This window comes from Gloeotrichia echinulata CP02, assembly GCA_038087035.1.
Lineage (GTDB): Bacteria > Cyanobacteriota > Cyanobacteriia > Cyanobacteriales > Nostocaceae > Gloeotrichia > Gloeotrichia echinulata.
In genome coordinates this window covers 2,751,455-2,809,125 of sequence record CP051187.1, presented here as the reverse complement: position 1 = coordinate 2,809,125, position 57,671 = coordinate 2,751,455, and the positions used below count along the sequence as shown (strand labels likewise).

57 protein-coding genes and 1 pseudogene (2 of these 58 running past the window's edge) are annotated in these 57,671 nt (G+C 41.3%); 29 read left to right on the top strand and 29 right to left on the bottom strand.

Translation table 11 applies throughout. The annotated features are described in order from the left end of the window. The 6 genes from murF to radC form a co-directional block, all read right to left on the bottom strand. Window positions 1–72 carry the beginning of a UDP-N-acetylmuramoyl-tripeptide--D-alanyl-D-alanine ligase gene (murF, locus tag HEQ19_12430; protein ID WYM00206.1) on the bottom strand. It extends 1,284 nt beyond the left edge of the window, so only the first 72 of its 1,356 coding nucleotides appear in the window; it begins with the start codon at window positions 70–72; its stop codon lies beyond the left edge, outside the window. A 731-nt stretch (window positions 73–803) separates the two neighbouring features. After that, complete coding sequence (locus tag HEQ19_12425) at window positions 804–1,970, bottom strand: transposase (GenBank protein ID WYM00205.1); 1,167 nt, start codon at window positions 1,968–1,970, stop codon at window positions 804–806. A 220-nt stretch (window positions 1,971–2,190) separates the two neighbouring features. Continuing rightward, the gene (locus HEQ19_12420; protein ID WYM00204.1) at window positions 2,191–3,456 is read right to left on the bottom strand and encodes an HhoA/HhoB/HtrA family serine endopeptidase; all 1,266 of its coding nucleotides are present in this window, start codon (window positions 3,454–3,456) and stop codon (window positions 2,191–2,193) included. Window positions 3,457–3,687: 231 nt separating this feature from the next. Continuing rightward, window positions 3,688–5,007 carry a 50S ribosome-binding GTPase gene (locus tag HEQ19_12415; GenBank protein ID WYM00203.1) on the bottom strand — a complete coding sequence of 440 codons (1,320 nt, stop codon included), beginning with the start codon at window positions 5,005–5,007 and terminating at the stop codon, window positions 3,688–3,690. 553 nt (window positions 5,008–5,560) lie between these two features. Further along, window positions 5,561–5,833: a hypothetical protein gene (locus tag HEQ19_12410; GenBank protein ID WYM00202.2), complete on the bottom strand. Its 273-nt coding sequence runs from the start codon at window positions 5,831–5,833 to the stop codon at window positions 5,561–5,563. A gap of 82 nt (window positions 5,834–5,915) precedes the next feature. After that, complete coding sequence (gene radC, locus HEQ19_12405) at window positions 5,916–6,644, bottom strand: DNA repair protein RadC (GenBank protein ID WYM00201.1); 729 nt, start codon at window positions 6,642–6,644, stop codon at window positions 5,916–5,918. A 771-nt stretch (window positions 6,645–7,415) separates the two neighbouring features. Here radC and rplI point away from each other — a divergent pair. Together rplI and HEQ19_12395 are read left to right on the top strand one after the other, a co-directional pair. Further along, window positions 7,416–7,874: a 50S ribosomal protein L9 gene (rplI, locus tag HEQ19_12400; GenBank protein ID WYM00200.1), complete on the top strand. Its 459-nt coding sequence runs from the start codon at window positions 7,416–7,418 to the stop codon at window positions 7,872–7,874. A 399-nt stretch (window positions 7,875–8,273) separates the two neighbouring features. After that, window positions 8,274–9,533 (top strand): FAD-dependent hydroxylase, encoded by a 1,260-nt coding sequence (locus tag HEQ19_12395; protein WYM00199.1) that lies wholly within the window; start codon window positions 8,274–8,276, stop codon window positions 9,531–9,533. A 23-nt stretch (window positions 9,534–9,556) separates the two neighbouring features. Here HEQ19_12395 and lepB read toward each other — a convergent pair whose 3' ends face one another. Both lepB and HEQ19_12385 read right to left on the bottom strand, forming a co-directional pair. Then, a complete protein-coding gene (gene lepB / locus HEQ19_30935) occupies window positions 9,557–10,141 on the bottom strand; it encodes a signal peptidase I (protein ID WZI67233.1) in 585 nt (194 codons plus the stop codon). Window positions 10,142–11,107: 966 nt separating this feature from the next. After that, on the bottom strand, window positions 11,108–11,320 hold the full coding sequence (locus HEQ19_12385; GenBank protein WYM00197.1) for a helix-turn-helix transcriptional regulator: 213 nt from the start codon (window positions 11,318–11,320) through the stop codon (window positions 11,108–11,110). Between the two features lie 165 nt (window positions 11,321–11,485). Here HEQ19_12385 and HEQ19_12380 point away from each other — a divergent pair, with 165 nt between their 5' ends. From HEQ19_12380 to HEQ19_12355, 6 genes are all read left to right on the top strand, one after another. Continuing rightward, a complete protein-coding gene (locus tag HEQ19_12380; GenBank protein ID WYM00196.1) occupies window positions 11,486–11,947 on the top strand; it encodes a hypothetical protein in 462 nt (153 codons plus the stop codon). 661 nt (window positions 11,948–12,608) lie between these two features. Then, complete coding sequence (gene typA / locus HEQ19_12375) at window positions 12,609–14,399, top strand: translational GTPase TypA (protein WYM00195.1); 1,791 nt, start codon at window positions 12,609–12,611, stop codon at window positions 14,397–14,399. A 670-nt stretch (window positions 14,400–15,069) separates the two neighbouring features. Next, window positions 15,070–15,453, top strand: coding sequence for a hypothetical protein (locus tag HEQ19_12370; protein ID WYM00194.1), 384 nt, complete (start codon window positions 15,070–15,072; stop codon window positions 15,451–15,453). Between the two features lie 47 nt (window positions 15,454–15,500). Next, on the top strand, window positions 15,501–16,670 hold the full coding sequence (locus tag HEQ19_12365; GenBank protein WYM03377.2) for a GUN4 domain-containing protein: 1,170 nt from the start codon (window positions 15,501–15,503) through the stop codon (window positions 16,668–16,670). A 112-nt stretch (window positions 16,671–16,782) separates the two neighbouring features. Further along, complete coding sequence (locus tag HEQ19_12360) at window positions 16,783–17,067, top strand: hypothetical protein (protein WYM00193.1); 285 nt, start codon at window positions 16,783–16,785, stop codon at window positions 17,065–17,067. A 97-nt stretch (window positions 17,068–17,164) separates the two neighbouring features. Further along, window positions 17,165–18,631 carry a Fic family protein gene (locus HEQ19_12355; protein ID WYM00192.1) on the top strand — a complete coding sequence of 489 codons (1,467 nt, stop codon included), beginning with the start codon at window positions 17,165–17,167 and terminating at the stop codon, window positions 18,629–18,631. 21 nt (window positions 18,632–18,652) lie between these two features. Here the strand turns inward: HEQ19_12355 and HEQ19_12350 are convergent, their stop codons facing one another. Together HEQ19_12350 and HEQ19_12345 are read right to left on the bottom strand one after the other, a co-directional pair. Then, the gene (locus HEQ19_12350; GenBank protein ID WYM00191.1) at window positions 18,653–18,976 is read right to left on the bottom strand and encodes a hypothetical protein; all 324 of its coding nucleotides are present in this window, start codon (window positions 18,974–18,976) and stop codon (window positions 18,653–18,655) included. A 301-nt stretch (window positions 18,977–19,277) separates the two neighbouring features. Next, window positions 19,278–19,721: a DUF29 domain-containing protein gene (locus HEQ19_12345; GenBank protein ID WYM00190.1), complete on the bottom strand. Its 444-nt coding sequence runs from the start codon at window positions 19,719–19,721 to the stop codon at window positions 19,278–19,280. Window positions 19,722–19,791: 70 nt separating this feature from the next. Here HEQ19_12345 and HEQ19_12340 point away from each other — a divergent pair, with 70 nt between their 5' ends. The 8 genes from HEQ19_12340 (at window position 19,792) to HEQ19_12300 (ending at window position 28,148) form a co-directional block, all read left to right on the top strand. Beyond that, complete coding sequence (locus tag HEQ19_12340; GenBank protein ID WYM00189.1) at window positions 19,792–20,949, top strand: DUF58 domain-containing protein; 1,158 nt, start codon at window positions 19,792–19,794, stop codon at window positions 20,947–20,949. 218 nt (window positions 20,950–21,167) lie between these two features. Beyond that, window positions 21,168–21,533 (top strand): ferredoxin thioredoxin reductase catalytic beta subunit, encoded by a 366-nt coding sequence (locus tag HEQ19_12335; protein WYM00188.1) that lies wholly within the window; start codon window positions 21,168–21,170, stop codon window positions 21,531–21,533. After that, entirely contained in the window at window positions 21,530–21,922 is a 393-nt protein-coding gene (locus HEQ19_12330) for a DUF309 domain-containing protein (GenBank protein WYM00187.1), read from the top strand. Before HEQ19_12335 ends, HEQ19_12330 begins: the two co-directional genes overlap by 4 nt. 716 nt (window positions 21,923–22,638) lie before the next feature. Then, complete coding sequence (locus tag HEQ19_12320; protein ID WYM00186.1) at window positions 22,639–23,136, top strand: LptA/OstA family protein; 498 nt, start codon at window positions 22,639–22,641, stop codon at window positions 23,134–23,136. 28 nt (window positions 23,137–23,164) lie between these two features. After that, a complete protein-coding gene (gene lptB, locus HEQ19_12315; GenBank protein ID WYM00185.1) occupies window positions 23,165–23,893 on the top strand; it encodes an LPS export ABC transporter ATP-binding protein in 729 nt (242 codons plus the stop codon). A gap of 100 nt (window positions 23,894–23,993) precedes the next feature. Beyond that, window positions 23,994–25,169, top strand: coding sequence for an LptF/LptG family permease (locus tag HEQ19_12310; GenBank protein WYM03376.2), 1,176 nt, complete (start codon window positions 23,994–23,996; stop codon window positions 25,167–25,169). 243 nt (window positions 25,170–25,412) lie between these two features. Continuing rightward, window positions 25,413–26,468, top strand: coding sequence for a hypothetical protein (locus tag HEQ19_12305; protein ID WYM00184.1), 1,056 nt, complete (start codon window positions 25,413–25,415; stop codon window positions 26,466–26,468). 609 nt (window positions 26,469–27,077) lie between these two features. Further along, on the top strand, window positions 27,078–28,148 hold the full coding sequence (locus HEQ19_12300; protein ID WYM00183.1) for a calcium-binding protein: 1,071 nt from the start codon (window positions 27,078–27,080) through the stop codon (window positions 28,146–28,148). A 229-nt stretch (window positions 28,149–28,377) separates the two neighbouring features. On the opposite strand, the pseudogene HEQ19_12295 reads toward HEQ19_12300, so the two are convergent. Next, window positions 28,378–29,194 (bottom strand): annotated as a pseudogene (locus HEQ19_12295) (beta-ketoacyl-ACP synthase). A gap of 7 nt (window positions 29,195–29,201) precedes the next feature. Between HEQ19_12295 and HEQ19_30930 the strand changes: the two are divergent. Next, on the top strand, window positions 29,202–29,402 hold the full coding sequence (locus HEQ19_30930; GenBank protein ID WZI67232.1) for a hypothetical protein: 201 nt from the start codon (window positions 29,202–29,204) through the stop codon (window positions 29,400–29,402). Window positions 29,403–29,792: 390 nt separating this feature from the next. After that, the gene (locus tag HEQ19_12290) at window positions 29,793–30,479 is read left to right on the top strand and encodes a conjugal transfer protein TrbI (protein WYM00182.1); all 687 of its coding nucleotides are present in this window, start codon (window positions 29,793–29,795) and stop codon (window positions 30,477–30,479) included. Between the two features lie 293 nt (window positions 30,480–30,772). Here the strand turns inward: HEQ19_12290 and HEQ19_12285 are convergent, their stop codons facing one another. Continuing rightward, window positions 30,773–32,104, bottom strand: a complete 1,332-nt coding sequence (locus tag HEQ19_12285) for an ATP-binding protein (GenBank protein WYM00181.1) — start codon at window positions 32,102–32,104, stop codon at window positions 30,773–30,775. Window positions 32,105–32,385: 281 nt separating this feature from the next. Between HEQ19_12285 and HEQ19_12280 the strand changes: the two genes are divergently transcribed. Then, entirely contained in the window at window positions 32,386–32,703 is a 318-nt protein-coding gene (locus HEQ19_12280; protein WYM00180.1) for a DUF3155 domain-containing protein, read from the top strand. Between the two features lie 456 nt (window positions 32,704–33,159). Here the strand turns inward: HEQ19_12280 and HEQ19_30925 are convergent, their stop codons facing one another. Genes HEQ19_30925 through HEQ19_12270 form a run of 3 tightly spaced genes read right to left on the bottom strand, consistent with a single transcriptional unit; the run spans window position 33,160 to window position 34,273 of the window. Continuing rightward, complete coding sequence (locus tag HEQ19_30925) at window positions 33,160–33,285, bottom strand: hypothetical protein (GenBank protein ID WZI67193.1); 126 nt, start codon at window positions 33,283–33,285, stop codon at window positions 33,160–33,162. A gap of 57 nt (window positions 33,286–33,342) precedes the next feature. Then, window positions 33,343–33,873 (bottom strand): cofactor assembly of complex C subunit B, encoded by a 531-nt coding sequence (locus HEQ19_12275; protein WYM00179.1) that lies wholly within the window; start codon window positions 33,871–33,873, stop codon window positions 33,343–33,345. Between the two features lie 52 nt (window positions 33,874–33,925). Next, the gene (locus HEQ19_12270) at window positions 33,926–34,273 is read right to left on the bottom strand and encodes a PadR family transcriptional regulator (protein WYM00178.1); all 348 of its coding nucleotides are present in this window, start codon (window positions 34,271–34,273) and stop codon (window positions 33,926–33,928) included. A 564-nt stretch (window positions 34,274–34,837) separates the two neighbouring features. Here HEQ19_12270 and HEQ19_12265 point away from each other — a divergent pair. From HEQ19_12265 to HEQ19_12245, 5 genes are all read left to right on the top strand, one after another. Next, entirely contained in the window at window positions 34,838–35,416 is a 579-nt protein-coding gene (locus HEQ19_12265) for a DUF3611 family protein (GenBank protein ID WYM00177.1), read from the top strand. A gap of 238 nt (window positions 35,417–35,654) precedes the next feature. Then, complete coding sequence (locus HEQ19_12260; GenBank protein ID WYM00176.1) at window positions 35,655–35,828, top strand: hypothetical protein; 174 nt, start codon at window positions 35,655–35,657, stop codon at window positions 35,826–35,828. 123 nt (window positions 35,829–35,951) lie between these two features. Beyond that, the gene (locus HEQ19_12255; GenBank protein WYM00175.1) at window positions 35,952–37,235 is read left to right on the top strand and encodes a transposase; all 1,284 of its coding nucleotides are present in this window, start codon (window positions 35,952–35,954) and stop codon (window positions 37,233–37,235) included. Between the two features lie 100 nt (window positions 37,236–37,335). Further along, a complete protein-coding gene (serS, locus tag HEQ19_12250) occupies window positions 37,336–38,616 on the top strand; it encodes a serine--tRNA ligase (protein WYM03375.1) in 1,281 nt (426 codons plus the stop codon). Window positions 38,617–38,769: 153 nt separating this feature from the next. After that, window positions 38,770–39,147 carry a ParA family protein gene (locus HEQ19_12245; protein ID WZI67192.1) on the top strand — a complete coding sequence of 126 codons (378 nt, stop codon included), beginning with the start codon at window positions 38,770–38,772 and terminating at the stop codon, window positions 39,145–39,147. Here HEQ19_12245 and HEQ19_12240 read toward each other — a convergent pair. The 7 genes from HEQ19_12240 to HEQ19_12210 all read right to left on the bottom strand — a co-directional run bounded on the left by HEQ19_12240 (window position 39,068) and on the right by HEQ19_12210 (window position 45,063). Then, window positions 39,068–39,352, bottom strand: a complete 285-nt coding sequence (locus tag HEQ19_12240) for a type II toxin-antitoxin system mRNA interferase toxin, RelE/StbE family (GenBank protein WYM00174.1) — start codon at window positions 39,350–39,352, stop codon at window positions 39,068–39,070. The two genes, HEQ19_12245 and HEQ19_12240, sit on opposite strands and share 80 nt — an antisense overlap. Beyond that, window positions 39,349–39,561 carry a hypothetical protein gene (locus tag HEQ19_12235; GenBank protein ID WYM00173.1) on the bottom strand — a complete coding sequence of 71 codons (213 nt, stop codon included), beginning with the start codon at window positions 39,559–39,561 and terminating at the stop codon, window positions 39,349–39,351. The genes HEQ19_12240 and HEQ19_12235 overlap by 4 nt, the downstream gene beginning before the upstream one ends. A 127-nt stretch (window positions 39,562–39,688) precedes the next feature. Continuing rightward, complete coding sequence (gene rfbD / locus HEQ19_12230; GenBank protein ID WYM00172.1) at window positions 39,689–40,582, bottom strand: dTDP-4-dehydrorhamnose reductase; 894 nt, start codon at window positions 40,580–40,582, stop codon at window positions 39,689–39,691. After that, window positions 40,579–41,124 carry a dTDP-4-dehydrorhamnose 3,5-epimerase gene (gene rfbC / locus HEQ19_12225; GenBank protein WYM00171.1) on the bottom strand — a complete coding sequence of 182 codons (546 nt, stop codon included), beginning with the start codon at window positions 41,122–41,124 and terminating at the stop codon, window positions 40,579–40,581. Before rfbC ends, rfbD begins: the two co-directional genes overlap by 4 nt. Before the next feature lie 194 nt (window positions 41,125–41,318). Then, the gene (gene rfbA / locus HEQ19_12220; GenBank protein ID WYM00170.1) at window positions 41,319–42,230 is read right to left on the bottom strand and encodes a glucose-1-phosphate thymidylyltransferase RfbA; all 912 of its coding nucleotides are present in this window, start codon (window positions 42,228–42,230) and stop codon (window positions 41,319–41,321) included. 208 nt (window positions 42,231–42,438) lie between these two features. Continuing rightward, window positions 42,439–43,509: a dTDP-glucose 4,6-dehydratase gene (rfbB, locus tag HEQ19_12215; GenBank protein WYM00169.1), complete on the bottom strand. Its 1,071-nt coding sequence runs from the start codon at window positions 43,507–43,509 to the stop codon at window positions 42,439–42,441. 615 nt (window positions 43,510–44,124) lie between these two features. After that, window positions 44,125–45,063 carry an NAD-dependent epimerase/dehydratase family protein gene (locus HEQ19_12210; protein WYM00168.1) on the bottom strand — a complete coding sequence of 313 codons (939 nt, stop codon included), beginning with the start codon at window positions 45,061–45,063 and terminating at the stop codon, window positions 44,125–44,127. Between HEQ19_12210 and HEQ19_12205 the strand changes: the two genes are divergently transcribed. The 5 genes from HEQ19_12205 to HEQ19_12185 all read left to right on the top strand — a co-directional run bounded on the left by HEQ19_12205 (window position 45,047) and on the right by HEQ19_12185 (window position 50,409). Next, window positions 45,047–45,292 (top strand): hypothetical protein, encoded by a 246-nt coding sequence (locus HEQ19_12205; GenBank protein ID WYM00167.1) that lies wholly within the window; start codon window positions 45,047–45,049, stop codon window positions 45,290–45,292. The genes HEQ19_12210 and HEQ19_12205 overlap by 17 nt on opposite strands. 111 nt (window positions 45,293–45,403) lie before the next feature. Then, complete coding sequence (locus HEQ19_12200) at window positions 45,404–46,546, top strand: glycosyltransferase (GenBank protein WYM00166.1); 1,143 nt, start codon at window positions 45,404–45,406, stop codon at window positions 46,544–46,546. Between the two features lie 112 nt (window positions 46,547–46,658). After that, window positions 46,659–47,390, top strand: a complete 732-nt coding sequence (locus tag HEQ19_12195) for a sugar transferase (protein ID WYM03374.1) — start codon at window positions 46,659–46,661, stop codon at window positions 47,388–47,390. Between the two features lie 971 nt (window positions 47,391–48,361). Next, window positions 48,362–49,441: a GDP-mannose 4,6-dehydratase gene (gene gmd / locus HEQ19_12190; GenBank protein WYM00165.1), complete on the top strand. Its 1,080-nt coding sequence runs from the start codon at window positions 48,362–48,364 to the stop codon at window positions 49,439–49,441. A gap of 23 nt (window positions 49,442–49,464) precedes the next feature. After that, window positions 49,465–50,409, top strand: a complete 945-nt coding sequence (locus HEQ19_12185; GenBank protein WYM00164.1) for a GDP-L-fucose synthase — start codon at window positions 49,465–49,467, stop codon at window positions 50,407–50,409. A gap of 447 nt (window positions 50,410–50,856) precedes the next feature. Here the strand turns inward: HEQ19_12185 and HEQ19_12180 are convergent, their stop codons facing one another. The 7 genes from HEQ19_12180 to HEQ19_12150 form a co-directional block, all read right to left on the bottom strand. Further along, entirely contained in the window at window positions 50,857–51,576 is a 720-nt protein-coding gene (locus HEQ19_12180; protein ID WYM00163.1) for a calcium-binding protein, read from the bottom strand. A 1,071-nt stretch (window positions 51,577–52,647) separates the two neighbouring features. Beyond that, the gene (locus tag HEQ19_12175; protein ID WYM00162.1) at window positions 52,648–53,790 is read right to left on the bottom strand and encodes a glycosyltransferase family 4 protein; all 1,143 of its coding nucleotides are present in this window, start codon (window positions 53,788–53,790) and stop codon (window positions 52,648–52,650) included. A 67-nt stretch (window positions 53,791–53,857) separates the two neighbouring features. Next, window positions 53,858–55,306, bottom strand: coding sequence for an oligosaccharide flippase family protein (locus tag HEQ19_12170; protein ID WYM00161.1), 1,449 nt, complete (start codon window positions 55,304–55,306; stop codon window positions 53,858–53,860). Between the two features lie 61 nt (window positions 55,307–55,367). Further along, window positions 55,368–56,072, bottom strand: coding sequence for a class I SAM-dependent methyltransferase (locus HEQ19_12165; protein ID WYM00160.1), 705 nt, complete (start codon window positions 56,070–56,072; stop codon window positions 55,368–55,370). 63 nt (window positions 56,073–56,135) lie between these two features. Then, window positions 56,136–56,999: a glycosyltransferase gene (locus tag HEQ19_12160; GenBank protein ID WYM00159.1), complete on the bottom strand. Its 864-nt coding sequence runs from the start codon at window positions 56,997–56,999 to the stop codon at window positions 56,136–56,138. A gap of 29 nt (window positions 57,000–57,028) precedes the next feature. Next, complete coding sequence (locus HEQ19_12155) at window positions 57,029–57,208, bottom strand: hypothetical protein (protein WYM00158.1); 180 nt, start codon at window positions 57,206–57,208, stop codon at window positions 57,029–57,031. 61 nt (window positions 57,209–57,269) lie between these two features. Beyond that, window positions 57,270–57,671: the final stretch of a glycosyltransferase family 4 protein gene (locus HEQ19_12150; GenBank protein WYM00157.1), read on the bottom strand. It continues 804 nt past the right edge of the window; the window shows 402 of its 1,206 coding nt (coding positions 805–1,206); its start codon lies beyond the right edge, outside the window; its stop codon occupies window positions 57,270–57,272.

Sequence of the window (57,671 nt, the reverse complement as noted above, 5' to 3'; positions counted from 1 at the left end):
ATTTGCAGATAAATTGACAGGCTGGGCTAAAAGAACTTCAAGCAGTTGGGTTAGGGTGGCAGAGCAAGGCATAATAGTCCAGGTTGTTGCAAAGGATAGGTTACTGAGGATTCCCGAAGCAAAAAGCGTTCAGATGTTCATCCTATAATTCTTGTGTGAATAATATAAAGTACTGGGGTTAACATTTTTATAGGTTCTTGTCAACTTTAATTACAATTTATACAAAAGCTGCGATGGGGCGATGGGGAAAACTGACAACTGACAACTGACAAATGACAAATGACCAATGACAAATGACCAATCACCTATATCAATTTGGCATTTTGGCAGATTTTTTCATAGAACCTCGCTCTAAGTGGGAAACTCAGTGGCTTTAGCCCGCTCGTGGGAAACGACTCTTTAACTTTAGTCGCTGTGGTTTTCTGATATGCTTAAGAAGCAAGTAGGGCAACTTCAACGTGTTGAACCATTCCTAGTTCGGTGAAATCCCGGCTACTTAGTACACCTATTAAAGGCAACACAAAAAGACTTGTAATGTCAGGATGGTGAGCGTACCGGATTGGCAAGCGTGATAGACGTAGGATCGCAATTTAACAAAAAAAGTAAGCGCAATTGCAATACCTTTGGGTAGTTGTTTTGAGCGTCTAGGGGGATACTTGACTATCCCTTTTAAGCAAGTCTTAAAGAATCTCAGTGTCTTTAGACCTGAGAGTGTCAATATTCGGTTGCTATCTTGAAGTTCGCGAATGTCTTTGTGCGACAATACCGACTTGCAGAATCCGATCCAAAAAAGCTAACAAATGCTAACAAATGTCCGCTTTTTCTTCCTGCTTCAACCTGGAAGTGTCGGCACTATCCAGTCCACAGGCTAACACGGTCAATCTCACCGCTTCTTTTCTTAAATTAATAGCAGCATTCAAATCTCTATTACACTCAAAACCGCAGTTATCACACTGGAACACTCTTTGAGACAGTGACAAAGATGATTTTTTCTCACCACAACTAGAGCAAGTTTTACTACTAGGATAAAATCTATCCACAATGACTAACTTGCTCCCATATAGTTGAGTCTTGTATTCTAACTGACGACGAAACTCATAAAAACCCATATCAGCTATAGCTTTAGACAACTTACCATTAGCTAACATCCCTGATACATTTAAATCTTCTATCCCTATGACTGCGTGGTTTTTGCTGATATAGGTGGTGATTTTATGTAATGTGTCTTTCCGAATGTTGGCTATTTTTTGGTGTAGTCTGGCTATTTTTATTTGTGTTTTTCTATAATTACTTGAACCCACTTGTTTATGCCGATTCAAGTATTGCATTTTCGCTAGTTTTTCCTCAGACTTTTTATAACTTTTTGCTCCTTCAAATACTTCTGTTGTTGATAATATTGCCAGATGATTTATACCTAAGTCAACTCCGACAAATTCTTCCTTTTTCGGGGTTTTGCTGGTTTCTAATTCTATTTTCCAGGAAATAAACCACTTATTAGCTTGTTTACTGATTGTGACTGATTTTGGTTTATATCCAAACGATAAAAGTTCATAGGTTTTCAACCACCCAATTACTGGAACTCTTATCTTCTTATGGTCTATGTGAATTGCTCCATCTAATGTAAAAGAATCATTTCTACCTTTTTTCTTAAAGTTGGGAAACCCTTTAACTTTGTTGAAAAAAGATTTAAAGGCATCTGACAAATATCTTAATGCGTACTGAGGAGCGCATTTTGATACTTCATAATACCAAGGATGGGTAGATTTAACTGCTGCTACTAACCATTTATGTAAATCTATGGCTGTAGGAAATTTAATTTTCTCATCAGGGTTTGTCCGATTATGTATGAGTACCTGTTGACATAATGCTAAACCTTGATTCCACGCATGTCTGGCTACTCCTGCGTGTTGTGCCAGTAGTAGACGTTGTTGTTTGTTTACCTTCAGTTGTGTCTTGAATCCTAGTATCATGATTGTATTTTACAGCCAAATGCCAAAGTAGTTACTCATAGCAGATGACTTGGCGTCGGAGCATAAGTGATTAATTGGTAGTAATTGTTAACTTTTCTGTTACTGTTGATTAACCCTCGGCTCACTACCGAGGGTATTTTTTTTTGATTAACAACAAGCCAAAAAAAAAGGACAAGCCGAAAAGCCCATCCCCCAAAATTAACCTTTATCTGTAATATAATTATTGTACTCTGGTGGGGAAAGCACCGGGACGGACAGCTAAGTTGAGATTTTGCCCATTGCGGCGTAACTCCAAGCGCAAATCTCCCCCAACTTGGCTACTTTCTACCAGCTTTTGGACACTGGTGGCGTCTGTCACAGCTTGACCATTCAGCCTTTGAATCACGTCACCAGCACGTATTCCGGCTTTGGCTGCTGGTGAGTTGGGTATAACTTTCACCACTAAGACACCTTTATCTTCATTCACCACCAAACCGCTGTTAGGGTCTGAGTTGATGTTTTGCTTTAACTCAGGTGTCAACGCGATCATCTGAATTCCCAGATAAGGATGTTGTACTCTACCTGTAGATATTAATTGATTAGAAATCCGTTGTGCTGTGTTGATGGGAATGGCAAAGCCTAATCCTTGCGCTCCCTGAATAATAGCAGTATTCATGCCAATTACTTCACCACGGGCATTTAGCAGTGGTCCACCGGAATTACCGGGGTTAATTGCGGCGTCAGTTTGAATAAATTCTACTCGCTTATCAGCTGCGCCAATTTGATTACTAGTGCGTCCAGTGGCACTGATAATTCCCGTAGTTACGGTATTATCTAGACCGAGGGGATTACCAATAGCGATCGCCCATTGTCCTGGTTGTAGTTGGTCAGAATTACCCACGGTGACTGTCGGTAAATTATTCGCCTCAATCTTCACCACCGCCACATCTGTTAATTCATCTCTCCCTACTACCTTACCAGGTAAGCTGCGCCCATCCTTGAGGATGACTGTCACCTTATCAGCGCCATCAACTACGTGGGCGTTGGTTAATATCCGACCATCGGTGCTGATAATAAAGCCGGAACCACTACCCCGTTGTACCCGCCTTTCCGGTTGCGTGGGTAATTGGGAGCCAAAAAAGCGGCGGAAAAATGGATCGTTAAACTCTTCTGGGACTTGAGTTCTCACTGTGCGCGATGAATTAATCCGCACCACCGCAGGTCCGACCCTTTGCACAACTTCTGTAATAAAATTAGGATCTGTGGCCGCTGGTAATGGAGGCGCTGCAATTGCTGGAGTCACAGCCAGATTCGATGCATTTTTAGATAGCTGCTGATGATGTCCAGCTAGATAGCCCCCTGCTAATGTCATCCCAGACCCCAGCAACACCAGCGATAGAGAAGCAGCTGCTGTAGACCAAAGTGCAGGATGATGGTTTTTAGCGTCAGTAGCGTTAACTGATATTTTGTTTGAGAGATTATCCCCGTCGCGTGGTTCGTTTTGCATTTTCTGTCTGGAAGGATATTTATATATGTACTACTAATTAATATAGATATTATTTTTGACGGTTTTGTTGCAGGGATATGGCATCGGTGTGAAGAGTTGGAAATTTTACCGATTTTTTCACTAGGTTTGAGAAAAAATCCCTTTTTTATCTCCTATCTCTGTGTCTTGGTAGTTAAATAAAATACTTTTTTTTAACCTCAGAGTCCGCAGAGAGCGCAGAGAGCGTAAGTCCTAGAACCGTTCTTTTGCTGCTTTAAACGCTTGTTGCATCACCGCTTGAATTTTTTCAGGATCAGGTTTATTACCGCCCATTAAATCACCAAAATAAACACAGGCGGTTTCCCCTAAAGACCAAGTATAAGCCGCAGCCCAAGAAGCTGCAATCACACTACCGAAACCAGGGACAAATTTGATTAACTCCCGCGCCACAGCCTGGGCGAGAAAACCACCAGCGATCGCACTCACAACACCCCCCGCCTGTGATGGTGTCAGCGTTTGGCCGTATAATTTACCTAGCAGTCCTACCATCGATACTTGCAAGGCAGTCAGCACAGGCATTGTGGCGAAAGGTAGGGGCACAGCCGCTAGGGTAGCGGCGATGATGGCAAATGCTAGGGTATAACGCCGTCCAGTATCTCTGTACAGGTTCCCCAGTTGCTTGCTAGTTTCGTCTCGATCCAATAATTGATAGATAGCACGGGCTTCTGCTTCTGGTAGTAGGTCGGCTATTGTATTTGTCAGCGCCTCTAATCCGTAAAATATAGGATGATAACCGTCTTCTTCTAAGGTAAAATCGATGAGGATAGATTTATCAGACACTCCTTTAAACCCTTCCCCAATGGCGGTGAATGCCCGATTCACCTCGGCAAAATCCGGTGGATAGGCAGGATGATCGGCAGTATCGGGGGGATAAACCTCATGCAAGCACGTAACCGCCAGCAAACAGGGAATATCTGGATATTTCTGACGCAACTGTTGAGCAATTTGTCGCAGGGTCTCTGTGGCGAAATCATTGATTTTCACAGTCAAAATCAAGACTCTGGCGCGGCGACTCGACTGTTGTAAATCTCCCACCAACTCCTGAATAATTGTCTGTGTATCCTGATTCACATCTCCCAATCCTACCGTATCAGTAAAAATTAGTAAAGGTAGGTCTGAGGAAGGATAGGCGTAGCGTTGTGTATGCTGCGTGTGGGGACGAAATCCCTGACCGACAATCTCGGCGGAAACACCAGTCAAACCCCGCACAATTGAACTTTTCCCTGCTTGGGGCTTACCAATCAGCAGAGCTTCTGTGGTCGGTAATTCAGCCCGGACTGTCTCCAAAATCTCTGCTACCTGGTCTTCGCTGACGCTAAACCATCTAATAACCGTCTGTGCTAATTGGTCTACGGGTAAAAGTTTTGTCAATTGCCCAGTCGCCTGATTCCAAGCCCCAGCTATGCGGTTTTGCCAGGAATCACCACCCGACTTGGTAATCATACCTGTAGTCGTTTCATGGACTTCCTGAGATTCAGCTGACTTGGTTTCAGCATCAAGTTGCTCAGTCATCAGAAAAATGGGTAGAAACCCCGTCCTTCTAGGACGGCTTTACAAACCCCTGACGGGGACTGGTTTTTTAAATGGCGATAAGCCCAGGAAGCCAGCAAAACCTGTTTAAGTCCCTTCCCGCAACACAGATAAGATATCTTGCCTTTACGCAACGCCTAACCAATTAGGCTTGCAGATAGTCCAGACTAGGGAAGTATCTGGAAGTGCGTGCCAACCTGTGTCTCAATGCGGTATTCACCTCTTGCGTTGTCTAAATTGGTTTAGACAATCCTCACCCTTGAAGGGTGAGGTTAGTGAAAGATTCCTACTAATCCTGTCTATTATTTTATCAGGTGAGGACGGCAGCATTTGTCATATAGGAATCATATTTGAATTTTCAAAAAATCTAAATATACGTAGCCAACCACACGCAGGTTTTACTTGGTATTGCCTAGCCTACGTATATTTCAAAAATCAAATAATAGGACTATTTTTTTATTAGTGGTTGTCAAGTGTTAATTTGAGTTATCCGCTATTTGCATTTCTTGTTCATATTGTGCGATCGCCCCTTCAATTATTTCATTCCCACATTTTCCCACATTTCTGATAGGGGTATAGTTTTGCCTGTTAAAGCTTCATGTAAACCTTGCCGAATGCCTTCTATAACTATTTCTGTCGGTGTTTCATCTGGGTCAGTTTCTTCATCTTCCGCAAGTAAGACGATAACGCGAACGCGCTGAGGTTTAATCACTCCTAGGGATTGATCTAATGTAAGTTGTCCACTTTCATTAATTGTGGCAGTGATTTCAATTGCTTTCATAATAGTTAATAGTTGATAGTTACTCATAGCATAACTTTACTTTCAATTTTCCACTGCTGACTGTCAACTGATCACCGAACATCTTGGTGAGGGAAGTCCCCCATCCTCTTCAATCCCCCTGGGGATGCTCTTCCCATAAGGTGGTAATTTCGCGCAAACTCTGGTGATTACCATTACCCAAAATCAGATGATCTAACAGGGGAACGCCTAAAAAATCTGCCCCTGCTAACAATTGGCGCGTCAATTGTATATCTTCAGGACTGGGTTCGATGTTACCAGAAGGATGGTTATGTGCTACTATGACTTGTGCAGCTCCTTGACGAATGACTTCGCGAAAAATTTCCCGGGGAGAAGCCAGGGTTTCGGTGGCGGTGCCAATGCTAATTACTTGGGTGCCCAATAAGCGATTCTTTACATCCAACAGCACCACGGCAAATCTTTCTTTTGTTTGCCACATCAAATCTTGACTGAGGGCGGCTGCAGCGGCTGCAGGACTATCAATAGCTGTACCATCTGGACGAGATTGAAAGGCGCGTTTACCCAATTCAATTGCTGCTAAGATGGTAGTTGCCTTTGCAGGACCTATCCCAGGAATTTGCATTAACTCGGCGGGGCTAGCTTCTCGTAGAATTGCCAAGGGGTCGCGGTGGTGTTTGCCCAATTCGCTTAAAATATATTGCCCTAAACCCACCGCAGATAGTTTTCCTGGCCCTTGACCGGTGCCTAGCAGAATTGCAATTAACTCAGCTGTGGCTAAAACTTTTGGACCATGAGCCATTAACCGCTCACGCGGACGCTCAGTCAGAGGCATATCGGCAATTCTGACGGAATATGTCATAGCAGAACTAGAGAATTGTCACCAAAAATGGAACTATCTTTAGTTATCTCGTGTTTGCTCTACAAATAGTCCATATTTGATCAAATCTTTAATCTTTGCCCCATTTTAAGTTAGTTTTACCATTTCTCTATGAAGCTGTAACTATCGATACGATGATGTCGATATTCGCTTGCAAGTTTTAGCGATTCGCGGAAGGATTACCCCGCCCTTATTTTACCCAAATTAGAAAAATGGGTGATTAATTATCTGGAGTTTATCTAAATAGAAAAAGTCAAATATACCTGTCAGGAATATCATAGGAAGTCGGCGGTTTATCTATCCCCTTCCGATGCCTTTCGGCAAGCTCAGGGGGAGCAAGGGGATGGAGTTTTTTATTTAGAATAGGACTTACGCATTGACAAAAAACACAAAATATGGGCTGCCAAAAAACCGGAGATGTCGTAGGGGTTTAGCATTGCTAAACCCTTACAACGCGGGTCTGTTTACCATCAAAGTAATAATTAATCAAAGCCTGAAACAACGTATTTTGGTAAAAGCATACCATACCAAATTTGTACAGTGCGTAAGTCCTATAGAAGTCCCTAGGGTGCGGAATGTAGGTTCAAAGACCCGCAATAACGCCCGTTGATAATTCTGGCAGCTAATACTTGCGATCGCCCCCTGCCTTTCGCTAGGATCTGTAAGCTTTGGGTATAGGCAACGATGCTTGGGATAAAGTAGCTATACTGCCCAAACCGAAGATAATCAGATTTTACAGGAAAAACGAAAACGATGGCGAAACGTGTGCAGTTAGTGTTAAATCAGGATATTACCAAGCTGGGTAAATTGGGCGACTTGGTAGAAGTAGCTCCCGGCTATGCTCGCAATTACCTGATTCCCCAAAAATTGGCAACCCATGCTACTCCCGGTATTCTCAAACAAGTAGAACGCCGTCGCGAGCAAGAGCGTCAACGCCAATTAGACCTCAGAGAACAAGCTTTAGAGCAAAAAGCAGCTCTGGAAAAAGTTGCTAGTTTGACAATTGCCAAGCAAGTCGGTGAAAACGAAGCCATTTTCGGTACTGTCACCGCCCAAGACGTTGCAGATGCAATTCAAGCAGCGACAAATCAAGAAGTGGATCGCCGTGGTATTACCATTCCCGATATTAACCACCTTGGTACTTACAAAGCCGAAATTAAGCTGCATTCAGAAGTTACAGCCCAAATCGATATTCAAGTCGTCGCCAGCTAATTAGTACTCCATATCATTAGTTTTGATGGCTTGTTTGTAGTTGCGCTTTAGCGCTCTTAAGAGAAAATGCGCTAAAGCGCAACTACAAACAAACACTCAGAATAAAAAAAATTACCTACTTAGGGACTGATAAATAAAAAAATATACAATCGTAGGGTGCGTCAGCAGCGAGAAACTCAAGACATAGCCCGAAGTTATTGGTACTGACCCTCCGAATTTTAGATTTTGGATACTTCGACTTCGCTCAGTACAAGTTTTGGATTTTAGATTTTTGGGGTACAAGCCCTGCTGTGCTTCTGTGTGATCAGTGGGGTTTTGCAATTTTGGCCGCGATTAACTTGCTCTAGAGCAGGCGATCGCGTCACAATAATAGTTAAAACGCTGTAATTTATCTTAACAATGCCGCTAACACAGCTTTTGCAAACCTTCGACTCTCCCCCAGCACCAACAGACAAGGGGGGATATGACTATGATTTGGTGATTGTCGGCGGCTCAATTGTGGGCTTAACCCTGGCTGCTGCTTTACAAGATTCTAGCTTGAGTATATTGCTGATTGAGGCCAAAGTAGCATCAGCAGCGGTAGCCAAGGGACAAGCCTACGCAATTCACATGCTTTCGGCGCTGATTTATCAGGGTATTGGTATTTGGGATAAAATATTACCGCAAATTGCCAAATATAAGCATGTTCGCCTTTCTGACGCCGATTACCCCGAAGTGGTGGAATTTCAAACCACAGATTTAAATACCCCAGAGTTGGGTTATGTGGCGGAACATCAAGCTTTGTTGGCGCCTTTGCAAGAGTTTGTCCAAAGCTGTTCTAATGTAACTTATCTCTGTCCGGCTGAGGTGGTAAATACTCAGTACCACCAGGATATAGCAGCCATAGACATTAAAGTAGCTGGAGATATCAGGACAGTCCGCAGCAAATTAATTGTAGCCGCCGATGGCTCGCGATCGCCCATTCGCCAAGCAGCGGGAATTAAAACCTTGGGCTGGAAATATTGGCAATCATGTATTGTAGCATTTGTCAAACCAGAAAAACCCCACAATGACACCGCCTACGAAAGATTTTGGACTAGTGGACCCTTTGCGATTTTACCATTGCCAGAGAACCGTTGCCGAATTGTGTGGACAGCACCCCACGCCGAAGCCAAAGCCTTATGTGAGTTAGATGATCAGCAATTTTTGGCAGAACTCACCCGGCGTTATGGGAGTCAGATGGGTAAATTAGAATTATTAGGCGATCGCTTTATATTTCCTGTACAATTGATGCAAAGTGATCGCTATGTTCTCCCCCGATTAGCATTAATTGGAGATGCAGCACACAATTGTCATCCTGTCGGCGGACAAGGTTTAAATCTGGGAATTCGAGATGCAGCTGCTTTAGCACAAGTGCTAGAAACAGCGAACAAAGCAGGTAAAGATATTGGTAATATTCAGATACTTAAACACTATGAACGCTGGCGCCAACGCGAGAACCTAGTAATTTTAGGTTTCACAGATTTGCTAGATCGGATATTTTCTAACAACTTCTTACCCCTGTTAATTGTTCGTCGCTTGGGTCTATGGATTATGCGCCGAGTACCAGCACTCAAATTATTTACACTCAAGTTGATGATTGGTTTAAAGGGACGCACTCCAGAATTAGCAAAACGTTGACGGTTGACTTTGCTATCGCAGTTCTATTCCAGAGAAGCTATACGATTGAAAGGGAACCATCTTTTGTAGGCTTTACCAATAATCAGATTTCGGGGTACCACTCCCCAGCAACGACCATCGTAGCTACTGTTCCGGTTATCACCTAGCACTAAATATGATTCTGCTGGTATCGTGACTGGTTTTGATAAGTAAGGCGGCTGAGTTCCTGCTGTGCAAATATCAATTAAAGTTCGCTGCTTAGAGGTGAGGTATTTCTTCTCTGATAGGGGTTGGTTGTCGATATAAACCAACCCTTTCTTTAATTGTACTTTTTCGCCAGGTAATCCAACTATTCGCTTAATAAAAGCATCTTTATATTGTTCTTTTTGTAGTTCTTCATTAGGGAGAAATACTATAATATCACCGCGTTTAGGATTTTCAAACCGATAACTGAACTTATTAACTAATATCTTATCTGCATTTTCTTGGTTTGGAGAACCTTGTAGAGTCGGTTCCATTGCTCCCGAAGGTATCCATCTAGATTCAATTACGTATGCTCTTAACGAAAATACAAACCCAGACGATAATAAACCTGATATTATTATTAATATGGCAATCAGCAATGCCATATTTTTCGACCAGTGACGATGCCCTGGTGAAAAGATATATGCAATATAGGAAAAAATCCCAGAAACAATTGGTAATAGTAATGGTGAAAATCTGGCAGAACCAATTATCACGAATATGGCAAATACGCCCAAGAAAAACTTGCCAATGTAGAAGTAACCTATTCCTAGAAACCGTGTCAGCAACATAGCTAGCCAAGGATCTTTACTCATCTGGCGTAAGAACTCAAATTCATCAGTATTTTGACTTCGCGCAACACTATAAGCGTCAAAAAGATTCCAAAACCAGATAAAGATAGAAATTACTATTAGACAAGCGCCAATTCTAATATCTCCTGTAGGATTTATTATTAGCCAAAATCCAAGTATCTGTAGTGCAATACAAATAAATATTAAAAAATATCCCTTAGTTTTTTTTCCTGAATATATTTGCCCTAGCCCAGGAAATATCCATGATAAATTTACGGCTAGCCACGGTTCTCTGTTGGACATACTAAGATGGATATTCTATCAGAATTATGCAAAAATAGTCACAAGCAATAAAAACAACTTTATTATCTGTTGAGTCTACTTCTAGAGTTGCCCATTCATTAATAAAGGTTCTGCAATTTTACTGCTTTACTAGCATTTACGCAAACAATCAGTTACAATCTGTGCATGTCTTTGAGTGAGATTTTGGAAAGATTCCCACGCTATGCCAAAATCACTTCAGACAGATGCTGATTTACCAGCAAGTAACATAATATTTTGCGGCTTGATATCCCGATGCAAAAACCTGATACCCAAGCCATTGTTCGCTACTGCACAAAATTTGTATCAATTGTGGCATATTACGAGCAACTGCGCCTAAGCAAGTCTATATCAACAGTATAAATAAATGTCTTAATACAGGATTTCATTAATTCGTAGAGGTTGAAATTTCTCAGCCTCTGCGTCGTCCCTCTGCGTTAAAAACCTCAGATCATCCGCCTATTCTTCGATTACATCAAATAGGTCTTCAATCATAATATCAAAAGTCCGCGCCAGCTTCCGTAATGCAGTTAGGTCAGCCATTACCATTCCTGGAGACACAGCATAGGTTTTAATGGTACCGTACGGGACTCCTGAGCGTTCAGAGACTTCCTTCAGAGTCCACCCCTCTTTGGCAGCAAACTCTCGAATCCGTAATCTAACTAATCCCATGCTTGACAATCCGCCGGTATTTCAGCTAAAATATTTTTATGATTAAAAGCAATCGCTTTGGTCTCGCAAACTGAAGCGATTGCCAAGTAAACATATAGTCTCACAAAATCTGAATCTGTGAGACAAATCTACGAAATCCCGCATCTACGAAATTCCGCATCTACTATGATACCAACACCACAGCCACAATCGCCACAAGATTCTCAATCAAAACCAGCTCATCCTTTGGCAAGATTTGTGACGCCTGAAGCAGTAGCGTTACTCCTGAAGATTAAAGTCGAGCAAATCAAAGAAATTCGGCTGTGGCCTAACGTCATTCTGGTAATTGCCAAAAACTTGGTCAGGTTCGTCAGTTATGCCGATTTACCGCCAATCATAGAAGTCGAACCACCCACAGCACAAGATTTTGTGCGCTGGCGCAAGCGGTGGCATAAAAGCCAAACCAAGCTAGCGCCGGATTTTTGGCACAAATTTTACCAACAAAAATTTTCGGAATCGGCTAATATCTGCCAACTCTACACTTGGGGGCAATTGGTACGGGTAATTAAATTTGCGATATCCACCAAAAACCTAGAGTTATTACGGCATGAATATCTCACAGCGAAATCGAAATTCCAGCCAGCCTAATTTTCTTCTGGGGAAGCAGGTAAAAAATGGTCTGGAATTGTGTAGATTAAGCTAGAATTGTTAAAGGTTCTTTACAGAATTTGCTGTTCACCCCCAATTCTGTTAGAAATGCCTAGCATCCTAGCATTTAGCTTAACCCGGCAGAAGCCCCACACCATACCCGAAGTTGGTGTGGGATGAATGACGGGATAAAAACGAGACGCCCTCTAATTGTTTTTTACCCCAGGTAAAACAGATTAGAGGGCAGTTGAGTTTTTATCAATATCTTGAGATAGGTAATCACTTCTTGCTAGAATATATTCAGTGACGACAAAGCCTAAAATGCTGGTCTAACATAGTACCTTCTCGCAAAGGGAGAGGCTGCGCCAAGAAAACTGAAAATATGGGGTTTTATAGGGAAATGCAACCGTGTATGCTTTGCTGCCTCCTGTAAGTAAAATTTTCAAGGAAACTAGTTTGAACTTGGAATTTTTTTAAGACCAAGAGTGGGGCAGGGCACGTACCTCACTATAAAATGCTGTGGTGGGAAAAATGGAGTACCACGAAAGAAGTTCCTGATATCCTTAACAGGACTCGGAAGCCTACACCACATTGCTTGCAATTGGTGTAGGAGTGTCACTTGTAAATCTACATATCCCTCTAGAGTTCGCAAAAAGTTTCTATGACGCTCCCAATTCGTAACGTCGCCATTATTGCCCACGTTGACCACGGCAAAACCACTCTGGTTGATGCACTCCTCAAACAATCCGGCATTTTCCGAGAAGGGGAAGACGTTCCGGATTGCGTCATGGACTCCAACGCCTTGGAACGAGAACGGGGAATTACAATTCTCTCGAAAAATACAGCCGTTCGCTACAAAGAAACACTGATCAATATTGTTGACACACCAGGACACGCGGATTTTGGTGGTGAAGTAGAACGGGTACTCGGCATGGTTGACGGATGTCTTCTGATTGTCGATGCTAATGAAGGCCCCATGCCCCAAACACGCTTTGTACTAAAAAAAGCTTTGGAAAAAGGGCTGCGTCCCATCGTGGTCATCAACAAAATCGACCGCGCCAAAGCTGACCCCCACGTTGCTGTTGATAAAGTTTTAGATCTGTTCTTGGAATTAGGAGCAGATGAAGACCAGTGTGATTTTACCTATCTGTTCGCCTCCGGGATGGGCGGTTATGCCAAAGAAAGCATGGAAGCAGAAGCGGTAGACATGCAACCTCTGTTTAATGCGATTTTGCAACACGTTCCACCACCAGTAGGCGACATCAACAAGCCCCTGCAATTACAAGTCACAACCCTAGATTATTCTGAATACCTGGGACGAATTGTCATTGGCAGAATTCACAACGGTACCATCCGCGCCGGACAGCAAGCAGCTTTAGTTACAGAAAATGGCAGCATTGTCAAGGGTAAAATTACCAAGTTGATGGGCTTTGAAGGGCTAAAGCGCGTAGAAATGGAAGAAGCCACCGCCGGCTATATAGTCGCCGTGGCTGGTTTCGCTGATGCTTATATTGGCGAAACAATTACAGACCCCAACGAACCCCAAGCCTTACCACTAATTAAAGTAGATGAGCCAACCTTACAAATGACCTTCTGGGTAAATGATTCACCCTTTGCAGGTCAAGAAGGTAAATTGGTGACATCCAGACAAGTACGCGATCGCCTATTTCGCGAACTAGAAACCAACGTCGCCTTGCGGGTAGAAGAAACCGATTCTCCCGATAAATTCCAAGTTTGTGGTCGTGGAGAACTACACCTGGGTATCTTAATCGAAACCATGCGCCGGGAAGGTTTCGAGTTTCAAGTATCCCAACCACAAGTAATTTACCGAGAAATGAACGGTCAACCTTGTGAACCTTATGAACTTCTGGTGTTAGACGTTCCTGCTGATTCCGTCGGTAGCTGTATTGAACGCCTAGGACAACGCAAAGGCGAAATGCAAGATATGCAACCAGGTAGTGGCGATCGCACCCAGCTAGAGTTCGTCATTCCCGCCCGTGGTTTGATTGGTTTCCGGGGTGAATTCATGCGGATGACCCGTGGTGAAGGAATCATGAACCACAGCTTTTTAGATTATCGTCAACTTTCTGGCGATATTGAAGCCCGGAACAAAGGCGTTTTAATCTCCTTTGAAGAAGGGGTTTCTACCTTCTACGCCATGAAAAACTGCGAAGATAGAGGCTCATTCTTCATCACTCCAGGTACTAAAGTTTACAGAGGTATGATTGTGGGAGAACACAATCGTCCTCAAGACTTGGAACTGAATGTTTGTAAAACCAAGCAGTTAACCAACCACCGCGCTGCTGGTGGTGATGAACTAGTTCAGTTACAAGCGCCAATAGACATGAGCTTGGAACGGGCTTTGGAATACATTGGCCCTGATGAATTGGTGGAAGTTACACCCCAGTCAATTCGTCTGCGGAAGATGGCGAAGAAATTGGCGAAACGGTAAGTAAGTCAAGCCATAATTAAAAAGCCCGCATTAGCGGGCTTTTTGCATCAAGTACTACTGTAGTAGTTAAATCTGATATTATAAGCTAGTATAAATTCATTATTCCGTTTTAAGCGAGTCAGTAAATTTGATTCGCAAACATAATAAATCTAGAGTTTCTTATGTCAGCAACCCAGCCCTAAAGGGACTGAGCTTGTAAGAGAAATCAAGCAAGATGTGCTGACCAGACCACCCTGAGCGTAGTCGTTCGCGTCAGCGTCTCGTTGGCGCAGCCTCTCGTAGAGAAGAGAAGGGTAGCCGTTATTTGAGTCACGACACCTCGGAATGCGAAGCTAGTTCCCTGCTCTGTCGCTTGTGATTAAACAGTTCTAAGGTCACTGGAACAGTGTTGCAAGCCTAAAAAGCTCTTATAACTGGTCGTTCGCGTAGCGTCTCCTCTTAGGAGAAGCTAACTTTACCCCGAAAGGGTGGCTCCTCGGAGCAAAACATTATGCGTACAGGGTTGCAAAATTTGAAATGGTAATTGTCCCATTGAAAGTGCAATACAAAAGCACACCAAATTAAACAACCCCAAGGCGGTAATGAATAAAGATTGACTGCGGTTAAAACCGCCGAGTCGTTTCCCTCTCAGCACTAAAGTGACTGAGTTTCCCACATCCCACGAAGTTCTATGAGCGACACAGACCGAAATAACACGTACAACATATATTTAGGGGCAAATGGTAACTTTAACAAATCTATTTCTATTGAAGGTAATTATTTACAAGTACACGGTAATTACATAAATATAAGTCAGGATTTATCTCAAGCTGCTAGACAAATAGAAGAGTTATTATGTCAGCTAGAAAATCAGGGCTATAATCGCCAAGATGCTCAACAGAAGGTAGCTAAAGATTGGGCAAATGAAGTTCAAAATAACCCCAAAGCTAAAGGTAAACTTGTTAAATTAGGGCAAACTATACGTGATGCTGCTGCAAGTGCTGTCATAGGAGAAGCTACACTAGATGTGATTAAATTAGTGTTTGCTTCATTAGGTATTCCTCTGCCATTTTAAACTGTCAATTCCTCCTAGGCGATAAAGCACTGATCAGAAGTTGAAATATGAAAATTCCAATAAAGCAAATATTGAGAGAGTTCTATCTTCTGATCAATCAGCTTTCGTTGGTAGAGAAGTTAATATACAGTTTGTTTAGCATAGCTTTAGTTAGGGCTGTATACGTAACTATTCTTAATTTATTAAAAAAAATAATCGACTATGTTTTAGCAAATTATCAGATGATTTTTGCTATTTTTTTCGGCGTACTAGCTATACTCATATTTGGATTAGGTTTCTATTTATATATTTCAAGAGCTAGACATAAGCAAAATAGTTTAGATGAAAGCTCAATAGACGATGATATCAATGAACCTCGCAATATCTATACAGAAGGTAATTACAACGAAAATATTAATATTAATGGTGATCAAATAGAGATATATGGAGATTTTATTAACATAAATCAAGATTTTTCAGAAATTGCTCAAGAAATTCGTGAGTTAATAACTGAACTAAAAAATCAGGGTTATAGTGAAGAAGACGCTAAAACAGAAATTGCAACTGAATTAGCAGAAGAAGCCCGTAAAAAGCCCAAGGTTAGAAAAAAGCTTTTTATATGGAAAAAATATTTTACTACTAACACTACAAAAACTAATGATGAAACTGAAGTGGCAAGAGAAGTTGTCAATAGTGCTACAGCTTATAGTCATACTTCTTCTAAATATTTTACTGAAGCAGTATCCGGGTATTATCAGAAACTAGAAAAATTACTTCAAGCTAGAAAGTGGCAAGAAGCTGATTTAGAAACGGCAAAGATAATCTATGTGATATCTCATAAGGAGTTACCTGAAGATTCACTATATAGAAGAACTTATTTTGAAAATGTTTTTAGTGTTGAACATATTCGAGTTCTTCCCAGAAAAGATTTCAATAATATCAATAAACTCTGGTTAAAGTATAGCAATGGGAGGTTTGGGTTTAGTGTTCAAAAACGCATTTGGAAACGTCTTGGTGGTGGCTCTGATACCACTTATAATAGTGAGGAAATACAGGAAAAATTTGGTGATGAAGTTGGCTGGCGTAAAGAAGGAGATTGGGTATACTACTCTGATATTCACTACTCACGGACAGCACCATCTGGGCATCTTCCAATACTTTTAATGTTAAACTCAAGTAAATCCCAGCGATGTCATATTGATTTTGAAATACTAGAAGTCATTGTTGGACGTATATAGCACCAACCGCATAAGACGATTGACGAATTTTAGTAACGCACCCTACAATTTAAGGTTTACTTTATAAATTATGTTTCAGCTCGTAAAGCAACACGCAAGGAGCGAGAATATTATGAAAGCTGAGGCACTAAAAAAGCGATTAGATAAAAATCGTCCGATGACGACAATCACAATTCGCATTCCCGAAGATGTGATTGAAGATTTAAAGCGAATAGCACCATTGTTGGGATTTTCTGGCTATCAGCCCTTAGTTCGCGCTTATATTGGACAAGGATTGCGAGCAGATCTTGAGCGACTAGAGGGTGATACTGTCTCAGCACTGATAGCTAGCTTGAAACGTCATGGTGTTAGCGATGAGGTGATTCATGACGCTCTGGGCGAAATTACTCAAATATAGTTGGCTGCAGTAGTAGCGGGCAAGATGCCCGCACTACTCCGGGTTTCAAAATGGACGAGGTTTAGTTACCAAAGACAAATGACAAATATAGATATTTATGCTATGGCAACCGATAGAAGATCTACCATCAGACTGGCAGAAATTGGCAAGTTCTGAGTTACCACCTTTAGTAACTGTTTGGAACGAGCAAGCAGATCGTCTGCGTGCGTCTGGTGAGTTTCAAACTTTCAATGATAAACTACGTAGAGAGATCGCGATTGAAACTGGCATAATTGAGCGTTTGTACACCATAGATCGTGGCGTTACTCGCCTGTTGATTGAACAAGGGATCAATGAAGCATTAATCCCGCATGGAGCTACAGATCGTCCAGTCAAACAGGTAGTTTCTCTGATTAAAGATCAAGAAGCTGCAATTGAAGGATTATTCGATTTTGTCGGTGGACAAAGAACATTATCAACCTCTTATATAAAGCAGTTACATCAACTCTTAACTCAGAGTCAAGACAGTACAGAAGCGTTAAATCCACTTACAAAAGAAATATTTCGTGTCTCTTTGATAAAGGGTGACTGGAAGCGTCAACCCAACAATCCTTTGCGACTAGATGACACTGTTCATGAGTATTGTCCTCCTGAACAAGTTGCATCCGAGATGGACTCATTGATTACCCTACATCATCAACATCGCGATCAAAAAGTTCCCCCTGAGATAGAATCAGCATGGTTGCACCATCGATTTACACAAATTCATCCATTTCAAGACGGAAATGGTCGTGTTGCTCGTTGTCTAGCGAGTTTGGTCTTTATCCAAGCTAGTTGGTTTCCTTTAGTGCTTACCCGTGATGATCGAGCAGTTTACATCACAGCCTTAGAAAAAGCAGATCAAGGCGACCTATCCAATTTAATTAATCTCTTTGCTAAGAGCCAAAAACAAGCTTTTCTGAGAAGCCTTGGTTTATCAGAACAAGTTTTGTCAGAAGCACGACGAACTCAAGTTATTATTTCCGCTATCGCTGATAAATTGAAACAAAATCAATCAGCTTCTATTCAAGAGAGGTGCAATAAGGCTGAAAGCTTTGCTGCAAATTTATTTGATATAGCTGTCTTACGCTTGGAAGAAGTAGCTGAGGAAATCAAGTTATCTGTCCAGAACTTTGTAAGTAATGCAGAAGTTTTTACAGTTGCTGCTCGTGTTGAGGACCCTCGATCATATTATCATCGCTACCAAGTGGTGGAGACGGCTAAACAATTGGGGTATTTCGCCAATCTTCGGAACTACCACACTTGGATTCAATTAGTTATTAATGTGGAAACATCAACAACGCTTCTGCTTTCATTCCATGTTCTCGGACATGAATACAGAGGGTTACTTGTTTGTACTGCATGTGCTTACCATAGAGATGATTCTGAACAGGGTGAACGCAATATCAGTGATATTCAGTCTTTAGCAGATTCTCCATTCCAGTTTTCTTACGCAGATGAAGAAGAGAATTTAATAGAACGTTTCAAGCAGTGGCTAGAAGATATAATTTTGACTGGTTTAGAATACTGGAACAACAGTATTTAAATTTCAGGTTTACTTTATAAATCATCTTTCAGCCTCTTGTAATGAGCTATATAGTATTTCAAGACGCTCGTGATTAACTATATCAACGATTTTTAATTCCCCTGGTTGAAAATCAAAAATAATCCTATATATACCAGCACGTGCCATGAAATAATTTGAAATGGATTTCAATTGGTGAATCTGAATTTGTGAACAATTAGGGAATTCTTCTAAACTATTGATAGCACGAATGACTTTCTCTTGCTCTTGACTTGGTAGACTATCAAGTGATATTTGTGCTTTATCCAGCAAAACCACTTTATTTATCTTTAAATGTTGATGATTAAATTCAATACCTGAATTCATAGCAAAGGCAGAATTTTTATAGATAATATTTATATTATACGCCTGATTTGAATTAAAAATTTCCCAGCGATATCAAAAATTTTAGCTTTGTTTATAAAGTCACTATAGCGTTTCTCTCTCAAGTGAGGTACAGGAACCCCAAGCCCCTAAGAGCAAGCGAGGAGCTTGCTCTGATGTACCTCATGTGATTAGGAAATGCTATAAGCTTGAGGGTTAAGTATATGTATGGATATATATGCGAGTATTGCGAAGGAACCGTTCAACCCCGAACTGTCAAGCACCCTACCCCAATACGGTTCATTTAAGGTAAATAATTGTCATCCAATAATTTTGCAAGAGTGTAAGGACATTTCTCTGGAAAAATTGTTAAATCAGTTTTCACTTGCACAAAATCAACCGCACTTTGATAAATATTCTCTAAATCATCCTGTAACTTATTTACTAAATTCGTGGTTAAATGATTATTTAAGTCATATCTAAAGGTTTTAATTTCTCCAATCCAATGACGATAATTTATTTCATATTCTCCCTGCCAATATTGAAGTAATAATAGATGAATAATAATTTGTCTTAAAAAACTTTTGGCTTTAGCTAAATCTCTTTTACCCAAACAGATTAATTCCTCAATTAAGTTTTCTAAGTCAAGTTGATTGAACTGTTTTTGTTTTAATAATTCAATGGTTTCTTCTAACCATAAATTTTCATCAGTTTCATAGAGTTGTTTTAAATTGCTAGTAATTGTCATATTTTTACCTTTTCATCTAGATGAAAGCGAAGTCTTTCACTTTTGCTGATGTTGGGCTAGAACGGAAAGTATGAAAATTATCCAACCCACCATCAACTGGTTAGAAACCCACGCGTGTGCCCCTGCATACAGCGGTTGGGTCTTAGCAGGAATAGCTATAAGTTTTTTCGGTGCAGCAATTAATACAATGGCTGGCTGGCTATACGCCATCAGTGGAGTCAGTTTTGCCCTGTTGAGTGTAGCCGCCATTTTACCACCGCGATCGCTCTTCAATTTATCTGTCAACCGGCTTCCCATTGGGCCAGTGACAGCGGGGGATGAACTGACGGTAGAATTAGAAATCCACAATCAAACACAGCAGTCTGTTAGTTGGTTGCAAATCCAGGATTTACTACCCTTCGTTTTGGGTAAACCAGTACAAAAAGCCATAGAAACAATTCCCCCCCAAGGTAGTTACCGTTGGGTATACCACCATCCTACCCAGCGTCGGGGTATCTATCGCTGGCAAACAGTCGAATTGGGTAGTGGTGCGCCTTTGGGATTGTTCTGGTGTCGCCGTCAGCGTGAATGTAATGCAATGGCTATTGTCTATCCTACCGTGTTACCCCTGGCTAATTGTCCCCTAGTCGATCAAATGGGGCAAGAAGATAGTCATAATAGCGATCCGAGTGGTAGACCCTTGCAGACAGCTACATCAGGACTAGTGCGATCGCTCCGTCCTTACCGCTTGGGAGATCCCACCCGTCTGATTCACTGGCGTACCAGCGCCCGCTACGGAGAATTACGAGTGCGGGAATTAGAAATTATTACAGGTGGACAAGAGATAATTATTGCCCTAGACAGTGCTGCTAATTGGGCAGAAGACAACTTTGAACAAGCAGTTATTGCCGCAGCATCGTTGTATTTTTATACACAAAAACAACAGATGCAGGTGCAACTATGGACAGCATCTACAGGTTTAGTCAAAGGCGATCGCCTAGTCAAAGAAACCCTCGCAGCAACCACCCCCCAGCAAGACACTAGCACACCCGTGCCTGAGAGCTACCCCTTAATTTGGCTGACGCCAAACCCCTTGAGCCTCTCTTCCCTTACAGTGGGCAGTCGTTGGCTTTTGTGGCAGAATATATCCTCAGCATCAGCACCAGGAGTCATCAATCGGGATTACCCAGGCATAATTTTGCAAGCTGAACCAGCACTGGAACTCCAACTGCAAAAGCCACCCTCATAAGCCATTCAAATTTAATGTATTCAAAATTTCAATGGCTCTGATAAGTTAAGCTTTGTTGATTGCCCAGATTTTTTCGCTCCCAGCAAGCTAGAGATACAAGCGTTTGAGCAAAAGTAACTCCTTTTGAACTGCTAAGGTTGGGGAAATCCCCCCAGTAATAGCCTAGTAAGGCTGATGTACAATGCAAAGAAATGTTTAAATTATGAGCGGCCGATTTAATGATCTCATCAGAAGTTAACACAAAATCCACCGATAAAAGCCTAGAGGCAATGCGGCATTTTTCTGAGCAATACGCAAAGCGTACTGGAACTTATTTCTGTTCTGAACCCTCTGTTACCGCAGTCGTCATTGAAGGACTAGCCAAACATAAAGATGATCTCGGTGCGCCTTTGTGTCCCTGTCGCCATTACGAAGATAAAGAAGCTGAGGTCAACGCTGCATATTGGAACTGTCCCTGTGTACCAATGCGTGAGCGTAAAGAATGCCATTGTATGCTGTTCCTGACATCGGACAATGAGTTTGCAGGCGACCAACAAGAAATTTCTCTAGAAACAATCAAAGAAGTGCGGGATACTATGGGATGAGCGAAACCATGCCCCAAGAGTTTTGGCAAGGCGTAGAACAGTTTAATTCTGGACAGTTCTATGCCTGTCATGATACCTTAGAAGCCTTGTGGATCGAAGCCAGCGAACCGGAAAAATCCTTTTATCAAGGGATTTTGCAAATTGCTGTGGCACTGTATCATTTGGGTAATGGCAACTGGCGAGGAGCAGTAATTTTACTGGGAGAAGGACGCAATCGCCTGCGTCGTTATCCATCCAGTTACGGCGGCATTGATTTGGAAGAATTATTGCAGGAAAGTGGAGCATTGTTAACTGCACTACAACAAATCGGCCCAGATAAAATTTCCACTGAAGATGACCTCAGTGAATATGAAACCTTACCTTTGCCTAGAATTGTCCTAGCTCAGTAGGCGACTGACAATTAAAAATCTCCAATTTGTAGGGTGCGTCAGTCAGAAAAACCCCTAATTGCTAAGAGATTAATTACTGCTGACGCACCCTACTGATTCAAAATATTGGGGAATTTACAGCAGATTGCAGGTAAATGAGGTACAGATATTACAATGATTTTCAGGTAAATAGACCACGCTTTTGGGGCGCAAGGCCTTGCGCCCATACAAGGATCTGTGGTTCAAAGAAATGAAAATTGCTGTATTTTTTGCTACTCCCTAGTCAATAAAAAAAAGACTCAGATGTAGCACATTGAACTTGCTGTCTGGAATGGCAAATGGGAATCTAGGTTTATTCTCTCGGACTTGTATAGCTGTCAGAGCTACCTGATGGGTTTCCTTGAAAGCTTGCTAATCTCAGAGGATTGGTAGCGAAACCTTCAACTTGGGAAAGCGTCACTAGTTTCAGCCAGTAGTAGAGCGGGTGCGAAAATCAATATCCGATTCAAAGCTGATTGTAACGGTGCTGCAAATGTTGCACGTAAAGTAGCGGCGACTCTAGGCTTAGACCTAGCAGGAGTCAGTAGAGGCGCTTTGAGTACGCCTTTAAGGGTTCATTTTTGGACTCCTTAAGAATCCCCCGGATTTATCCGTGGGGAGTTTCAATCCAGATAGTTTATATTCATGTCTGGATAATGAGAGTACAAGCTGAAATCCTAAATTAATTAGAAATTGTTATGATACCTTCCTATCAATTGCCCAAATCACAGATACGTCGCTGTGCATTAGCCTTCGCCCTACCAGCTGCACTCTTGGGCGCAATGGTGCTTCCACCCCAGGTGCAAACTGCAACTGCACAAACATCTTCTGCAAATCGCCCGCTCACCATCCGCGCCGATGTGCAAGAATATGACGCCAAAAACCAAGTGGTAACGGCTCGCGGTAACGTCCAAATGTTATATCCAGCTCGCCAGATACAAGCAACAGCCGCCCAAGCACAATACTTTAGTAAAGAACGCCGAATTGATTTCAGTGGTAACGTCTATATTTTACAACAAGGTGGTAATAGTATGCGGGCGGAAAAAGTTACCTATCTGATTGATGAAGGGCGATTTGTGGCTTTACCCCAAGGCAAACGTCAGGTAGAGTCGATCTACATGGTGCAGGATTCAGATACTGGTGGACAAGCTGCTAAACCCGCCCCACAGACACCACCTTTCAAACGTTCTAATTAACATTAATTACTGAGAAAGGGCGGCTCTGGTGAAAATTGTCTTAGAAAATGTTCACAAATCTTATGGTAAGCGACAGATTGTCAATCGCGTCAGCCTTTCAGTTTCCCAAGGGGAAGTCGTCGGTTTACTCGGTCCCAATGGCGCTGGTAAAACGACGACCTTTTACATTGCTACAGGTTTAGAAAAACCCAATCAGGGAAAAGTCTGGCTAGATAATACCGATATTACTAGTTTGCCAATGCACAAAAGAGCGCGACTGGGTATTGGTTATCTAGCGCAGGAACCCAGTGTGTTTCGCCAACTCTCAGTCCGGGATAATATTCTATTAGTGCTAGAACAAACTAATGTACCACCTCGGGAGTGGTCAGGGCGAATCCAAAATTTACTGCGGGAGTTTCGTTTAGAAAAAGTGGCTCACAGCAAAGGAATTCAACTTTCTGGTGGTGAACGACGCCGGACAGAATTAGCCAGAGCCTTAGCTGCGGGAACAGAGGGGCCAAAATTTTTACTTTTGGATGAACCCTTTGCTGGAGTTGACCCCATAGCCGTTGCGGAAATTCAGCAAATTGTAGCCGGATTGCGCGATCGCGGTATGGGAATTTTAATCACAGATCATAATGTCCGCGAAACCCTCGCCATCACAGATCGGGCTTATATCATGCGTGAAGGGCAAATTCTCGCTTTTGGTACTGCTGATGAACTCTACAATAACCCACTCGTGCGGCAATATTATTTAGGTGATAATTTCCAGGTCTAATTATGTCAGACTTCTATGGGAAATTGAATTTTGATACTAACTTCCATAGAAGTTCTTGACAAAGTCTTTGGTTAACAATATTTATTTTTTCAAGTTATTTATGTTTTCTAAGCAGTTGAAGCCTTTCTACACACTGAATTCATTGCTACCTTTTTCTATCATGGATCGCTACTTAGCGATCCAATTAGTCGCGCCTTTTTTGTTTGGTGTTGGGGCTTTTACCTCGGTGGTGTTGGCAATTGACAGCTTATTTGAGTTGTTACGGAAAGTTGTAGAATCTGGTCTACCGCTAACAGTAGCCCTTCAGGTTTTTTTATTAAAATTACCCTATGTTGTCGTTTATGCCTTCCCCATGTCCACATTGTTGGCGGCGTTGATGACCTACAGTCGTCTTTCTAGTGAAAGTGAACTGATCGCTTTGCGTGGCTGTGGGGTGAGTGTCTATCGTATGGTGCTAACTGCTGTAATGTTAAGCTTGGTAGTCACAGGGCTGACATTTGTGTTTACCGAACATATTGCACCAGCCGCAAATTACCAGGCGGCGATCACCTTGGAGCGAGCGATAAAATCAGAAAAGCCATCTGTTAAAAAGGATAACTTCATTTATCCAGAAACGGGGGAAATGAAGGATAAGGATGGTAAAAATAGAAAGATTTTGACACGGTTGTATTACGCAGACCAATTTGATGGTAGACGGTTTAATGGTTTGACAATTATTGACCGTTCTCGCGAAGGACCAAATCAAATTGTAGTCGCCGAAGCCGCAGAATGGAATGTTTCTCAAAACACTTGGGATGTGTTTAATGGTACTATTTATGTAGTAGCACCAGATCGCTCTTATCGCAACATCGCCCAGTTTAAACATTATCAAATGCAACTGCCACGCACAGCATTTAATTTGGCAGAACAAACCCGTGATTACGACCAGATGAATATCTCCCAAGCCCTAGAACAACTAGAAATTGAACGCTTGGGTGGCGATCGCCAAAAAATTCGCAAACTGGAAGTGCGAATTCAGCAAAAAATCGCCTTTCCATTTATATGTGTAATATTTGGCTTGGTAGGCTCCGTTATGGGTACTATCCCTCAGCGTACTGGGCGGGGAACCAGTTTTGGTATTAGTGTCGTAGTTATTTTCACTTACTACTTACTTTTATCGATTTCTGGTGCCTTAGCACAGGCTGGTATCCTTTCTCCCTTCATTGGCGCTTGGTTACCCAACTTTTTTGGCTTGGCAACAGGTGTATTCTTATTAATCAGGATTGCCCAGCGGTAATGCGGACGCAAGGCCTTGCGCCCCTACAAATAGAATATTTTTTTAGGGACTAACAAAAAATAAAAATATTTAGTGACATTTAGTGATATTTAGTGACTAATAAATTTTGAGAAGCTAGTATGAAGTCACCATGAATTTTTCCTGAAAATCTTCCCTGGAAACGAAGATACAAGCATTGGTAGTCGGTGCTGTGAATTTCCAGGAAGTTTTGTCCATAGCAAGTAAGTTTGAAATACCCAACTCATGCACAATCGTCGTTATCCCCCTCCCTACTTACGCTATCTCAAAGCCAGATTATGGAATTTAGGGCAACCTGGTTTTTGGGTAACAGCCATTTTCTTATCGGTGATGGGGTTCATAATTCAGGAATACTGGTCAAACCCAGATTTTTTCACTTACAAGCCAAACAAGGTAGATACTTCACCCAAACTTGCTAACTCCTCTCTTTCAGATGAAGATCAAGCCATTGCAGCCGATATTGATAACTTACCAGTTCTGTTGAATGACGCTGCTAAAAAAAATCTGCCAGTAATCGTCAGTAATTTCAACACCAATACTCAAACAAAAAAAAGCGAAAGCTTATTTGGGGGTGTAATTAATAAACCACAGTCTTTGGCTAGTGATACCAAATCAAATTCTGGTTTGGGTATGGTTAATAGCGCATCTGCACCTGGGAACCAAAATATGTTTGTCCAGCAAGCAGAAAATTTAATGCAGATTGGGACGAATTATAATAATAACCAGTCATCATCTGAACCCAAACAGACAGCAAAAACCCCTGAAGATGGGAGAATCGGATTAGCTACTCAAAGCGATAAAAGTCAAAATTTAGTCCCTAGCAGTCCCTTACAAACAGCTATCAACCGAGCAACCCAGCAGAATCTCTCTACTATCAATAGTACAACTGCTACTCCCACAAATAATCAAATCAATACGATGGGGTCGGCTTTATACAATTCATCTACAGTAACGCCACTGAATAATAACTTACCTAGTCAGACTTTACCAGCTAATACTGGGTTAAATAGGGCAACAGGTTATATTCAACCACCCATAACAAATCAGTTTCCTAATTCTGACAATAATTTAAATAACACTGGCATCTCTGCAGCACCGATAAATATTTCCCCCGACTCTATACAGAGTCCCAATTCTACTAATTTAACTCCTCCAACGCCAGTAGGATATGGCAATTATGGCTGGCAACAGTTGCCTATTGAACAACAGCAACCGTCAAATTCTCGCCCGGTTCCAGGTCCTTATGGTGGGGTGCAGATGAATGGGCGGACATTTCCTTAAAGTGATTTTGACAACCTTTTGCACTTAAGTTCAGACAAAATTAGGACTTACGCATTGACAAAAAACACAAAATATGGACTGCAAAAAACCAGAGATGTCGTAGGGGTTTAGCATTGCTAAACCCCGAAAACGCGGGTCTGTTTACCATCAAAGTAATAATTAATCAAAGCCTGAAACAACTTATTTTGCTAAAAGCATACCATGCCAAATTTTTACAGTGCGTAAGTCCTAAAAATATAAGCTTGTAGTTGCACCAAGAATAGATCAGGAGACAATACTGCTCGGTTAACGAATGTAGAGACGTTACATGTAACGTCTCTACAAGGGTTTCACGCTTTGCGATTTTCTTAACCTACGCAGTATTGGATCAGGAGAAGCCTGTTAGAGGTTGTTTTAAAAGTCCCAGAAGGTATAATTTTGGCGTTATGACTTAGGTCAACTGCAACCAAAAATTAAGGTTTTAGCCATGTAATGAGGGTTCTTGCGTACTTAGCGTGCTGAATTTGTTAAAAAATAAGTTTGAAACCCTTGCCTGGCTCCGATAAAAGCCATTATTTTTTGTATTTGAGCTACTGTTACTAAAAATCAAATTATAAACGCCTATAAGCCTTGTTATTAAAGCAATTTAATCGACTTTCATTAATAATTAAGCACGCTATACACGCAAGAGCCACCATCAACGGCTTTAGCGGGAACGATATACTCAGAGGTGGTAATGGCAATGATTTCCTCGATGGGGGTACAGGTGCCGATAACATGGATGGCGGTGACAATGATGACACCTACATCGTAGACAACGTTTTTGATGTAGCCGCAGAAATATTTGGCGATGCTTTGGGTGGTGTAGATACAGTCCTGGCTTCAGTCAGCTACACTCTAAGTCCTAACTTAGAAAACCTGACTTTGACAGGAGTAGCCGCAATTAACGGCACCGGTAACGCCAAGGATAATGTCATCAACGGCAACAGTGGTAACAATACCTTAATCGGGGGTGGCGGTGCCGACATCCTCAATGGTGGTGATGGCAATGACTTCATCGATGGTGGCACTGGTATTGATGGCAATGACACCATCAATGGTGGTAATGGCAATGACACCCTCTTAGGTTTCGACGGAAATGACTCCCTCAATGGTGGTAATGGCAATGACAGCCTCAATGGCGAGAGCGGTAACGATACCTTAATCGGGGGTGGCGGTGCCGACATCCTCAATGGTGGTGATGGCAATGACTTTATCGATGGTGGCACTGGTATTGATGGCAATGACACCATCAATGGTGGTAATGGCAATGACACCCTCTTAGGTTTCGACGGAAATGACTCCCTCAATGGTGGTGATGGCAATGACAGCCTCAATGGCGAGAGCGGTAACGACACCTTAATCGGGGGTGGCGGTGCCGACATCCTCAATGGTGGCTTTGGTAATGACACCTTGACAGGTGGTACTGGTGCAGATAAATTTGTCTTCAACAGCCTATTTCAAGGATTTGATATCATCACAGACTTTAATTTTGTTGAGAATGACAAAATCCAGATTTCTACATCAGGGTTTGGCTCTAGTTCCTTTAGCAATTTCAGCTACAACTCATCAACTGGTAACTTGTTATTCCAAGGCACTGCATTCGCCAACATTCAAAACCCCTTATTTATTCCCTCTCTCGACATCGAGTTTATCGCCTAAAACCCAGTAAAGTTTGGGAAAAGGATGTTTACAGTTTCTCGATTACTGTAATTACAGCCATTTTCAGGTAAATAGACCACGCTTTTGGGGCGCAAGGCCTTGCGCCCCTACGAAGATCTGTGGTTCAAATGAGTGAAAATTGCTGTAATACTAGATCTGCCTTCCAAGTCTAGTTTCGTCCTTCTGTATGACTTCAGGTTTTGTATAGAAAAGTTTAACTTAGACCAAGTTAAACTTTTCTATACAGACTCAAACCAATTACCGCATTCTGTCCGCCAAAGCCAAAACTAAAACACAGCACCCGCTGAATTTTACTATGACGTGCAGCCATTACCAGATCCAAATCAAATTCGGGTTGCTGCAATCCCACACAAGGTGGTAAAATCTGATTTCGCAAAGCCAAGAGCGAAAAAGCTACACCCAAAGCTCCCGATGCTCCAAGGGTATGCCCTGAGCTTCCCTTAGTTGAACTAATCGCCACTTTTTGGGGAAATAACCGCTGTATCACCATACTCTCTATGCGGTCATTGAGGAGAGTAGCTGTACCGTGAGCATGAATGTAATCAATATCGGCTGGAGTTAGTCCACTACGTGCGAGACATTGCTTGATAGCGGCGATCGCACTCCTCCCCTCTGGTTCTGGTACATTACTATGATATGCGTCATTTGTCAAGCTAAAACCCAGAATCTCACCATAAATCTTTGCCCCACGTTCCCTAGCCAACTCTGCTGATTCCAGGATAAACACAGCACCGCCTTCGCCCAAAACCAAGCCTTCCCGGTGCAAATCGAAGGGATAAGACCCCGTTTTTGCCAAAGCACCCATCTGCTGAAATCCTGTCAAACTTAGGGGAGTAATCGGTGCTTCCACAGCCCCAGCAATGACCCGCTCACATTGTCCAGTTTGCACGAGATTTGCAGCCTGGGCGATCGCCCAAATTCCAGTAGCACAAGCAGCCATCGGTGCTAAAACAATCCCGGTGCTACCGATTTGTCGCGCCGCTGCGATCGCATTCATGTGGGGCGATTAATAAAGTTCTCAACCAGATTGATGTGTTGATTGATGGGTTGTATGTTGCAGAACTTAATGATAACCAAGGTTGGCGGGGGTCTTCAAACCAAGTCGCTCATTTTCTCACACCCCGTCATATCCAAGACGCGGATTTGTTTACCCAGCGACGACGAGATGTAGAAATTCATGTCAGAGAAAGTTCGGCTTTGGTCGTTGGTCCGCTTACGCGCAGCGTCCTGTAGGGAACGTAGAGAAGAGAAGGAATAGGTTTTCCAGAGAATTTGAAAATCTGCTTTACCTGGTAAAGTTACCTTGGTGGACTAGTAGTCTGTCAATTTTGTTTTGAGGGATTTTTGGTAGTGTGAGCGTCTCGCTCACGCGGGCAAGATGCCCGCACTACAGTCCATCATTTTTATCTTGACAGCAATATTGGCGTCATAAATCTTATTTACCCCTATTCAAGTAAGGATATCAGCAGTATAAAAATGTTAAATAAAAATTGCATATCCTCCCAATTATAGAGCTTCCTTTACCTTCGGAATAGTCCTATTAGCAGATTGAATAAATTGTAGAAACTATATCAATCAAGCCCCGTCATTAGAGACATCACCAACACAAAGGTCAACCCTCCCATGACTCCCCTTCATCGCTGGAAATCAAGCACTGCTGCACTCATGACAATGGCAATGGCCACATGTTCTATGACCCCCTTGTTTACCTTTGCTCCTGCTAATGCCCAATACAACATTAATCAACCCAGGGTAATTAGCATTCCTGTCAATGTCACATTACCTGTTACTTACGAAAAAGAGAAAGTGGTTGTCAGTCCTGGGGAAAGTTCAGCCCTAACGCTCAGAATAGCGAACGATATTATCGACAGAAACCGAAATATTTTGATTCCCTCTGGTACTGAAGTTGTTGGCAGACTAGAACCTGTAAATCTCAACCGTGGTTCTGAAAATCAAAATCGCAGTAACAAAGGTGTGCGATTTGTAGCACAAGAATTAGTATTTTCTTCTGGTCGCCGACAATCGATTAATGCCACTTCTAAAACAATTACCAGAACAGAAACCATATCAAGGGGCGCCGACACTGGTCAGATTTTAACTGATGCAGCTATTGGTGCAGGCGCTGCGACTTTAATTGCATTGGTTACAGGAAACCGTAAAATTGAAGTCTTAGAACCTGTGGGTGGTGCCGCTGCGGGTGCTTTAGCAAGTGTCCTGTTACGGAAAAATAAAGCCGAAGTCTTTGTCCTCAGACCTGATCAGGATTTGGCTATCACCCTCAACTCGAATTTAGTCCTATCCCCCAACTAAACTACAGTTGTCAGTTGTTCTTTGTGAATAAGCCAAATTGACCAATGACCAATGACCATAGGACTTACCCATGAGTAACTCTAAATTAAGGGTTTGGGTTGAGCATGGGACATAGACACCAAAAAATTAACCAATCCCCTATGCCCTATACCCGATCTCCACAAATAGCCTAGTGCGTAAGTCCTGGACTAATGACTAATGACTAATACCAATTCAAAAAATCTTTGCAACACATCGATCATCTGTAGGGGCGCAAGGCCTAGATCCCCTACCCTATCTGTCTCATTCTTTTTTCAAATTGGTATAACTTCTGGTAACCAAATAATAAACGTAGTTCCTGGCGCATTTGCTGATGTGATTGCGGAATTTAATGCAGGGCTGAAAACTTCGATTTCTCCCTGCATCTGCTCGATTAATTGTTTGGCGATCGCTAATCCTAAACCCGTACCAGGAATTTCAGTTTGCGCTTGTACACCCCGATAATGGCGTTCACCGAGATGATCTAAATCTTGTGGTGGAATTCCAGGGCCTGTGTCACTAATGGCAATTCCCTGCAAATTAGCTTTTTTTAGCCCTATCTGAATCAAAATCTTGCCTTCAGCCGGAGTATATTTCAACGCATTATCAATAATATTAGTCAATACCTCTTGTAATGCTTTGATATTAGCGCGTACTAGCGGTAAATTGCGCTTAGTTTTAGCTATCAGTTGCAAATTGCGTTCCTGTGCGATCGCCTTTGCTGACATTAACAATGGTTTTAACAAATCTGGCAAGGAACAGTCAACTTCTTTATCTCCTGTTCCTGGCAATAATAAAGCGGGTAGTGGTTCTTTTTGTACAGTTGCTTCTACAAATACTTCGTTTTGCGGTAACAGTAGCCCTAAATCCGCTTCTGTCAAGTCAATTACTTGCTCAATCTGTAGCAGCAGTTCCTGGAGGCGATCGCTTTGCTGGATCATATTGCTAGCGACATCTCGGTTAGGGTCTGGTGAACGTAGTCGCTTGAGCAGCAGTTTACCAAAAGTCCGTAATGCTGTTAACGGGTTGCGAAACTGGTGCAAGAGGTTATCTAGCAAATCCCGTTGTCGTTCTTGCAAAATTTGTTGTTGCTGTAACTGCTGCTGTAACCATCCTCGCCGCTGATCTAAAATACAGGCGATCGCTAGGGTTTGGGCTATCCGTTCAATTTGACTTTGCTCCTGTTCATTCCATCCCCGGTCTTCCCTCCCTGTCACCAGTAACCCCATCATCACACCTTCATGAATCAGGGGCAAAACAATTTGGTTCCCACTGAGTAAGTATTCCTCTGGTGTCCCATACTCCTTTGAGGAGGTAGGAGAGTCCGACCCTACTGTCAGTAGTTTTCCTTGACGCTGGGGTAATGCCAAAACATTCCCAACTTGTAGTTGCTTCGGTGCTATCGCCGACCCAGCCTCCTCTGCTTGCCCTAATATTGCCGTCTCTGGGTAGACTACCACAGGAATCAGTTTCGCCTCCCCTGTTGAGGACTCTACCAATTCTTGTGTTAAGTACACAACACTTAAGGATGCTCCCAGTCCTTGGGTCAGCAGTGCTATTTGCTCTCGGCATAGAGCAAGAAAATCAGAACTGGTAGACATTAACATTTTTTAGATCTTGATCAGAATTACACAATTTGAGGGATGATGAAAGAAAGTCCTTACTTTTTCCCTCACCCGTTTAATAAAGCTTAACTAAATCTTCTTAGTAATGGTTTGCACCAAGAAATTATATCTTTTGCTACTTTTGATTTCTCTACGTTAAAAAATATTATTTTATTGTGTCAATACTTTAGAAACTGTTGCTTTTTTTAACTAGAAATTATATAATTACGACGGATTTTGTAGCTATAACTACAATCTACAGCTTGAAAGAGGAGGAAAATAGGTTGGCAAGGAGACGGAAACGGAAAAGTCGTCGTCGTCAGGAAGGACGACGCATTTTAGAACACGTGCCTCAATATAGCATCGAAAGTGGCGAAGAAAAACCTGTGACAGCAGCGAGGAAATTCATTCAAGCTGAAGGAATCGCGCCACCAGCCTTGCTACTCGTAAAGCGGAATGAACACACAACAGATCGTTATTTTTGGGCAGAAAAAGGGCTGTTTGGTGCTCAATACGTTGAAGAGAACCATTTCTTGTTTCCCAGCCTGAGGGTCTTAGAAGCTCCTGCTGGTCAAGAACCCCTAGCGTTAGCTAGTCGTTGAACCATTAAGTGGTTATCTTACTCATTGAATGCGACTTATGACAATCATTTAACTGGCAAAATTGCTCATGTTATGCAGAAATTTCATTTTTTTTAGGTTTGTAGCATATTTGCCAGTCAAGCTAGTCCATAGTCACTAGACAATCGACTCTTTACAAGCCACCCAAGTTTTGTCTGGGTTGATTGCTAGTTTGAATGATACATCAGGGAGTCAGGAAAGAGCGAGAGGTGTCCAGAAGGGAGAGCGGAGTTGCACGCTGATCCGGTGGATTTCTGTATACCCTCTATCAAGGGATTCAGCTTTTCCCTACGATGTGTGTCGTAGGGAAATTTGACATCTCATGAGTTGTTTTTTCGGCTCCCTAATGTCTATTTCCGGAAAATTCGGTCAGAAGCCTGCATCTCAAACCAACTTGAAGTTCTTGAAGGTTGAGGCGTGACGGTTGACGGTTGAAGGTTAACGGTTGAATATTTTTTTATTTGCCATGCCCAATGCCCAATGCCCAATGCCCAATGCCCAATGCCCAATGCCCAATGCCCAATGCCCAATGCCCAATGCCCAATGCCCAATGACGACCGTCACCAGTACGGTTTATTTCCCCCGACCATATTAGTGACAATTAGTCACAAAAACTAACAATTATTCAATAGTTTTTAACTGTAGTGCCCTCTGTAACTCTGAAACTTCGTCTCGATGGGCTATAACAGTGATTTCACTTGATGAGTGTTGCTCGCTAGGGGTTGCTTCCAGCTTGAGCAACACTTTCTCAAGTCTTCCGGCTTTTTTCCAATAAAAAAGACCACTTAAAGGCGACAGCAGCACTATCCCCACAAAAAGGGTACTGAATTGAGGCACAAGCAGGGACAAAACAAGTGATAGACAAACAAGACCAGTCGAAGCTAACAGCGTCAAAAACACTGCTAAAAACCAGCTAGGTTTCACAAAGCCTTCAAAAGTCACTTGGTTTTTTTCTCGGTCTACCGCTGCCACTCGGTATGACCGGGAGCGAAAATACTCTTGTAATTGAGGCATTAGAGTAGCTTCGTCTTGCTCAGATACCAATTGGGCTATTTCTGTCCGGTCTTTGGTCGAAGCCCGAATAAAGAACAAAAGCCCAATTGATAACAACACGGTTAAGAGCAAAGTAGATGGCAGAATTGCAGTATCCATAACTCATAGTTACTGTGTGATTGGAGGAGACTTATTCATTTTCTATTATTCGTTAATTTGTCCTCCGATGTATGTAGTCTTGCCAAAGCCGAGCCAAATCCCGCGCTTGAACTTGCCATTCAGGAGAAACTTGGTACATCCGCCTGGGGCGTCCCCGCCCTTCGAGTTTTTTCCAATATCCACTGATTGCCCTATGGTCTTCGAGAAATTTGATCGCACTATAAAGTACGGTATCCGAAAGGCGATAGGTCGGATATTCAGTCTCCAGGCGCTGGATCAATTCGGTACCGTAGGATTCCTCTTGTAGCAAAATATCCAAAATGTAACAAACTGCTAGTTCCTGACAGAGGTAAGCTGGCGGAGGATTCTCAAAGAATTGATATATATCCTCAAGTTTCATGGTTAGTGAATGGCTAAAACAATGCCTTATGGTGGGATCTAGAATCCTTGTAGTCAGTATATAGTGTTAACCCGCGAAGGTTACGTATATAAAGCTACTTGGGCAGGATTTCCAAAGCGTAAACATCAAACGATGACCCACGCTTCTGAGGTCGTGAGACAAGTTGTATGAGTTTTAGGGGCGCAAAAAAATATTACGTCCCTACCCAAGCTCAAGACGGTGTGGTGAGGAGCGAAGCGATAAGACATTGGCTTTGCCGCCGCCTTTGTGTCAAGTGATGCCGATCTGGTTAGAACTGCTTAAGCATAAAGATGCCATCGAAAAAATTTTACACGTAAAATGCGTTTTTGTCTGTAAAACTTAATAAACACTTTGTTTTACGGTGATTATCCCAATGCCGATCTTAATATCTTCGGGTAAAGGAGATGTTGGAACAAAATTGCGATGATCTTGGACACACAAAACTTGTGATGTGATACTGACCTCCTAGACTTGAGATAGTCGGTTTCCATCTGGTAAGTGTGATATTAAATTTATCAAGCGCCTAGCACATTGGTGATCAGTATGTCACAAGACCGTGATACTCTATCGTCTTCATCTACTCTTCGGGCAATTGCCCAAAAATTTCGGATTATAGGTTGGATTAGTTTCTGGATTCAGTTAGTACTAGGCGTTGTTTCTGGCGTAATCTTACTGTTGTTTGCCATCTCCAGTCAGAGACCAGGCACTTCAGGGAATAATTCAGGCGCGGCGTTTGGCATCTTTCTGGCAATTTGCGGACTGGTGACGTTGGGTGTGGGCATTTATTTAGCTTACCGTTACACCAGATTAGGCATTCTACTGGTATCTAGTAACCCCAGCAACCGCCCGCGTAAGGTCGAGACAGTACAAGTATTGCGCTTAGGACTGATGGTCAATTTGCTGGGAATACTATTGACGCTGTTAGGGGCACAAGCCATCGTTGGGACTTTAGCCGCCAGGGCGATTACCCAAACTCAATTCATCTTCTCACCACAAGGTAATCAACCATTCATCAGTGGTTTAGATATGTTTGTAGTCCAAGCAAACACTAACACAGTCACAGCTCACTATGCAGGTCTGGTGGCTTCGCTGTGGCTTCTTAATCGGATTAATCGACCGTAGGTAGGGGATTGGGGATTGGGGGTTAGGGATTGGGGGTTGGCGGGATTGAACGTTGAGGCTTTGAACCTGAACGTTGAGGCTTTGAACCTGAACGTTGAGGCTTTGAACTTGAACGTTGAGGCTTTGAACCTCCCGATCCCCCCACCTCACTCTATCCAGCTATGGCAAAATCAGTATGATAAAACTTTAAACAAAATATAGTCTAGCATAGTCAGATATAGTCTAAAAGACAGTCCTAATGAAATTATCTGATTATGCTAAAACCTTGGGGATTTCGTACGTTACCGCTTGGCGACATGACAAAGCAGGTAAAATACCATATCCAACAGAGCAACTTCCCACGGGTACGGTAATTGTTGATTACGACCCGAAAAAGATATCAGGGCAAAGCGCAAAACCGAAAAAATTGTAGAAGCCTTAAATTCTCCAACAGATTGATTAAGTTTTCTAGTCAAGCATATCTTACTGTATCTTGAATGATATACTAATTTCATTGCCAAAGTTGATCAATACTTTGACTACGCTCAGTATAAATATGCGTCAAGTAGAAAAGCACATAATCAAAGAAGGACATGACTGGTTTGATTATTGTAGTGACATTACCACTATTTCTCGGCAGCTTTACAACACTGCTCAATTCACTCAGCGTCAAGGTTTTTTTTATGGTTGGGGAACTCAATCACAAGCTAGCTTAGACACTTTATTTAAACAAAACGAGAACTACAAAGCAATAAGCGCAAAAGTAGCGCAACTCGTTTTGAAGCAGAATGCAGATGCGTGGATTGCTTACTACAAAGCATTAGTGGCTTATAAACTTGAACCAACTAAGTTCACTGGTAGACCAAAACCACCTAATTATGTTGATGACAAAAACTTAGTGAAATTCAATAATCAAGCAATTGGTAAAAGAGAATTTAATAAAGGTTTCATTATCCCATCAATGTCGCCAATCAGGATTCCAGTAAAGCCTGGACTAAAGTTTGAGGACTTGTGTGAGGTACGAATTATCCCAAAAACTGGATGCTTCGTTATCGAAATAGTCTATGAAATTACCGAGTTGTCAGAGTTTTTTTGTAGTTTGAATCCTGAACTGAATGCGGCGATAGATATTGGTTTAGATAATCTAGCGACGATTGTTTTCAATGATCTAGCAATACAACCAATTATTGTAAATGGTAAACCATTGAAATCAGCCAACCAGTTTTATAACAAGCAGGTTGCCAAGTTTCGAGGTTTTCTGCCTCATGGTAAAGCTAAATCAAGGCGAATCGCAAATATCGTCCGCAACCGTAATCAATTTATAGATTCATATTTGCATCAATCCACAAAAATGATTGTGGATCAACTTCTATCTCTTGGTGTAACTCACGTCTCAATCGGGAAAAACGAACAATGGAAAACACGTCTTAATTTAGGTAAACGTACAAACCAAAATTTTACTCAAATACCACACGCAATATTTATCGAAATGCTGACTTACAAATTAGTTAGAGTCGGTATTACCGTTAAGGTAGCAGAAGAATCTTACACAAGTAAGGCTTCAGCGATTGATTGGGACATCATCCCAACTTATCAACCTAACAACAAGATCAAGCATGTATTCTCAGGAAAACGTGTCAAACGTGCGTGGTATATCAGTAAAAATGGTTTGAAGATTCATGCTGACGTGAACGCAGGGTACAACATCGGCAGAAAAAGTAATCCTGAAGGATTTGACTGTCTCCAGTCTGTTCTAAGGGATAGGGGGTGTCAGGTAGTACATCCAAGGCGGATAACTCCACTATTTAAGCGTGTCCATGCTGAAAGTAGAGTTGCTTAAAGCTAAATTGCATAAGTCTGACTATATTTAACTATGTGATTTGGAACTATATGCTGGTCTGTTGGCAAAAAGAACTAGGCGAAAAATAAAAGAAAAATCTGTGCTGGATATTAAGCAAATACGGGAAAATCCCCAGTTAATTCAGGAACGGTTAAATAGTCGTAGTGGTAAATACGACATTCAACCGATATTGCAGTTAGATCAGCAACAACGGGAACTAGAGGGGACGCGCAGTCAACTCCAAGCCCGGAGTAACGAAATCGGTAAAATCGTCGGGCAGAAGATAAAATCTGGTATAAATGCTCAATCACCAGAAATTCAAGGCTTGCGGGATGAAGGTAACTCGATTAAAGCTCAATTGAGCGAACTGGAACCGCGAGAAAAAGAAATTAAGGCGGAAATTGAGCAATTAGTACTAGCACTCCCCAATTTACCCAGCGACTCTACACCCATTGGCAAAACTGAGGATGATAATGTAGAAGTCCGCCGTTGGGGCGATGAGTACCTTCCCCAAAACCCGAATATTATCCCCCACTGGGAAATTGGCGAAAAGTTGGGTATTCTCAATTTTGAGCGGGCTGTCAAAGTTGCCCAAAGTCGCTTTGTTACCCTCATCGGTGCTGGTGCGGCGTTGGAGAGAGCATTAATTAACTTTATGCTGAAGACGCAAACTGAAGCTGGCTATCTAGAAGTTAGTCCGCCTTTGTTAGTGAATACTGATTCTTTAACCGGAACCGGTCAATTACCCAAGTTTGCGGAAGAAAGTTTTAAGTGTGCTGATGATGAATTGTGGTTGATTCCCACAGCAGAAGTTCCCGTTACCAATCTTTATCGGGGAGAAATTCTAGCTGCAGAAGATTTACCAATTTACCACTGTGCTTATACTCCCTGTTTTCGTCGAGAAGCGGGAAGTTATGGGCGGGATATGCGCGGTTTAATTCGTCTGCATCAATTTAATAAAGTGGAGTTGGTGAAAGTTGTTCATCCCAGCACTTCTTTTGATGAATTAGAAAAATTGGTGGGGAATGCAGAAGCAATTTTACAGGCTTTAAAATTACCTTACCGTGTGATTAATCTCTGTACAGCTGATTTAGGTTTTGGGGCAACGAAAACCTATGATTTAGAAGTCTGGCTTCCATCTTCTGGTAAGTATCGAGAAATTTCTAGTTGTTCTAATTGCTTTGACTTCCAAGCGCGACGGGCGGATATTCGCTTTAAGGAAGCTGGGAAGAAAGGGACGCAATTTGTGCATACCCTCAACGGTTCCGGTTTGGCTGTGGGAAGGACAATGGCGGCGATTTTGGAGAATTATCAGCAAGCAGATGGGACGATTTTGGTACCGGAAGTGTTGCGATCGTTTTTAGGGAGGGATGTGTTGTAATAATGCTAGAATGTCTTTCATTTAGGTCAGTATTTTAAGCATCCTACAAACTGGACTGTATAATAAGGTGCGTTACATTACATGAACGCACCCTACAAGATTTGCTGGTAGCGAATAATTTTCACCGGGTTACTGCTGAAAAAGGAAAGACAAATGGTAAAAGTAATTGCACTGTTCAACAATAAAGGTGGTGTAGGAAAAACAACTACAATTTGGAATTTAGCGACATCATTAGCAGACAAAGGCAAGAAAGTATTAGCCATCGATTTTGATCCGCAGTGCAATTTGTCTATTGCTGCTTTAGGTGATGTAGAGTTTTCCAAGTATCTAGAAAGTTCTCAAGAACTACCTTATGGTAAGACTATCCGTGCTTTTGCTCTACCTTATATTCAGCAAAGCACTCCAGGAAAACCCTATATAGCTTGTATTTATACCGCAAAAGCTAAGTCACTCAATAAACCTCATCATGGCTGCCAATATCAATTAGAAGAATCTCTTCTACTTCCGAATCTGGATGTTTCTGGAAATTAAATACTATTCTACAGTCGTACTCTACAGTGCAAGCCCAGGCACCGGATAGCTTTCCTTTGAGCTTATGAGTTTTGAGCGACGGATCAAACGGATCAGTAGCTAACAATTCTAGTCGATCTGTTATTTTTGCCTCCATCTCAGGTTCTCGCCGGATTAAAGATCTGAAAGCTCGTTTGAACGAAGAGGCTAATACAATTGTTCTCATTGTTTTAATTGTGCCATTACATCAGCCACTGTTCCTCGGAACACTTCCCCATTCAGATATTCTTCATTAGCACGAACAATATTGAGGGAAATCTCATCCCTGCGCTTTTCTCTAAGTCGTTGCTTAATTAACTCAATTAGGGTAATCTGTTCATCATCAGACATTTCTTCTACTAGCTCTACAATTGCATCAAAAGTATAGGTTTTCATCTTTCTTCAGTTTTGAACTCCACCTATAAGTCTAACACTGTGTTGGGTCAGACAGATGAAAACCAATAACCACAAACTAAGAAAAGGAGAACAATAATGAATGCTTTTCTTTCTTTTTCAGCAACCCCTATTTATTTGTAGCCAACACTAACTCTAAACTCCTTTGCCAATCAGGCAAAATCAGCCCAAAAGTATGAGACAACTTCTGATTATTTAATAGCGAATAAGCTGGTCTACTGGCTGGTGTAGGATATTCCTTGGTGGTAATCGCTATCAACCGCTGTAATTTTCGTTCATTCTGCTTCACATCAAGTGCAAAAATTGTTTTAGCAAAGCTATACCAACTAGTTTGTCCACTGGCTGTTAGGTGATATAATCCACCTTTACTAGTTAAAAAATCAGAGACATGATCTGGAGCCTGAGATAAAATTTGGGCTGTAACTTCAGCAATCATCCGGCTCCAAGTAGGTGCGCCAATTTGGTCATCAACTACTCTGATTTCTTCCCGTTCTTGAGCTAGCCTCAACATAGTTAATAAAAAATTCTTACCCCGCGACCCATAAACCCAACTGGTGCGTAAAATTAAATGGGGTACACCCACAGATGCGATCGCCTGCTCACCTGCTAATTTTGTTTTACCATAGATGTTTTGTGGGTCTGGTTGATCTTGCTCAGTATATGCTGTTTGTTGATTGCCATCAAAAACATAATCTGTCGAATAATGAATGACAGCAGCACCAACTTTCTTGGCTTCTGACGCAATCACACCAGGAGCAATGCCGTTAATTGCCATTGCCAATTCTGGCTCTGATTCTGCCTTATCTACTGCTGTGTAAGCAGCTGGGTTAACAATCAAGTCGGGTTTTACCTCCCTAATTATCTGGCGAATAGTATCTATTTGAGCTAAATCCAGTTGTAAAGATTCGTTACGCCCTACGGGAATTACTTCCCCGATAGTCATCAAAGTACGTTGTAATTCCCAGCCTAGTTGACCTGTGACACCTGTTAAGAGAATTTTCATGCAAACACCTCCGCGTCTGGGAACAACTTACCCGCTTGATCTTTTTTGGAAAGGATTGGTTCCTCTTGAATTGGCCAGGCGATCGCTAAATTAGGGTCATTCCATAAAATAGTTCGATCATACTGGGGTGCATAGTAGGCTGTAGTTTTGTACAAAAATTCCGCATATTCCGAAAGTACCAAAAAACCGTGAGCAAAACCTGCTGGTATCCAAAGCTGTCGTTTATTATCGGCTGTCAATTCAGTCCCAACCCACTGACCAAAAGTCTGGGAACTTTTTCGCAAATCCACAGCTACATCAAATACTGAACCTACTACTACTCTCACAAGTTTTCCTTGGGGCTGCTGAATTTGATAATGCAAGCCACGCAAGACATTTTTCGCAGAACGGGAATGATTGTCTTGGACGAAATTCTCACTAATACCTGCTTTTTCTAGCCAGACTTTTTCGTTATAACTTTCATAAAAAAAGCCGCGATCATCTCCAAAAACTTGTGGCTCAATCACTCGCACATCAGGAATTTCTGTCTGAATTAACTTCATTGTAATACTCCTATTAACTGACACACTTGATACAACAAATAAAAAATATCCAATTATTTTTTATTTGGAAGTCCCTAAAAGTTTGCTAATGAGGGCTAAAGCGATCACTACAAATAATGCCTAATACCTCAATTTGCCTAGGGCTTGGTTTGTCCAGCCAATGAATTAAAATTTGCAGAGGATTTATCAATAGCTTACTTTTCCAGTTCATTAAACTGTTGTCTAGTTTCAGAGTGTTGGTCATTATCTAAAATTGTCATCAGGTAACGACCATAACTACTTTTAGCCATAGACTGAGCCAATTGACGAAGTTGGGATGAGTTAATATATCCTTGATTGTAGGAAATTTCTTCAAGACAAGCTATTTTCAAACCCTGGCGTTCTTCTAGGGTTTGGATAAAGTTACCAGCCTGATGTAGGGATTCATGAGTACCAGTGTCTAACCAAGCATATCCTCGACCTAAAAGTTCTACTCGCAATTGACCTTGCTGCAAATAAGCCAGATTCAAATCAGTAATTTCTAGTTCATTACGTACAGAAGGCTTCAGTTTAGAAGCAATTTCTACTACTTGGGAATCATAAAAATATATGCCTGGTACAGCATACTTAGACTTGGGATTTAAGGGCTTTTCTTCGATACTAATTGCTCGTCCATCTGCATCAAATTCAATGACTCCATATCGCTCTGGATCTTGCACCTGATAGCCAAAAACTAATCCACCTTTCTTCAGATTTGCAGCCCGAAGCAGCACTTCTGTCAAACCATGTCCATAAAAAATGTTATCGCCTAAAATTAAGCATACAGGCTCGTTGGCAATAAAATCTTTGCCCAAAATAAAGGCTTGGGCTAAACCTTCAGGCTGTGGTTGAGCAACATAACTAAATTGCACACCCCACTGACTACCATCTTTTAAAAGTCGCTGAAACAATGGCAAATCATTAGGTGTCGAAATAATTAAAATCTCCCGAATGCCTGCTAGCATCAATACAGACAACGGATAATAGATCATCGGCTTGTCGTAAACAGGCATCAATTGTTTACTGACAACATAGGTGAGAGGGTAAAGACGTGTACCAGAGCCGCCAGCTAGAATAATACCTTTCATGCCAATTTTAGATTGTGGATTTGAGCTTTTAGATGATAAACCTCGTCCATGTTGAAACCTGGAGTTTTAAATTATGTGTTGTGTCATGGCGACGTAGGAAGCATAAGTCCTGCAGACAGGCTGCGCGAACACAAAAATAAAAATTTGGCAAAAAACTACAGTTTTCAAGTTAGACGCGGTTTAAATACTCACTTGAGACTGTTGGAGTCTATGATTTTCTATTTTCATAATTTTGTTTCAGCCAGTTTTGATAAGCTCCTGAACGCACCAGATTTACCCAATCAGAGTTAGTGAGATACCATTGAACTGTTTTGAGTAAACCGCTGTCAAAGTTTTCTTTTGGTTCCCAACCTAAATCGCGGTTGATTTTAGTACAATCAATTGCATATCTTCTGTCATGGCCTGGACGGTCTTTGACAAAAGTTATTAAAGAAGAGTGGCGAAAGTCTGATTTAGGGGCTAACTCATCAAGAATCGCACAAATTTTTTCCACAACTGTCAAGTTAGCTTGTTCGTTTAGTCCACCAATATTATAAGTTTCCCCAATTTTGCCTTGTTGGAGAACGAGGTAAATAGCCTCGCAGTGGTCGGTAACATAAAGCCAATCACGGACATTTTGACCATCTCCATATATAGGTAGATTTTTACTATCTAAAGCATTGAGAATGATTAAAGGAATTAATTTTTCAGGAAATTGATAAGGTCCATAGTTATTGGAGCAATTGGTTGTTAAAGTTGGCAGTCCATAGGTGTGATAGTATGCTCGGACAAAATGATCAGATGCAGCTTTGGATGCTGCATAGGGACTATTGGGTGCATAGGGAGTATCTTCTCGAAAGGCTGGTTCTTGGGGATTGAGTGAACCGTAGACTTCATCTGTAGAGACATGCAAAAAGCGAAATTGCTGTTGTCTTGATGATGATAGTTTTTGCCAGTAGAATCTGGTTGCTTCTAGTAATTGAAATGTTCCCACTACATTAGTATCGATAAAGTCACGGGGACTGAGAATTGAACGGTCAACATGACTTTCTGCCGCAAAATTAATAATTGCATCCGGCTGATACTGCTCTAATAGATAACTGACTAACTCTACGTTACCAATATCTCCTTGCACAAAATTATGGTTTGAATCTTCTTGCAGTTCTGCTAAATTTTGTAGGTTACTGGCATAAGTCAATTTATCTAGATTCACGACATTAGCCCATTTTTCCTTCCTAGCCAGAAGGATAAAATTAGCCCCGATGAATCCTGCGCCTCCTGTTACCAATACTGTAGCCATATTTGATGATTTTTCCTGTTTAATGAATTGCTAAATCGATTTAATAATAGTCAATTATTTTTTCAATTTTAGATGGGTGATTCGGGATTAATAACAACCACAATTGTAAGATATTTGAGGATTTTAAATGGACAATTTTAGATTTGTTAGGCACACCCTTGGATGCGGTCAAAAACGAATCTATTATCTAAAATCCCAAATATCAAATTATCAGCATTAGGAGTATACTACGGTCTTTCGGTTTCCCAAAATAAAATAGAGTAAGTGGCTCTTTAAAGTCAAGACTTTGGGAGAACATTTCTGGTAAAGTACCTATCTATATTTTCCCTCTTGAGAGAATATGGGCACGCAGGGCTGAGAAGCAGTTCCCAGTCGGCGAGATGGGGGAATAGTGAAAATTATTCAACATCCCCCATCCCCCGCATCCCAATACTGCGTAAGTTTTGGAATTTCTTGGTTGAGGCAAGCAGGGGGAGAAATGGAGGCAGGGGAAGAGTTTTGCCTCCCCTGCTTCCCCTGCTTCCCCTGCCTCCCCTGCAAATCCTACGCAGTATTGCCCCGCATCCCCCTAACGTTCTGAGCCTTCGTCTTTTTGGAGATTATTAGAGGATTTAGTTAAAAAACTTGTAAAATTTCTTCATCCACGGAGAAATCTACCTCGCTTTTATCTCGCCCAGTTGCCAGATAATCATTGTTAAATGAGTCAGTCAAGCCAGAAATTAAATCATACTCAGGTAACCAGCCCAATTCTGTTTGCGCCTTATTCACGGATGCGAAGAAATGCTGCACCCGCAGAGGAAAACCTTTACGTTTACCGAAATCAAACTTTTTCGGGTCGTAATGGACGATTTTCACAGCATCGGGTGATTTACCTGCGGCTTGTACACAAGCACGAGCTAAACCATCAAAAGTGACAAAGCGATCGCCAGAGATATTGTAAATCTGACCTACTGCCTGCTGATTGCCGACAACCAGAGACATCGCCCTGGCCAAGTCTTGGACGTGACCTAGCTGAGTGATATGCAAACCGTTACCAGGGATGGGAATAGGGCGATCGCGGACGATTCTGTCAAAAAACCAGCTTTCTAAATCATTATAGTTACGAGGCCCATAAATGTATGTGGGACGAATGGAGGTAAAGGGCAATCCCAATTGGGTCAGATAAGCTTCCGTTTCATGCTTCCCTTTGTGGCGACTTTTCGGGTCTACAGTATCGCCTTCTACATGGGGTAGTTGGTCTGACTTGAGATACACCCCCGCTGAACTCATATATACAAAATGTTGCACACGGTCTTGAAAAATTTCTGCCAGTGGTTGAGTATCAGTAAGTTCCCGTCCATTATTGTCAAAAATGACATCAAATTTTTGTTGTGATAACTTTTCCTTTAACTGGGTAGGGTCAGTGCGATCGCCTATAATTTGTCCAACCAAGTGCAACAAAGGTGCTGGACGATTACCACGATTGAATAGTACCACCTCATGTCCTTGTTCCACCAGCAGTTGAGTGAGATAAACACCAATGAACCGAGTGCCACCCATGATCAAAATTCGCATAAATTCCCAATTCCTATGTGAGTTGTTGTCAAGGGATTGGGGATTGGGAACTGGGGACTGGGAACTGGGGACTGGGGACTGGGGACTGGGGACTGGGGAAGAATTTTCCCTAATCCCCCATACCCAATGCCCCATACCCAATGCCCAATGCCCAATGCCCAATCCCCAATCCCCCTTGTCTTTGAGGTTATCAGGTTGCTGTATCCCTCTGGAACCTCTTTTGACTTAATTCCGTCTTAGGTTCAACCAGGGGCGCTTCCCATTCCTGAAATCACAAGGGAAACTTTTCAGTTAACCTGATAATTTGTCTTAAGTATTTTCCACCTATTTAAAGTTAGCTGTGCCCTTGAAATATGCTCTGGTTCATGAGTGGCTGACTCCTATTGCCACTGGCGGTTCAGAACTAGTTGTGCGGGAAATTCTGAATCATCTTGACGCTGATTTGTATGCCCTCATTGACTTTGAATCCAGTAACCCTGAAAGTTATCTTTACAAACGTCAGATTGGTACAACGTTTCTGCAGCGCTTTCCCTATGCACGCCAAGGTGTACAAAAGTACTTGCCTTTGTTGCCATTGGCGATTGAACAACTCGATTTGCGCCAGTATGAGGTGATTCTCTCTTCCTCTCATGCTGTAGCTAAAGGAATTCTGACCACTCCCGATCAGATACATATTTGTTACTGTCACAGCCCCATGCGTTATGCCTGGGACTTAACCTTTGATTATCTGCGCCAAAGTAAGGTGGGGAGTGGAGTAGCTGGGTGGATATCCCGTTATTTACTGCATCGTTTACGCCAGTGGGATGTATTGAGTGCAAATCGCGTTGATTACTTTATTGCTAATTCACAGCATACAGCTCGTCGGATTTGGCGCTGCTATCGGCGAACCGCAACCGTTATTTACCCACCAGTAAATACCGAAGCCTTGCCATTTTCTCCTCACAAAGAGGATTTTTATCTGACAGTTTCCCGGTTAGTGAGTTACAAGCAAGTATCTTTGATTGTCAAAGCCTTTAATCATCTGCAAAAACCATTGGTAGTAATAGGTACTGGTCCACAGATGAAACATATTCGCCAAATAGCGAATCATAATATACAAATACTTGGATGGCAACCTGATGAGGTGGTAAAAAAATATATGGCTCAAGCCAAAGCGTTTGTATATGCAGCTTGTGAAGATTTTGGCATTGCCTTAGTGGAGGCACAAGCTTGTGGCACACCGGTGATTGCCTACGGTGCAGGGGGTGCCTTAGAAACGGTGCGCGATATTAGCACCTGTGTGGATACGGGGACTGGCATTTTCTTCAGGGTGCAAACTGAGGCGGCGTTAGTAGAGACAGTAGAAAAGTTTGAAATGTATCAGAGTGCCTTTAATCCAGAGTTGGTGCGGGATCACGCCCGCCAATTCTCAGCGCAAATGTTTGCTGCTCAGTATCTAGACTTTTTAGATCAGTGCAACAAACACAGGCCGTCTTTAGCGTGATAATCTGGATTTTTTTACCTGTTTTGTAGGCTTTTGGAAATTTTCTCCCAGAAGCATCTCCTTTTAGCTTTAAGATTGGGACTATGTGTGGTGTGGATTATTAAGGAGTATGATGACTGCCCAGAGCTCACTCCTCTCCGGCAAGCGATCGCGTACTTTCTTAAAACGTGATCAACAGAAAAAGACCCCTAATTTCAAACCCAAGGGTTTGTCTTTTCAGGGTTTAAACGGAGAGTTTGCCAAGCGACTGTTCGATATTGTGTTTTCTCTGTCGGTGTTGATATTGTTTTTCCCCGTTTACTTAATTTTGGCCTTGCTGATTGCTTTTAGCTCAAAAGGCCCAATTTTTTATGTCCAAGAACGGGTGGGTAAAAACTACAAGCGTTTTAATTGTATTAAATTCCGGACGATGGTGACCAATGCCGATGAAATTCTCATGCAAATGATGGAAACATCTCCTGAACTGCGGCAAGAATTTGAGACCAGTTTTAAGCTCAAAAAAGACCCGCGGATTACGAAAATTGGGCGCTTTTTGCGAATTACCAGTTTGGACGAATTTCCCCAGTTCTGGAACGTTTTAATTGGTGACATGAGTGTTGTCGGTCCGCGACCCTTAGTCGCGGCAGAACTGCCAAAATACGGTTGTCACATTGACCAGATTTTAACCATTCGTCCGGGAATCACTGGATTATGGCAAGTTTCTGGCCGCAATGACATTCCCTATCCGCGTCGAGTCCAAATAGACCTGCATTATGTCAAATTTAGAAATTTTTGGCTTGATTTATGGATTATCTTGAAAACGGTGGATGTAGTCATTATGCCCAAAAATAACGGGGCATACTGAAAAAATCTCAGCGGCTACTCTGTGGGGCAACTTTTGCCCCAAATGCAAATTCTTGACCAGACACTAGCATCAGTACGCCCTTGGCTCCCGCTCCTTCTCTTGCTCACACGCTACACGAACGCTCAAGGGTAAAATCCGTCAAACGATTTTGGATTTTGGATTTTGGATACTTCTCTACGAGAAGTATCCAAAATCTAAAATTCGGAGGGTCAATGCAACAAGGGTACGTAGGTTAGTAGTCAGTAATAAAATACTTAAGTACTGGCTACTAATTTGTCGTGACGTACTCCACACACTCCCTTTCAGGTGAGTGTGGGCTTCTGTGCGACTCTTCTATGAAGACATTGACTGAGCTTTTTGACTGTGCTACCCACGGTTCTTTGGTTAAGCCAAACAATTAGCTTTTATTTTAATAGGCTGCTTTTCAGCATTTAATTGGATTACACCTACTGGTTAAAATTATATCAAATATTTTGAAAAAAAAACAAGAAAGTGTTCATTCCTCACCGACCAACATTGCTGATTTCGCTATGCTCAATTTCGCTCGTTGGTCAATTCGTCACTCACGCGCCATTCATCCCACGCTCATTCGAGTGAGCGTGGGGCTTCTGTCGGGAAAGCTAAGTCCTAAAAACCAAATCCCACAATATTTATTTTCCTCTGTTGAGAGAATAGTATTTAGTTTCTATATAGAATAGCTAAAATTATTTAAGTCTTAATAAAAAAAGCCAAACTATATGAAGTTTTAGCAAAGATTTCGCAAAAATTATCCAGAAACCCACTACAGGCTTGATTCCCTTTAAAAGGACTTACTTGTTAAATTCATCATTATTAAGTATATTTATCTAAGGAAAGTTATACTATTAAACAAAAGTTCGTTGATTTCCCATTAGGCAACGTAGCAATTAGCTGCTAGGTTGTATCAGTTGGCCTGCAAGTATTTTATCAAACATACAGGGGATAATTTAAGCATGACGGAACACAAGCGAGCGTTGATTACTGGTATTACCGGTCAAGATGGTTCATATTTGAGTGAGTTATTGCTAGAGCAAGGCTATGAAGTTCATGGTATCATTCGCCGGACTTCCACCTTTAACACAGACCGCATCGATCACATGTATGAAGATCCCCATAAAGAGGGAGTGCGGTTGTTTCTTCACTATGGCGACTTGACGGATGGTACAACGCTACGCCGGATTTTAGAAGAAGTGCAGCCAACAGAAATTTATAACTTGGGCGCTCAATCTCATGTTAGGGTCAGCTTTGATTCACCGGAATATACGGTGGATGCAGTTGGTATGGGAACGCTGCGTTTGTTAGAAGCAATTCGGGACTACCAACGGCGTACCGGAATTGAGGTGCGCTTCTACCAAGCAGGTTCTTCGGAAATGTATGGTTTAGTACAAGCAGTACCCCAGAGCGAGACCACGCCCTTTTATCCCCGTAGCCCTTATGCTTGTGCCAAAGTTTATGCCCACTGGCAAACGGTGAATTACCGCGAGTCTTATAATTTGTTTGCTTGTAATGGCATACTTTTTAACCATGAATCACCCAGACGCGGTGAAACCTTTGTGACACGCAAAATTACCAGAGCGATCGCGCAAATCGTTGTTGGTAAGCAGAAAAAACTTTACATGGGTAATCTTGATGCCAAACGGGATTGGGGCTACGCCAAGGATTACGTGCGGGCAATGTGGTTAATGTTGCAGCAAGACCAGCCAGATGATTACGTGATTGCTACTGGTGAAACTCACTCAGTAAGAGAGTTTCTGGAACTGGCATTTAATCATGTCAATCTGAATTGGGAAGATTATGTCGAATTTGATGAGCGCTATCTTCGCCCAGCTGAAGTAGAGTTGCTAATTGGCGATTCTACCAAAGCACAACAAAAGCTAGGTTGGAAACCTGCTGTTACCTTTGAGGGACTTGTCGCTTTGATGGTGGAAGCAGACTTGCAAGCATTCGGTTGCGCTAACCCGAATGGAAATGGTTCGCCCGTGGTCCAAGATATTGCGACTGTTCGTCAACAACTGGGCGCTCTTCACTTCTGATTTACACCGTCAAGGATAAAAATATGACCGCCTTAGAACTGAAAAATAAAAGGATTGTCGTCACTGGTGGAGCGGGGTTCCTCGGTCGTCAGGTAGTAGATCATCTGTTGAAAGCTGGGGCTGACCGTGAGAAGATTACAATACCGCGATCGCGTGACTACGATCTGCGTGTTTGGGAAAATTGCCAGCGTGCAGTAGACCAGCAAGACATTATTATCCACCTAGCAGCGCACGTTGGTGGTATCGGTCTCAACCGCGAAAAACCAGCAGAGTTGTTCTACGATAACTTGATCATGGGCACCCAGCTAATTCATGCTGCCTATCAGGCTGGGGTAGAAAAATTTGTCTGTGTTGGCACTATCTGTGCATATCCCAAATTCACACCCGTACCATTCAAAGAAGATGACCTTTGGAATGGTTATCCAGAAGAAACCAATGCTCCCTATGGCGTTGCGAAGAAAGCACTTTTAGTTCAATTGCAATCTTACCGCCAGCAGTATGGCTTGAATGGGATTTACCTGCTACCAGTGAATTTATACGGGCCTGAAGATAACTTTGACACCAGAAGTTCTCATGTAATTCCGGCCTTAATTCGCAAAGTTCACGAAGCCCAACTCAGGGGAGATAAGCAACTCCCTGTTTGGGGTGATGGTAGTCCTACCCGCGAGTTTCTGTATTCAGAAGATGCAGCCCGGGGTATTGTTATGGGTACCGAATTATTCAATGATTCTGAACCTGTTAACTTGGGAACCGGTTACGAAATCTCTATCCGTGACTTGATTAATCTCATAGCTGAGTTAATGGAGTTTGAGGGAGAAATTATTTGGGAAACTGACAAACCTAATGGTCAACCCCGCCGTTGTTTAGATACTGAACGGGCAAAGGAAGCCTTTGGTTTCACTGCTCAAGTAAGCTTCGAGCAAGGGCTAAAGAATACCATAGAGTGGTATCGTCAAAACGCTAATTAACAATAGGTAGGGCATATGCCCTACTTATTCCCACAGACTTACATGATAATTAGCGAACAAAGGTATATTGCGTTTTGTAAAAACCCTGTAACGATTCATTTTTGAGCTTCTTTCCTAAGTTTACAGTTCGTTACATAGATTGATTTTTTAACGCCGACTTACTTATTCTGGAATTTTGAATTGTAGCGATACAAGGGCGCAACTCTCGAAGTGGTGCCTAACTTCTGACTTACAGGACGCGCGCAATAAAGAGGCTGCGGTTCCTGTGTTTTAAACAAGAAGCCGCAACCTAACGCACACCCCATTCATTAACAAAATGGGAAGCAGTATTCAGGACTTCCAAATAAAAAAAATATCCCATCAGAACTGTTGACAGTTGACAGTTAGGAGTCAACTGTCAACAACTTCAAGAGGTTGTTTTTATTTTTTGGAGTTCCCTGAATGCTTTTAGAATATAAAGTTGCTAGCTTGATTCACGGCAGCTACAGTGGTGCTGTCGAGAGTAGCCAATGTGGTGAAACTACCAGCACCAGCACTACCATCGATATCAACTTTCAATGTAGTGCTTGTACCTAGCTGTACTACCTCCAGGTAGCCACCGCTGATCGCACTTGCAAAGTTGGTAATCCCCAGTGGTTTGAATATACCCGACAATTGCAGCTTATCTTGACCAGCAGTAAAGTCAACAATCCGATCAACGCCATCGGTAGTAGCGTTGAATCTGAAGATATCGTTACCAGTACCACCAGCTAATCGGTCATTACCAGCGCCACCGGTCAGGATGTCGTTATCTGCGCCACCGGAGAGGATGTCGTTACCTGCGCCACCGGAGAGGTTATCCTTACCTGCGCCACCGTACAAGCGATCGTTACCAGCCTCACCATAGAGAAAGTCATCTCCCGCTTCGCCTATTAGCAGATCATCCCCTGCAGATCCTCTCAAATCATCATTTCCTTTTCCGCCATTTAATTCGTCATTACCATTTCCACCATTAATTAGATCGTTACCATCTCCGCCTCTGATGATGTCATTATCATCTCCGCCTCTGATGGTGTCATTACCACCAAGACCTCTGATGGTGTCATTACCAGCAAGACCTTTGATATCGTCGTGAACAGAAGTGCCTGTAATAATATCAGGACCGGGTGTACCGATGATAGGATTCATAGAATTTGTTCCTTGTTGTAAGTTAGTTGTTGCAAATCAATTACATCGTTCAAGCTATTCTGAAGTTTTAACGCAGCAGTAATACCGCCATTTATAGGCAGATGACACACAGATTTTGCCAAGTGTCTACATTGGCAAAATATTGTTAAATTAAATAGAATAGCTTTAATTAACATCAAGATCGAACCTGTTGACTTCCAAAGGCATATTTTTTTACTAATGCCAGAGGGACAACGGGTTTTTATTTGTAGCCTATATTTGGGAAAGAAAGCTTTATTTTACAGAAGTATCCCAATGATTGCAAAAATACTTGGCGAATAGAATTCGCAGAAGCATCCAGGCGTAGTCCACCTACGCAGACTAATAATACCTGCTTAAGCAAGGTTTGTTTTGTAGCCCCTGACTTTCAGTCTGTTTGCCGAGCCTGTGCCTTAATACAGGGCAATTTGCATATTTGGGATACTCCCAATTTTGCTTTCAATTAATGAAAAGACTACAAAGGAAAAACACTAATTATTGAATGTTCTTCCACTAACATAATAACACGTATGGCTGACAGTAAATATAAAAAGTATATAAAGATATGCAGAAATTTTTGGCATTTTATAAAATCATCATTTAGGTTTACAGCAAAAAAAATGCGTTTCCATTTTCTAAATAAAAACTTAAGTATAAGTCATATATAAGGATAATTTTTGTTTAAATGTTAATTAACATCTGTTCTGACATTGATGGTAGCCAGAGCATAAGATAAGCAGATAAAGCATATAGAAGGAAATGTAGAGCTAAATAAAATATTCCATTTATTCAGTACACAAAAAATTTGGATAATCGTCAATAATGCGTAAGTTTTGCCCGAAAAACCGCCGATAACTAAAGTAATTGATCATAGCTAAAGTAAGCTAAAAGCCTACTGGGTAATCCTTTAAACTATTTCAATGGGTTTGTGCTTCTCGCTTGAAATTTATTGCTCGGCTCAAAACCTATGCAGTATGAGGATAACCGTTTATTGTATACCCAATGATCTTACTAATAAATCTTAGTGTAATACCAGATTTTAATCAGTAAATACTATAACTTTGAAATTGCTTGAAACAGGCTTTCTATAAGGAAAAAGTTTTTATTAATATCAAATTTTATCTGAGCAACTTGCTTACCTTTTATGCCCATTTCAAGTCTTAAGGTAGGATTTTCAATCAGAGTTTTAAGCCGTTGTGCTAATTCATGTCGATTACCAGGAGGAATCATAAAACCTGTTACCCCATCAATAATAACCTCTTCGATCTGAGGTAGATTTGTTGCAACTACTGGAAGCCCAAATCCCATTGCTTCCATGAAAACTTGAGGTAATCCTTCACTATAACTAGGCATTACAAAAATGTCTGCCTGCTGATAAAGGGCTTTCCATTCTGGGGAGTAGGCAGTGATATTATTATAAACTCGAACTTGAGGGTGACTACATTCTATGGTTGCTTTAGTAACTAAATGAAGAGTTGCTGAATCTGAAAGACTTTCTAGAAAGACTGATAACAAATCATGACCTCCTTTTCTTGTAAAGTCTCCACCGACAAAGAGGATATTACAAGCTTGAGAATTGTGTGATCTAAAATTATTATCAACATCCAAGATACTTAAATTAACTCCGGGAGGAATTACTATAACTTTGTCTTCATGAATACCATAATCTTCAACAACAGATTTTTTAGCTAACTCTGACCAGGAAATAATTCGCGATGCAGCATGAAAAACTCTTTGCTCTATTAAAATATTAGGAGCATAAGTCCACTGAAAGCGACTATCAGACATTTCTCTAGATACGAGTGCAGCGGTAAAGTCAATACTAACAACAGTAGGGATTTTTTTCATGTACTCTAGGGCTAAGAGCGCCATAACTTGAGTGTGTAAGTGCATGACTGTATATGGTTTTTTATATAAGTTTTTTTTGATCAAAGACTTAGTAATATAGGCTGATATAAGTTCAGAACGAAGACATTGAACATCTAGATTCCGTTGTTGAATCCAAGAGTTCGGGAACTTGCGATAAAAGGGTCTAGTGAGCAGCCATTGTAAATTTTTACACTCATCCATAAACCAGTAGAAATCTACTGAACCAGGGGAATTTGAGTTTTTGAAGTAATCTCTCAATAACTGACCATATGTGCGATGTCCAAGAAACTGATTAGTAATTGATAAAGCGTGATACTTTTGGTTCATAGATTTTACCTCAATGTGATTAGGAAAATGGCAAAAAATTAATTAACAATATACTGAAGTATATTTATTAGATATTAAACCAGCTTTCATGAAACATAAATTTGATTAAACTAAAAGGTAAACGACCCTTAGAAACTAAAGTAAGCATTGCTATATAAGCACCTAGTAAAATTAAGACCTTTAGATAAATATTTGCATTGTGAATACCAGGGATTATATGTATTGTAATCATAACTATTGCTATAGATATAGTCGGAATAAATGCTGAATTTAAAAATGATTTTATATTTGCTCCTGAGCTACGACAAGCAGCTATTAAATACCAGGTTGAAGCCGCAAAACCCATAACCGATGTAACGGCAATGGCAACGCCTTGTATGCCTGCTATGTTAGCACCAATGACGTAAGAAGTTAGAGAAAACGGTACGATGAACCAATCGATTCGCGCAATGTCTAGAGATTTATTGATGGATAACAGATAGGCACCAAGGATTGACATAAATCCTGCCATATAAGAATAGATCAGTATAGTTTGACATATAGGAATAGATTGCTTCCAAGTATTGCCGTAAACAAGTGTAATTAGTTCTGGCGTTAAAGTAAATGCTAACCCATATATTAAACCAGCAGTAATAGCATAATATTCGATAACTTTTTTAATTTTAGGTTCTTTGCTCCCCTCGCTCGTTTGTGAGATAGCAGAGAAAATAACACGATTATTAATCTGAGAAAATGCAAATGCTGGTGTGGTAGCTAGTTGATAAGCAACACTATAGTAGCCAAGAGATTGAGTTCCTAAAAGCTTGCCAACAATTAAGTTATCTCCTGTTATATTGAGTTGAACAGCTATCTTACTTCCTAAAACCCCAAAAATAAACTCTTTTATTTCATTAACTTTAGATTTTTCTAGATGAAAAAGGTATTTAAATTCATACTGACTAAAAAACTGTTTTAACAACGAATCTACCAAAGCCATCGCTATTTCTCCAATTGCAAATGACCAAAATCCCCATCCCAACATTGAGCTAATAACCAAGCTAGATACTCGTGAAAAATTAGCAAGCATATCACAAATAGCTAGCTCTTTAAACTTCATTTTTCGTTGTAGTATTGCCGTATGAGAACCTGCACCTGCTCCAATTAGGAAGACAAAAGCTGAAAGTGCCGTTAAAGGGCATAAAATTGGCTTGTTAAAAAAGTAGGAAAGAGGGAATCCTGCTAAAACTTGGATGAAAAACAAAATTATAGAAACATTGACTCCTATGCTGTAGACAATGTTAACTAGTTTAGAATCATCCAAACCTCTTTGTACTAGGACTTGGGCAATAGTAGTATCTCTAAACAGAAGTGAGAAATTTGATAAGACTAGAACCATTGCCCAAATTCCAAAGTCTTCAGGCGACAACAAGCGAGCCAAAATAGCTTGAGCAATTAACTGAGCTACTTTTCCCATACCAAAGCTAACAGTTATCCAGAGACTAGCTTTAACTATCTTTTTTGAGTTGCTTACAGTCATAAAACAGGGTGGGTGGGAATCATACGCTTATTGAATAGCAGAAGAAAATCTCAACTTGATTTCATTTTTTATTTCGGATCGTAAAGATAAATTTATCTCTAAAGGGAATTGGTTTACTAAAGCTATAATCAGGGAATTCTTTTTGATAATCCTTCAGAGAGCGAGAAACTTCATAGAAACATTGACGGGCATTTTCATTAAGCCATGAAGTGACAATAAAAATACCATTGTCGGCTAGAGAAGATTTTATGCTTTGCATAGCAAAAGAAAATTTATCAGGATTGGTAATATGTTGTGTCACATCAATCATGATAATTAAATCAAAGCTATCATTTAAGCTTTGTTCAGAAATATCTAATTTCTGGAATTTAAATCCTTGAAAGTCTTGGGTGAGTTTTCCAAATAAAACATTTGTAATATCAATTCCTAAATAGTTTTTGCATCCATTTTCATGAAAAATCTTTGTGTAAAATCCAGTACCACAACCTATATCTAGTATGCAAATTTTAGTGAAGTCAATTTCCATTTCATGACAAACCGAAAGGAAAACCTCTTTTGCTTCAAGATACATCTGCTCATTCTCTTCTTGAGATAATGCTGCATTGCCAACTCCCTTCAAATTGAATTGATATTTTGAATGCCTATCATGCCAGTATTTTTCTGCTTCATAACCTTTAGTATCCCAGTATTCAAAAGCCTGTACGCATCTACGAATTACTTTTAGCATCAATGCACTAAAACCAGTTGTTGATTCTACTTTGCTCATTTTCATGACCAAAAATTTCTCCCTAATACTAATCGATTGATATTGGAACTATCTGTTGATAAATCAGATATATTTGCGATTCATCATCGTTGATATTTTTTTGAGACTAGCTCTGACATCTTTTGGTAAGGCGAGAACAAGGGAGTCTACAGGAGTCTTAATTAGGCTAAAACTTTTGTCGATTAAATAAGGTACTAATTTCTCTTGATTGGGAATATATTCGGTATTAATAGAGAAATCATCTCCTAATCTTTTTATGGGTTGTCTGATGCCTCTCACTCTATTAGATACATTTTTATCATGAATAACTTGTAGCCACGTTGGTTTTGTTTTTACTTGTTCAATCTTGCCCATCAAAGACAATTTTGTATGTTCTCCACATACAATTGTTTTGAATCCATCAATATTTCGTTCATTAACTCTTTCAATTAAACTCATAAAAGGATTATTTAAGTAATTAAATTCATAAAGCTTGCGATTACTCAAAACGTAACCACAAGTAAAATTTAGAAACTCAAACTTTTGTTTCTTGAAGCTGCTTTGAATTAAATCAACAAATTGTTTAGAGACTGCATCATCATTATCTAATCTGGTTGTAATTAAATATTCAACATTATTGTTTAAATTATTTAGCACAGTTTCCCGACTAATTCTATTAGTAAATTCAGAATCTAGATAAATAGGAATAATATTTTGCCATTTTGAGTATTCTTGGATTTTATTCTTAAATTCTTCTGGTGTTTCACTATCAAAAAAAATTAGCCATTTGAAATTTTGGTTTGACTGTCCGCGAAGGGAAGAATAGCAAAACTTGTCAAATAATTTGAAGCGATGAGTTAACCAATCGGGGTTAATTCCGATGCGTGAGTTGCTGTAGTCTACTCTGACGTTAAATCGAGTGATAATAAAGTGTTGAAAGTTTTTCATGAGATTACCTTTGTCAATTGATATGAAGTTTAAGGAATAATGTCATCAAATAGTTCTATTAATTCTTTGTTGTCTGGGTTGTCCGTAACTATTGCACGCCTAATATTTGGTGAATATAGGTTTAGCGAATGTGCCAGAGTTTTTGCCATTTCAATAAACTTAGGCAATCCATAAGCGAAGGTGATAATACCGCGTTCGTAAATAGTCATTGCGATTTTTCCTAAATGATGATTTTAGTAGGTAATATTTGTGATGGATTTACACTGTAATTTAAGTCATATACAGCATTCTATGAGGCGTGTTCCTGGTTGCTAATTCTTGACCTCTGTTACCTAATTTTTCACGCAGTTCTCGATCTGTACACATCTGGCGCAGCATTGACAAAATTTCCTTTGGAGAGTTTGGATCTACTAACAAACCGGTTTCTCCATGAAGGACAGCATCCTCTACACCTCCTACTCGTGAGGCGATCACAGGTTTACCAAAATAACCCGCTTCTAGGTAAACAATTCCAAAACCTTCAATGCTTTTTTGCTTGTTATCAAAGAAGGTAAGCATCGAAAATATGTCACACGTTGCGTAATAGCTAGCTAATTCTTCATCAGGTACATATCCGGCAAAAATAACCCGTGAAGCAACACCCAATTTTTCGGATAATTCCCTCAGTTCAGA

Bases quoted from the DNA above. Each gene is read 5' to 3' on its own strand.
- HEQ19_12425 (WYM00205.1), bottom strand. From the start codon at position 1,970: ATGATACTAGGATTCAAGACACAACTGAAGGTAAACAAACAACAACGT.
- HEQ19_12420 (WYM00204.1), bottom strand. From the start codon at position 3,456: ATGCAAAACGAACCACGCGACGGGGATAATCTCTCAAACAAAATATCA.
- HEQ19_12415 (WYM00203.1), bottom strand. From the start codon at position 5,007: ATGACTGAGCAACTTGATGCTGAAACCAAGTCAGCTGAATCTCAGGAA.
- HEQ19_12410 (WYM00202.2), bottom strand. From the start codon at position 5,833: ATGAGTAACTATCAACTATTAACTATTATGAAAGCAATTGAAATCACT.
- radC (WYM00201.1), bottom strand. From the start codon at position 6,644: ATGACATATTCCGTCAGAATTGCCGATATGCCTCTGACTGAGCGTCCG.
- rplI (WYM00200.1), top strand. From the start codon at position 7,416: ATGGCGAAACGTGTGCAGTTAGTGTTAAATCAGGATATTACCAAGCTG.
- HEQ19_12395 (WYM00199.1), top strand. From the start codon at position 8,274: ATGCCGCTAACACAGCTTTTGCAAACCTTCGACTCTCCCCCAGCACCA.
- lepB (WZI67233.1), bottom strand. From the start codon at position 10,141: ATGGCATTGCTGATTGCCATATTAATAATAATATCAGGTTTATTATCG.
- HEQ19_12385 (WYM00197.1), bottom strand. From the start codon at position 11,320: ATGGGATTAGTTAGATTACGGATTCGAGAGTTTGCTGCCAAAGAGGGG.
- HEQ19_12380 (WYM00196.1), top strand. From the start codon at position 11,486: ATGATACCAACACCACAGCCACAATCGCCACAAGATTCTCAATCAAAA.
- typA (WYM00195.1), top strand. From the start codon at position 12,609: ATGACGCTCCCAATTCGTAACGTCGCCATTATTGCCCACGTTGACCAC.
- HEQ19_12370 (WYM00194.1), top strand. From the start codon at position 15,070: ATGAGCGACACAGACCGAAATAACACGTACAACATATATTTAGGGGCA.
- HEQ19_12365 (WYM03377.2), top strand. From the start codon at position 15,501: ATGAAAATTCCAATAAAGCAAATATTGAGAGAGTTCTATCTTCTGATC.
- HEQ19_12360 (WYM00193.1), top strand. From the start codon at position 16,783: ATGAAAGCTGAGGCACTAAAAAAGCGATTAGATAAAAATCGTCCGATG.
- HEQ19_12355 (WYM00192.1), top strand. From the start codon at position 17,165: ATGCTATGGCAACCGATAGAAGATCTACCATCAGACTGGCAGAAATTG.
- HEQ19_12350 (WYM00191.1), bottom strand. From the start codon at position 18,976: ATGAATTCAGGTATTGAATTTAATCATCAACATTTAAAGATAAATAAA.
- HEQ19_12345 (WYM00190.1), bottom strand. From the start codon at position 19,721: ATGACAATTACTAGCAATTTAAAACAACTCTATGAAACTGATGAAAAT.
- HEQ19_12340 (WYM00189.1), top strand. From the start codon at position 19,792: ATGAAAATTATCCAACCCACCATCAACTGGTTAGAAACCCACGCGTGT.
- HEQ19_12335 (WYM00188.1), top strand. From the start codon at position 21,168: ATGATCTCATCAGAAGTTAACACAAAATCCACCGATAAAAGCCTAGAG.
- HEQ19_12330 (WYM00187.1), top strand. From the start codon at position 21,530: ATGAGCGAAACCATGCCCCAAGAGTTTTGGCAAGGCGTAGAACAGTTT.
- HEQ19_12320 (WYM00186.1), top strand. From the start codon at position 22,639: ATGATACCTTCCTATCAATTGCCCAAATCACAGATACGTCGCTGTGCA.
- HEQ19_12310 (WYM03376.2), top strand. From the start codon at position 23,994: ATGTTTTCTAAGCAGTTGAAGCCTTTCTACACACTGAATTCATTGCTA.
- HEQ19_12305 (WYM00184.1), top strand. From the start codon at position 25,413: ATGCACAATCGTCGTTATCCCCCTCCCTACTTACGCTATCTCAAAGCC.
- HEQ19_12290 (WYM00182.1), top strand. From the start codon at position 29,793: ATGACTCCCCTTCATCGCTGGAAATCAAGCACTGCTGCACTCATGACA.
- HEQ19_12285 (WYM00181.1), bottom strand. From the start codon at position 32,104: ATGTTAATGTCTACCAGTTCTGATTTTCTTGCTCTATGCCGAGAGCAA.
- HEQ19_12275 (WYM00179.1), bottom strand. From the start codon at position 33,873: ATGGATACTGCAATTCTGCCATCTACTTTGCTCTTAACCGTGTTGTTA.
- HEQ19_12270 (WYM00178.1), bottom strand. From the start codon at position 34,273: ATGAAACTTGAGGATATATATCAATTCTTTGAGAATCCTCCGCCAGCT.
- HEQ19_12265 (WYM00177.1), top strand. From the start codon at position 34,838: ATGTCACAAGACCGTGATACTCTATCGTCTTCATCTACTCTTCGGGCA.
- HEQ19_12260 (WYM00176.1), top strand. From the start codon at position 35,655: ATGAAATTATCTGATTATGCTAAAACCTTGGGGATTTCGTACGTTACC.
- HEQ19_12255 (WYM00175.1), top strand. From the start codon at position 35,952: ATGCGTCAAGTAGAAAAGCACATAATCAAAGAAGGACATGACTGGTTT.
- HEQ19_12245 (WZI67192.1), top strand. From the start codon at position 38,770: ATGGTAAAAGTAATTGCACTGTTCAACAATAAAGGTGGTGTAGGAAAA.
- HEQ19_12240 (WYM00174.1), bottom strand. From the start codon at position 39,352: ATGAGAACAATTGTATTAGCCTCTTCGTTCAAACGAGCTTTCAGATCT.
- HEQ19_12235 (WYM00173.1), bottom strand. From the start codon at position 39,561: ATGAAAACCTATACTTTTGATGCAATTGTAGAGCTAGTAGAAGAAATG.
- rfbD (WYM00172.1), bottom strand. From the start codon at position 40,582: ATGAAAATTCTCTTAACAGGTGTCACAGGTCAACTAGGCTGGGAATTA.
- rfbC (WYM00171.1), bottom strand. From the start codon at position 41,124: ATGAAGTTAATTCAGACAGAAATTCCTGATGTGCGAGTGATTGAGCCA.
- rfbA (WYM00170.1), bottom strand. From the start codon at position 42,230: ATGAAAGGTATTATTCTAGCTGGCGGCTCTGGTACACGTCTTTACCCT.
- rfbB (WYM00169.1), bottom strand. From the start codon at position 43,509: ATGGCTACAGTATTGGTAACAGGAGGCGCAGGATTCATCGGGGCTAAT.
- HEQ19_12205 (WYM00167.1), top strand. From the start codon at position 45,047: ATGATCAAAATTCGCATAAATTCCCAATTCCTATGTGAGTTGTTGTCA.
- HEQ19_12210 (WYM00168.1), bottom strand. From the start codon at position 45,063: ATGCGAATTTTGATCATGGGTGGCACTCGGTTCATTGGTGTTTATCTC.
- HEQ19_12195 (WYM03374.1), top strand. From the start codon at position 46,659: ATGACTGCCCAGAGCTCACTCCTCTCCGGCAAGCGATCGCGTACTTTC.
- gmd (WYM00165.1), top strand. From the start codon at position 48,362: ATGACGGAACACAAGCGAGCGTTGATTACTGGTATTACCGGTCAAGAT.
- HEQ19_12185 (WYM00164.1), top strand. From the start codon at position 49,465: ATGACCGCCTTAGAACTGAAAAATAAAAGGATTGTCGTCACTGGTGGA.
- HEQ19_12180 (WYM00163.1), bottom strand. From the start codon at position 51,576: ATGAATCCTATCATCGGTACACCCGGTCCTGATATTATTACAGGCACT.
- HEQ19_12175 (WYM00162.1), bottom strand. From the start codon at position 53,790: ATGAACCAAAAGTATCACGCTTTATCAATTACTAATCAGTTTCTTGGA.
- HEQ19_12170 (WYM00161.1), bottom strand. From the start codon at position 55,306: ATGACTGTAAGCAACTCAAAAAAGATAGTTAAAGCTAGTCTCTGGATA.
- HEQ19_12165 (WYM00160.1), bottom strand. From the start codon at position 56,072: ATGAGCAAAGTAGAATCAACAACTGGTTTTAGTGCATTGATGCTAAAA.
- HEQ19_12160 (WYM00159.1), bottom strand. From the start codon at position 56,999: ATGAAAAACTTTCAACACTTTATTATCACTCGATTTAACGTCAGAGTA.
- HEQ19_12155 (WYM00158.1), bottom strand. From the start codon at position 57,208: ATGACTATTTACGAACGCGGTATTATCACCTTCGCTTATGGATTGCCT.